The sequence below is a fragment of the Pedobacter sp. HMWF019 genome, from assembly GCF_003061025.1.
GTDB lineage: Bacteria > Bacteroidota > Bacteroidia > Sphingobacteriales > Sphingobacteriaceae > Pedobacter.
This window is the reverse complement of record NZ_QAIL01000115.1, coordinates 1-43,268: the sequence shown is the minus strand read 5'-3', so window position 1 is coordinate 43,268 and position 43,268 is coordinate 1. Positions and strand designations below refer to the sequence as shown.

General features: G+C 40.1%; 39 protein-coding genes and 2 tRNA genes. 27 read left to right on the top strand and 14 right to left on the bottom strand.

Going from position 1 to position 43,268, the window contains the following annotated elements; all coding sequences use genetic code 11:
• The coding region (locus DBR11_RS07250) for a TolC family protein (RefSeq protein WP_108551060.1) at window positions 1-1,291 on the bottom strand (1,291 nt) is incomplete at its 3' end.
• An 83-nt stretch (window positions 1,292-1,374) separates the two neighbouring features.
• Between DBR11_RS07250 and DBR11_RS07245 the strand changes: the two genes are divergently transcribed.
• Window positions 1,375-2,169: a helix-turn-helix domain-containing protein gene (locus tag DBR11_RS07245; RefSeq protein ID WP_108551058.1), complete on the top strand. Its 795-nt coding sequence runs from the start codon at window positions 1,375-1,377 to the stop codon at window positions 2,167-2,169.
• Between the two features lie 122 nt (window positions 2,170-2,291).
• Here the strand turns inward: DBR11_RS07245 and DBR11_RS07240 are convergent, their stop codons facing one another.
• Both DBR11_RS07240 and DBR11_RS29520 read right to left on the bottom strand, forming a co-directional pair.
• Window positions 2,292-4,229, bottom strand: a complete 1,938-nt coding sequence (locus DBR11_RS07240) for a KUP/HAK/KT family potassium transporter (protein ID WP_108551055.1) — start codon at window positions 4,227-4,229, stop codon at window positions 2,292-2,294.
• Between the two features lie 194 nt (window positions 4,230-4,423).
• Window positions 4,424-4,494 (bottom strand) — tRNA-Cys (locus DBR11_RS29520).
• Window positions 4,495-4,959: 465 nt separating this feature from the next.
• On the opposite strand from DBR11_RS29520, the gene DBR11_RS07235 reads away from it, so the two are divergent.
• Window positions 4,960-8,217, top strand: coding sequence for a S41 family peptidase (locus DBR11_RS07235; RefSeq protein ID WP_108551053.1), 3,258 nt, complete (start codon window positions 4,960-4,962; stop codon window positions 8,215-8,217).
• A gap of 220 nt (window positions 8,218-8,437) precedes the next feature.
• Here the strand turns inward: DBR11_RS07235 and DBR11_RS07230 are convergent, their stop codons facing one another.
• Complete coding sequence (locus DBR11_RS07230) at window positions 8,438-9,922, bottom strand: PLP-dependent aminotransferase family protein (protein WP_108551051.1); 1,485 nt, start codon at window positions 9,920-9,922, stop codon at window positions 8,438-8,440.
• 63 nt (window positions 9,923-9,985) lie between these two features.
• Here DBR11_RS07230 and DBR11_RS07225 point away from each other — a divergent pair, with 63 nt between their 5' ends.
• From DBR11_RS07225 to DBR11_RS07180, 10 genes are all read left to right on the top strand, one after another.
• Window positions 9,986-10,597 carry a hypothetical protein gene (locus tag DBR11_RS07225; RefSeq protein ID WP_108551049.1) on the top strand — a complete coding sequence of 204 codons (612 nt, stop codon included), beginning with the start codon at window positions 9,986-9,988 and terminating at the stop codon, window positions 10,595-10,597.
• Window positions 10,594-11,724 carry an 8-amino-7-oxononanoate synthase gene (locus DBR11_RS07220; protein ID WP_108551047.1) on the top strand — a complete coding sequence of 377 codons (1,131 nt, stop codon included), beginning with the start codon at window positions 10,594-10,596 and terminating at the stop codon, window positions 11,722-11,724. The genes DBR11_RS07225 and DBR11_RS07220 overlap by 4 nt, the downstream gene beginning before the upstream one ends.
• The gene (gene bioD, locus DBR11_RS07215) at window positions 11,721-12,338 is read left to right on the top strand and encodes a dethiobiotin synthase (RefSeq protein ID WP_108551045.1); all 618 of its coding nucleotides are present in this window, start codon (window positions 11,721-11,723) and stop codon (window positions 12,336-12,338) included. The genes DBR11_RS07220 and bioD overlap by 4 nt, the downstream gene beginning before the upstream one ends.
• A gap of 28 nt (window positions 12,339-12,366) precedes the next feature.
• Entirely contained in the window at window positions 12,367-13,350 is a 984-nt protein-coding gene (gene bioB / locus DBR11_RS07210; protein ID WP_199233786.1) for a biotin synthase BioB, read from the top strand.
• Between the two features lies 1 nt (window position 13,351).
• On the top strand, window positions 13,352-14,620 hold the full coding sequence (bioA, locus tag DBR11_RS07205; protein WP_108551043.1) for an adenosylmethionine--8-amino-7-oxononanoate transaminase: 1,269 nt from the start codon (window positions 13,352-13,354) through the stop codon (window positions 14,618-14,620).
• A gap of 55 nt (window positions 14,621-14,675) precedes the next feature.
• Window positions 14,676-15,071 carry a BlaI/MecI/CopY family transcriptional regulator gene (locus DBR11_RS07200; RefSeq protein WP_108551041.1) on the top strand — a complete coding sequence of 132 codons (396 nt, stop codon included), beginning with the start codon at window positions 14,676-14,678 and terminating at the stop codon, window positions 15,069-15,071.
• Window positions 15,072-15,102: 31 nt separating this feature from the next.
• Complete coding sequence (locus DBR11_RS07195; protein ID WP_108551039.1) at window positions 15,103-16,953, top strand: M56 family metallopeptidase; 1,851 nt, start codon at window positions 15,103-15,105, stop codon at window positions 16,951-16,953.
• A gap of 38 nt (window positions 16,954-16,991) precedes the next feature.
• On the top strand, window positions 16,992-19,445 hold the full coding sequence (locus DBR11_RS07190; protein WP_108551037.1) for a TonB-dependent receptor: 2,454 nt from the start codon (window positions 16,992-16,994) through the stop codon (window positions 19,443-19,445).
• Window positions 19,446-19,567: 122 nt separating this feature from the next.
• Window positions 19,568-21,574 carry an HD family phosphohydrolase gene (locus DBR11_RS07185; RefSeq protein ID WP_108551064.1) on the top strand — a complete coding sequence of 669 codons (2,007 nt, stop codon included), beginning with the start codon at window positions 19,568-19,570 and terminating at the stop codon, window positions 21,572-21,574.
• A gap of 68 nt (window positions 21,575-21,642) precedes the next feature.
• A tRNA-Ser gene (locus DBR11_RS07180) sits at window positions 21,643-21,729 on the top strand.
• 62 nt (window positions 21,730-21,791) lie between these two features.
• Here the strand turns inward: DBR11_RS07180 and DBR11_RS07175 are convergent.
• The 3 genes from DBR11_RS07175 to DBR11_RS07165 are packed head-to-tail and all read right to left on the bottom strand — an operon-like array spanning window position 21,792 to window position 24,519.
• Window positions 21,792-22,970: an NAD(P)/FAD-dependent oxidoreductase gene (locus tag DBR11_RS07175; protein ID WP_108551035.1), complete on the bottom strand. Its 1,179-nt coding sequence runs from the start codon at window positions 22,968-22,970 to the stop codon at window positions 21,792-21,794.
• Window positions 22,971-22,998: 28 nt separating this feature from the next.
• Window positions 22,999-23,757, bottom strand: coding sequence for an AraC family transcriptional regulator (locus tag DBR11_RS07170; RefSeq protein ID WP_108551033.1), 759 nt, complete (start codon window positions 23,755-23,757; stop codon window positions 22,999-23,001).
• A gap of 60 nt (window positions 23,758-23,817) precedes the next feature.
• Window positions 23,818-24,519 carry an HAD family hydrolase gene (locus DBR11_RS07165; protein ID WP_233260678.1) on the bottom strand — a complete coding sequence of 234 codons (702 nt, stop codon included), beginning with the start codon at window positions 24,517-24,519 and terminating at the stop codon, window positions 23,818-23,820.
• A gap of 74 nt (window positions 24,520-24,593) precedes the next feature.
• Here DBR11_RS07165 and DBR11_RS07160 point away from each other — a divergent pair, with 74 nt between their 5' ends.
• The gene (locus DBR11_RS07160) at window positions 24,594-25,160 is read left to right on the top strand and encodes a Crp/Fnr family transcriptional regulator (protein ID WP_108551031.1); all 567 of its coding nucleotides are present in this window, start codon (window positions 24,594-24,596) and stop codon (window positions 25,158-25,160) included.
• Between the two features lie 25 nt (window positions 25,161-25,185).
• Here DBR11_RS07160 and DBR11_RS07155 read toward each other — a convergent pair whose 3' ends face one another.
• Both DBR11_RS07155 and DBR11_RS07150 read right to left on the bottom strand, forming a co-directional pair.
• A complete protein-coding gene (locus DBR11_RS07155; protein ID WP_108551029.1) occupies window positions 25,186-26,430 on the bottom strand; it encodes a carboxypeptidase-like regulatory domain-containing protein in 1,245 nt (414 codons plus the stop codon).
• Window positions 26,423-26,995, bottom strand: a complete 573-nt coding sequence (locus tag DBR11_RS07150; RefSeq protein ID WP_108551027.1) for an RNA polymerase sigma factor — start codon at window positions 26,993-26,995, stop codon at window positions 26,423-26,425. The genes DBR11_RS07155 and DBR11_RS07150 overlap by 8 nt, the downstream gene beginning before the upstream one ends.
• Window positions 26,996-27,071: 76 nt before the next feature.
• On the opposite strand from DBR11_RS07150, the gene DBR11_RS07145 reads away from it, so the two are divergent.
• Genes DBR11_RS07145 through DBR11_RS30520 form a run of 3 tightly spaced genes read left to right on the top strand, consistent with a single transcriptional unit; the run spans window position 27,072 to window position 28,038 of the window.
• Complete coding sequence (locus DBR11_RS07145; protein WP_158275235.1) at window positions 27,072-27,422, top strand: carboxypeptidase-like regulatory domain-containing protein; 351 nt, start codon at window positions 27,072-27,074, stop codon at window positions 27,420-27,422.
• Entirely contained in the window at window positions 27,305-27,811 is a 507-nt protein-coding gene (locus DBR11_RS30095; RefSeq protein ID WP_369974422.1) for a VWA domain-containing protein, read from the top strand. The genes DBR11_RS07145 and DBR11_RS30095 overlap by 118 nt, the downstream gene beginning before the upstream one ends.
• 2 nt (window positions 27,812-27,813) lie before the next feature.
• Window positions 27,814-28,038, top strand: a complete 225-nt coding sequence (locus tag DBR11_RS30520) for a VWA domain-containing protein (RefSeq protein WP_199233783.1) — start codon at window positions 27,814-27,816, stop codon at window positions 28,036-28,038.
• Window positions 28,039-28,184: 146 nt separating this feature from the next.
• On the opposite strand, the gene DBR11_RS07135 is transcribed toward DBR11_RS30520, so the two are convergent.
• Window positions 28,185-29,120: a collagen-like protein gene (locus tag DBR11_RS07135; protein WP_108551023.1), complete on the bottom strand. Its 936-nt coding sequence runs from the start codon at window positions 29,118-29,120 to the stop codon at window positions 28,185-28,187.
• Between the two features lie 247 nt (window positions 29,121-29,367).
• On the opposite strand from DBR11_RS07135, the gene DBR11_RS07130 reads away from it, so the two are divergent.
• Both DBR11_RS07130 and DBR11_RS07125 read left to right on the top strand, forming a co-directional pair.
• On the top strand, window positions 29,368-30,177 hold the full coding sequence (locus tag DBR11_RS07130) for a mechanosensitive ion channel family protein (protein ID WP_108551021.1): 810 nt from the start codon (window positions 29,368-29,370) through the stop codon (window positions 30,175-30,177).
• 18 nt (window positions 30,178-30,195) lie between these two features.
• Window positions 30,196-30,558, top strand: coding sequence for a response regulator transcription factor (locus tag DBR11_RS07125; protein ID WP_108551019.1), 363 nt, complete (start codon window positions 30,196-30,198; stop codon window positions 30,556-30,558).
• 50 nt (window positions 30,559-30,608) lie between these two features.
• Here the strand turns inward: DBR11_RS07125 and DBR11_RS07120 are convergent, their stop codons facing one another.
• A complete protein-coding gene (locus DBR11_RS07120; protein ID WP_108551017.1) occupies window positions 30,609-31,169 on the bottom strand; it encodes a ferritin-like domain-containing protein in 561 nt (186 codons plus the stop codon).
• A gap of 134 nt (window positions 31,170-31,303) precedes the next feature.
• On the opposite strand from DBR11_RS07120, the gene DBR11_RS07115 reads away from it, so the two are divergent.
• Entirely contained in the window at window positions 31,304-32,038 is a 735-nt protein-coding gene (locus tag DBR11_RS07115) for a DNA-formamidopyrimidine glycosylase family protein (RefSeq protein ID WP_108551015.1), read from the top strand.
• Window positions 32,039-32,042: 4 nt separating this feature from the next.
• Here the strand turns inward: DBR11_RS07115 and DBR11_RS07110 are convergent, their stop codons facing one another.
• Entirely contained in the window at window positions 32,043-32,771 is a 729-nt protein-coding gene (locus tag DBR11_RS07110; protein ID WP_108551013.1) for a DUF481 domain-containing protein, read from the bottom strand.
• 85 nt (window positions 32,772-32,856) lie between these two features.
• On the opposite strand from DBR11_RS07110, the gene DBR11_RS07105 reads away from it, so the two are divergent.
• The 6 genes from DBR11_RS07105 (at window position 32,857) to nrdF (ending at window position 38,936) form a co-directional block, all read left to right on the top strand.
• Window positions 32,857-33,444: a DUF4142 domain-containing protein gene (locus DBR11_RS07105; RefSeq protein WP_108551011.1), complete on the top strand. Its 588-nt coding sequence runs from the start codon at window positions 32,857-32,859 to the stop codon at window positions 33,442-33,444.
• A gap of 106 nt (window positions 33,445-33,550) precedes the next feature.
• Window positions 33,551-35,041, top strand: a complete 1,491-nt coding sequence (locus tag DBR11_RS07100; protein WP_108551009.1) for an acyl-CoA dehydrogenase family protein — start codon at window positions 33,551-33,553, stop codon at window positions 35,039-35,041.
• A 181-nt stretch (window positions 35,042-35,222) separates the two neighbouring features.
• A complete protein-coding gene (locus DBR11_RS07095) occupies window positions 35,223-35,459 on the top strand; it encodes a glutaredoxin domain-containing protein (protein ID WP_108551007.1) in 237 nt (78 codons plus the stop codon).
• Between the two features lie 13 nt (window positions 35,460-35,472).
• Entirely contained in the window at window positions 35,473-35,844 is a 372-nt protein-coding gene (nrdI, locus tag DBR11_RS07090; protein WP_108551005.1) for a class Ib ribonucleoside-diphosphate reductase assembly flavoprotein NrdI, read from the top strand.
• Entirely contained in the window at window positions 35,841-37,931 is a 2,091-nt protein-coding gene (gene nrdE, locus DBR11_RS07085; protein ID WP_108551003.1) for a class 1b ribonucleoside-diphosphate reductase subunit alpha, read from the top strand. The genes nrdI and nrdE overlap by 4 nt, the downstream gene beginning before the upstream one ends.
• Window positions 37,932-37,943: 12 nt before the next feature.
• Window positions 37,944-38,936: a class 1b ribonucleoside-diphosphate reductase subunit beta gene (gene nrdF, locus DBR11_RS07080; protein WP_108551001.1), complete on the top strand. Its 993-nt coding sequence runs from the start codon at window positions 37,944-37,946 to the stop codon at window positions 38,934-38,936.
• Between the two features lie 70 nt (window positions 38,937-39,006).
• Here nrdF and DBR11_RS07075 read toward each other — a convergent pair whose 3' ends face one another.
• Complete coding sequence (locus tag DBR11_RS07075; RefSeq protein ID WP_108550999.1) at window positions 39,007-39,789, bottom strand: hypothetical protein; 783 nt, start codon at window positions 39,787-39,789, stop codon at window positions 39,007-39,009.
• 12 nt (window positions 39,790-39,801) lie between these two features.
• A complete protein-coding gene (locus tag DBR11_RS07070; RefSeq protein ID WP_108550997.1) occupies window positions 39,802-41,271 on the bottom strand; it encodes an SDR family oxidoreductase in 1,470 nt (489 codons plus the stop codon).
• A 245-nt stretch (window positions 41,272-41,516) separates the two neighbouring features.
• On the opposite strand from DBR11_RS07070, the gene DBR11_RS07065 reads away from it, so the two are divergent.
• Together DBR11_RS07065 and DBR11_RS07060 are read left to right on the top strand one after the other, a co-directional pair.
• A complete protein-coding gene (locus DBR11_RS07065; RefSeq protein WP_108550995.1) occupies window positions 41,517-43,016 on the top strand; it encodes an NAD(P)/FAD-dependent oxidoreductase in 1,500 nt (499 codons plus the stop codon).
• Window positions 43,017-43,018: 2 nt separating this feature from the next.
• Window positions 43,019-43,268, top strand: a 250-nt coding sequence (locus tag DBR11_RS07060) for a squalene/phytoene synthase family protein (protein ID WP_158275234.1), incomplete at its 3' end; no start/stop codon positions are given.

Sequence of the window (43,268 nt, the reverse complement as noted above, 5' to 3'; positions counted from 1 at the left end):
ATTGTAACTGGGCTGCAATTTGTGCCGCAGCAAGGTCGAAACGGGTTTGCAGCAATTGGGTATCTGCATCTAAAAGGTCCGTAAGCAACGAAAGCTGATTGAAATAAGTATTATTTACAATCCTTAAGTTTTCCGTGGCCTGTTTAATGTTTTGTTTGGCAACATTAATCCTGGTCAGTGCTTCTTTGTATCTCAGATAAGCTTCATTAACCTCTTGTCTTACTTTGTCAGAAGTCGCTTCATGCTCCACTTCCTGCCTTTGCAGCGCAATTTCCGCAGCTTTGGTCTTATGTTTATTGTGGTAAAAAGCTGAAATAGGGAAGCTGGCTTTAATACCACTCAAGCCCAAACCGTACATGGCAATAGAATAAGGATAAAACTGGATTTGGGGATAGGAATAGGCGTAATTTGCAAACAGGCCCAATTTAAATGAAACATTTGCTTTTACACTTTTCAACTCCAGCTTGCTCAATTCAGTTTCTTTTTCAGAGATCTTAAATTCATAAGAATGATCAATCGCATCTTCCAGGTATTCCGGATACGTTTTGACTTTGAGGTCTACCGTGGCAGTTGAATCTGGTACAATCGTAAAATTATCTGTTTCGCCAATAAGAATAGCCAGCTTTTGATTAGCAATCGCAATGTCATTGTCAATCTGGATAAGGGACATTTTTTGGCGCGACAATTTCAATTCAGCCCTTAAAACATCACTCTTCAGTACCACCCCGTTTTTCATCAGCTGGCGAATCTCTTCCAGTTGTTTTTCCTGATCACTGATATCTTTCAACATCAGCGCCTTGAAAATCTGGCTTCTCTGTAAATCCAGGTAATAAGCAGCGGTACGCAATCTGACTTCAGAGGTTGTCAGATTGAGTTGTTCTATAGCAAGTCCCTTTTTCTCTTTCTCTTCGGCAATCTTGAGATTGGTCTTGTTGCCGTTATAGAGATTTAGATAGGCATTTCCTCCAAAACTATAAGAAGTATGAACCACTTCAAACTGAGAGTGCGCATGAAACAAGCCGTTATCATATACCGGCATATTGCTCACCCGGGCATATTCTCCCTCAGCTTCAATGTCTGGCAAACGTTCTGCCTTAGCATCTTTGATGGCTTCTTCTGACCCAGCCACCTTTAGGTCCTGCATTTTTATGGTTTTGTTGTTGATTTCTGCTCTGCTCCAAACTTCACTTAAAGAAAGATGGACTGCTGCTGTTTTTTGCTGTGCAAATGCAATGTTGCTTGCAAAAATAAAAAGCCAGATAAGAGCATTTTGTTTTTTATAGGGGTACATATTATTATTAGAATATGCAAAGGTACCTATGCAACATTTCTGTTATTTTATCTATATTGCCAATTATTTGTCCATTCCAGCCAATGAACATTTCACAGACTGCAGAATATCTTTCTGCCATTGAAAAAAGCCCCGATGGGGTATTTGTTCTACATGAAAAGGTAGAACGAAAACTCCCGACCCATTCCCATACCAAAGGACAGCTCACCTATGTACAGGGAGGTATTGCATATATTCATATCAAAAATGTAAGTTATATTATTCCCGCCAGGCATTATGTATGGGTACCAGCAGGACTGGAACATTTTCTTGAAGTGAGGCACCTGGCTACCGTAACCAGGAATATCTATTACTATAGCAAAGAGGACCACAAAGATCCATTTTATACCAAAATGGGTATTTATCCTGTCAATAACCTCTTATTGGAAATGATTGTTTATACGGAAAGGTGGATTGGAGACATCCAGCCCGAAAACAAAGTCCCTTTTCAATTTCTGTCTTCCATTAAGAACCTTCTTCCACAACTTAGTCATAAGGTGTTTCCAATCGCTTTACCAACCACCTCTAATGAGCGCCTGAAACCCATTCTATTATATCTTTCACAAAACTTTCACAAACAGCAGACCTTGGAAGAAATCAGCAAGAGATTTGGTATGGCTGAGCGGAGTATATCCCGCCTTTTTCAATCTGCCATGAGCATTTCGTTTTTGCAATACCTCAAACTGCTCCGGATGGTGAGGGCCATTGAAATGATGCTTCAAACCAATAAATCGACCAGTGAGATTGCCTATGCTACGGGATATAACAGTCTGGCCGCTTTCAGTAAAGCTTTTTACCAGCTCACCAATATCCGACCCTCTGACTTCGGAAAGGGTTAGACCGGAAAGGGCTATGCACCCAAAAAAAGAATACATTCTGAGAGAAGACCTCAGCGTTTTTTGCCCTTCTTCAGGGCAAATCATGCAGTCTTCGACAGAATGTATCCTTTTAAAAAATAAACCTATTGTATTCTTTTCAGCTCAAAATCTGTAGGAATATCCACTACAAGAGGTACCTTTTCAACGGTTACAAAGCTCAGGTCCAAACCAAAGCCTTTTTCCTCAGGTACACTGAAATTTTTAAGGATCTGATAATATACCATAGTACATCTTTCTATAAATTTCAGACTGTAAGAAGTAGACATCACTTTCTCCACGACCACAAACCTGAAATCTCCGGCAATTTTATGTTCCCTTAAAGACTCGTACTTACTGGTAATATCAATTTCAGAATTCTTCACCATATCTTCTACCACTTTCCTGAACAATACGTTAATGCGCTGTTCTACCCTGAATCCAAGTTTAAAATCCACGCGGATTAATTTTTTATCAATCAATGGATCTACTTTATATTCCATGGTATAAGGCTCATCAGTTACATCCACGTGCAGCAACCAATATACATCTGCACGTTTAGGCAGCTTCTGAATAATGGAGTACATAATAGAAGACTCAATCTCAGAATTGAAATTCGCGCTGGTCAAATACACCAGTTGTGATGCATATTTTGGAATTGAAGTGTCTTCACTAATCTTCTCGATGATTGGATAATACTTTTCAATATCCACAAATTTCATGTAACGGTTACGTATCCTTCGGCCATTTGCCCAGGCGTACATAATGGAGAATAAGGACATTCCCAGTAGCACCGTAAACCAACCTCCATGAAGGATTTTAGCAGCGTTACCGACAAGGAAAGTTAACTCGATAATACCATATATAGTTAAAAAAATGAAGATCAAATATTTAGGCACTCGTTTGCGCATCAGGAAGATGGAGACCAATATTGTTGTCATCAACATAGCTACCGTAATAGAAAGACCATAGGCCGCCTCCATGTTGGTTGATTTCTGGAAGATCAGTACTACGATGATACAGCCTACGCAAAGCACCCAGTTCATTGAAGGTACATATAATTGTCCTTTCTGGTTACTTGGATAATTGATCTTTACTTTTGGCCATAAGTTTAAACGAACGGCCTCGGAGATCAGGGTAAATGAGCCGGAGATCAATGCCTGACTGGCAATTGCTGCAGCTACTGTGGCAATAGAAATACCGTAAATCAGGAACCAGTCTGGCATCAGGTGATAGAATGGATTAACATCACCAAGGTGTGTGCCTTGTAATTTCCACAACCATACGCCCTGCCCCATATAATTCAATACCAGACAGATCTTCACATAGATCCAGCTGATCCGAATATTGGAACGCCCGCAATGTCCAAGATCGGAATACAGAGCTTCCGCTCCTGTGGTACATAAGAAAACAGCACCAATGATCAGGAAGGCTTCCGGATTGGTGGTTAAAATATGATACGCATAATAAGGGTTAACTGCTTTGAGTATCTGCGGAAAATGGCCTACCCATACAATGCCCAATACAGCAATCATAGTAAACCAAAGCCACATTACCGGGCCAAAGGCTTTCCCTACCAGGGAAGTTCCAAATTGCTGTAGAATAAAAAGTAAGAGAATGATCGCTAATACGATGGGCACGGTTGGCAGGTCATGGTAGATAATCCCAAGGCCCTCGATGGCTGAAGAAACGGTTACAGCCGGAGTCATAATCCCGTCGGCCAGTAATGCAGCCCCGCCAATCATTGCCGGAATGATCAGCCATTTGGCTTTTCGCTTTACCAGTGAATAAAGTGAAAAGATCCCTCCCTCTCCTTTGTTGTCCGCTTGCAGCGTAATCACTACATATTTAATGGTGGTTTGCAGGGTTAAAGTCCAGAATATGCACGATAGGCCCCCAAGAATAAGGTCTGCTGTGATGAGTCGCTCTCCGATAATTGCTTTAAATACGTATAAGGGAGAAGTTCCAATATCGCCGTAGATGATACCCAGGCTAATTAATAAACCAGCAGCCGATAGTTTATTGACATCTTTATGATTTGACATGAGTCTTTTTTTTAAAGTGGCCAAAGGTATAAAATAGAAAAGTTATTCCTAGGACTTTTTTTTTGAATAATTTCATAATATTTTAAATAGAAATAATGCCGTTATTTCTATAAACCTGCAAGCATAAATATCTATAAATCTGATAATTCTGTTGCTGAAGTGATAAATCATTTTCTGGCTTCGGAGAGAAAAAGACGTCATGGGTGGATTCGAACCACCGTGGAAGGTTTTGCAGACCCCTACCTATCCTCTCGGCCACATGACTGTATAAAATATGCCTTTTTATGGGCTACGGGTCAAATATAAGAACAATAAGTAAATACTACTAATTTAGTAGTATTTAATTTGAATGTCGACGCTTTTGTTACAGTGATTTTCATAAAAATTGATGGTTGGAAGCATAGGTTTGGAAAAAGAGGTACTTTCCTTCAAGGCTAGCGATATCAGGCGAGCTGAAAAAGCTCGCAGATTTCTGAGGCCTCCCAGAAAAGCACCTCTTTTTCCTTAGCATAGTGCAGAGGCAGGGGTGGTGAGAAGTTTGTTTTACCTAAGAAATTGGCACCGGAAGCTTTTGTTTGCAACAATATTGCAACAAATATTGGTTTTTATACAAAAGCTAGTAACAATTTACGACATTTATCTGTCTACTAGTAGTAGACCTGTATTCAGATAAAACCTATATCCTATATAACAATACCTAAATTTAACACAGCTTAACTTATATTTCATTATGAAAAAACTCTTCGTATCTGCTATTTTCTGCCTTTCAGCATGGGTCGGGAAGGCGCAAACCAATCCGCTTTGGCTCCGATACCCAGCCATTTCCCCGGATGGGAAAAACATTGCTTTTGGGTATAAAGGTGATATTTACCTGGTGAGCAGCTCAGGTGGGCAGGCCGTTCCACTAACCTTGAATGAAGCACAAGATATGATGCCTATATGGAGCAGGGACAGTAAAACCATTGCTTTTGCCAGTAACCGTTATGGAAATTTCGATGTATTTACCATTCCGGTAAGTGGCGGAACCCCTACCCGGCTCACTTATAACAGTGCAAATGATTATCCTTATGATTTCTCTCCAGATGGAAAATCTGTAATTTTTGGAAGTGCGCGAAATGCACCTGCTAAGAATGTACGTTTTGCCACACGAATTTTCCAGAATGTATACAGTGTAAAAACAACAGGTGGAAAACCCATTTTAGTGAGTGCGGCCGGAATGGAAAGAGCACATTACAATAGTGATGGAGGCTCAATTGTATTTGAAGACCGCAAGGGTTATGAAGACGCCTGGCGTAAACACCATACTTCTTCTGTAACCAGAGACATCTGGACAATGGACCTTAAAAAGAACACCTATACTAAACTGACCTCTTTTGAAGGAGAAGATCGGGAGCCGGTTTATAGCAACGACAACAAATGGGTTTATTACTTAAGTGAAAAAGCGGGAAATCAAAATCTTTTTAGAATGCCTTCCAATGCTCCGGGTGAATCTAAACAATTGACTACATTCAAAGAAAATCCAGTACGTCATTTAAGCCGTTCTGTCGACAACACACTTTGCTTTACCCAGGATGGTGAAATTTATACGCTAAAAGAAAACGGAACGCCCCAGAAATTAAAGGTGAGTATATTAAATGACGGTCGCGACAACATTGCTAAAACAGAACCTGTAAGCGGAAATGTTTCTGAGTTTAGCTTAAGTCCAAACGGCAAAGAAATCGCCTTTGTAAACCGCGGCGAGATTTTCGTTACTGCAGTAGAAAGTGGACAGACCAAACAAATTACCAAAACACCTGCTCAGGAAAGATCTGTACAATGGTCACCTGATGGAAAAAGTTTAATCTATGCTACAGAACGCAACAACAGCTGGGACATCTACAGAAGCACTATACAGCAAAAAGATGAACCTTATTTCTATGCCGCAACGGTGATCAAAGACGAACCTTTAATCAATACTGCAGCAGAAGAATTTCAGCCTCTTTATTCTCCTGATGGAAAAGAGATCGCTTATATTGAAAACAGAAACCTACTGAAGGTATACAATATCGCTTCAAAGAAAACCAGAACCCTCCTTCCAGAAGGGCGAAACCATTCTTACAGTGATGGCGATTGGAGTTTTGAATGGAGCCCTGATGGAAAATGGATTTTGGCTGACGATCAGAACGGACGTATGTTTATGAGCCACGCCGCACTAATCAAGGCAGACGGTACTGGCGAAATCATCCACCCGGTTAACAGTGGCTTTGGTGAAGGCAACAACAAATGGGCGCTGAAAGGCAAAATGATGACCTGGCTGAGCAGCAGGAATGGACTTAAATCACTGGCTATTTCAGGAAATGCTGAAGTGGATGTTTACGGAGTTTTCTTTGACCAGGATGCTTATGACCGGGCCAATATGAGCAAGGATGATTTTGCTTTGCTTAAAGAACGTGAGGATAAAGAAAAACTAACACCTAAAGACACTGTATCTACTAAAAAGGATAAGGCAAAAGATAAAAAGATAGCTAAAGCAGATTCTGCTAAAGTAAAATTTGAGCCAGACTTCAACAATCTGGATAACCGCAGAGTAAAACTGACCATCAACAGTAGCTCCATCAGCGATTATGCTTTGAACGAGGACGCCAGCAAACTGTATTATCTGGCTTCATTTGAAAGTGGTTATGATCTTTGGGTAACGGATACCCGTACCCACGAAACTAAAATACTGGCAAAAATGGGCGGCAGTCCAAGTGGCATTGAAATGAGCAAGGACGGCAAAAACCTCTTCGTGAGCAACCGTGGCCGTTTGGTGAAAGTAGATGCAGAAAGTGGAAAAGTAACGCCGGTTTCTATCAGTGGGGACATTACTATTGATGCTGCTGCAGAAAGAGCTTATGTTTTTGAACATGCATGGAGACAGGTAAAAGAGAAATTCTATGATCCAAAAATGGAAGGTGTAGACTGGAAACGCTATAAAGAAGTGTATGCTAAATTCCTGCCTTACATCAATAATAATTTTGATTTCCAGGAACTTCTAAGCGAAATGTTAGGTGAACTGAACGCCTCTCATACCGGAGGAAGGTATTCACCTTATATAGCTAATGCAGACAATACCGCTGCTCTTGGTTTATTATACGATGAAAGTTCTCCTTCTGACGGACTGAAAATTACCGAAGTAATCGCGGGTGGCCCACTTGATATTAAAACCAGCAAAGTAAAAGCAGGAGACATTCTGGAGAAAATAGACAATGAAACGCTTACTGCTGACATCGATTGGGCTAAGTACCTAAACAATAAAACTGGTAAAAACATCCTTCTTAGCTTTTACAACGAAAACACAAAAACGCGTTGGTCAGAAAGAGTAAAACCGATTAGTGTTGGCGAAGAAAGTGGATTGATGTACAAAAGATGGACGAAACAAATGGCCCAAATGGTAGATCGTTTAAGTAATGGAAAAGTGGGCTATGTGCACGTTCAAGGCATGAACGACGATAGTTTCCGTGAAGTATACGATGTGGTTATGGGTAAAAATGCAGATAAAAAAGCTTTAATTGTAGATACCCGTTTTAATGGAGGTGGTTGGTTACACGATGATCTGAATACATTTTTAACCGGCAGCAAGTACCTGGAATTTGCCCCTCAAGGTAACCGCACAGTAGATGCTGAACCTTCCAATCGCTGGCAAAAACCAAGCTGCGTAGTGATGAGTGAAGGCAATTACAGTGATGCTTTTATCTTCCCATACATCTATAAGCAAAACCGTGTAGGTAAACTGATTGGTATGCCTGTTGCAGGTACCGGTACCGCAGTTTGGTGGGAACGACAAATTGACCCAACCCTGGTATTCGGAATTCCGATGGTTGCCACCATTGGCAAAGAAAACCGACCTACAGAGAATTTGCAAGTAGAACCAGACATCAAAGTGAACGTTCCTTATGAAGCTTTCTTAAACGGTACAGATACACAAATAGAAACTGCAGTAAAGGAAATGCTAAAAGAAGCCAAATAGCTTTCCAACCCAGCATCTCACTTAACTTTAAAAAGAGGGTACTAAAAAAATTTTAGTACCCTCTTTTTTTAACCATCCACAAATCACCCCCCTCCTCTGCAATTTGCTACGGAAAATTCTCGTACGCTGCGGAAAGACCTCAGAGATCTGCGGCTTCTTCAGCCGCCTGATATCGTTAGTCTTGAAGCAGCTGTACAGAATTTTCCAAAAATTCACCTCCCTAAAAACCTTTAACCACAGTCTCCAATATCTCAACAGATCTGGAAAGCTCTTCCACTGTCTGATTCCCAAATCCTAACCTCATGGCCGTTAAACTTTCCGTCTGATACAACAGCGTCTGCGGCAAATACAATCCTTTTAACCCACATTGTTTACTGATCCGCATTAAATTCAAAGATGCATGCCATTTAGTCCATATGGCCAATCCTCCAGGAGGAGCGGAAAAAGTAACAAATTCACCCAAATTCGATTTCAGCAATTCACAAAACACATCCCTCCTTTCGTGATACACTTTCAACGCCTTCTTCAAATGTCGTTGAATCTCCCCTTCCTCCAACAGTTCAGCCAGGGCCTGTTCCATTAAAATATCACCCTGCCGGTCAACAATCCCTCTCAACTTTCCAAGCTCTGCAATTAAGTTCTCCGGTGCTACCAGGTAACCCGAACGAAAACCAGGCGCAAGAGACTTGCAAAAAGAGCCAATATAAACCACCATGCCGTGCCCATCTGCGCTGGCCAGCGGCAGTACAGGGCTACTGTTGTAATGAAAATCATAGTCATAATCGTCTTCCAGGATAACAAAACCATATTTCACCGAAAGACCAAGCAATTCGATCCTGCGTTGTGCACTTAAAGTAACCGTAGTGGGATAATGATGGTGTGGCGTTAAATACAACATCCGGATCCGATGTTTTTCACATAAGGACTTAACAGCATCTGCGCTGATCCCCTCCTCATCTACAGGAACAGAAATGATTCTTGCTCCAGCTTTTTGAAAAATCATATTGGCGACATAATAACTCAAGTCGCCAACCAGCACCAGGTCATCTGCTTCCAGCAATAAATCCGCAGCAAGATAAATCCCCATATCAACTCCTCTGGTGATCATCACATTCTGTTTAGAAATATGTAATCCCCTGGTATTGTTCAGATAATTCACCAGCATTTCCTTAAAATATTCACTACCCTCGTTGTGGGCAAAGCCCAAATAACGACGGTTGCTCTTGCGTTTAAGATTTGTACTGTAGACACGCGACAACTGATCCAGAGGGGCTAATCTTACATCAGGCAGTCCATCTGTAAATTCCAGTTCATTCTCACTACCCATAGCAGGAAGGTCCAGCAACATGCTCTTTTTAAAAGTATAACCAGTACTGACAGGATAACTGGCCAAAAACTCCTTATTGTACTTCAATGGATCAGTTTCCTTTGCCGCCGCTATGGAACCCATAAAAGTCCCTTTATTGGGTCTGATCTCTGTCCAACCCTGCGCATCCAGCTCATCATAAGCAGCAATTACCGTTTTTCGGTGTACCTCTAACAACTCAGCCAGCTGCCTGGAACCAGGTAACTGGATCCCCGGAACAATGACCCCCCTTTGCATCGCATTGATCAGCTGGTAAGCAATTTGCAGATACACTGCAGTATCAGATTTTCGGTCGATATGGATCAAACTCTTAAAAGGTATTTTAACCGGACTACTCATAAACTAAAAACTGGATCATTTTGACTACCCGGCAAGGTAGTAATTTTGAACAAAAAAAGAAATATGCCCCTTCAACAGCTACTTTCCCGGATTATTAATAATGACCAACAGCATGCCCGGTTTTTGAATACACTTTCCTTTATGGAGAACGCGGGTGCACGTAAGATCTCGGCCAGTGAACATCCTCAGACGGTAACCACCATGATCCTGAAACATGCAGCAGAAGAGCACCGGCATGCATATTATTTAAAGAAGCAGCTGGACAAAATTACCGCAGGAATTTGTCCCACTTATACCCAAAGTGAACTTATTGCACCTTCAGAAAGTTGGTTTTACCTGAACAAACTGGACCTTTTTACCTGTCGGTACTTAAAACAAACACTGAATTTAAGCGGAACTGCCCTTCAATATGCAGCCTATTTATTTGTAACCTATGCTATAGAGCTTCGGGCAGATGAATTGTATCCGGTCTACCAGAATGCCCTGACGCAGGCCGGACATAAGGTAACAGTAAAATCCATCATCCTGGAAGAAGCCGGGCACCTGGAGGAAATGATAGCACAGCTGGAACATTTTTCTCCTGCATGGGAACTACATGCTGCCAAAATTGTAGCCATAGAAAATGATCTTTTCATCAAGTGGATCTCTTCCATGACCAGGGTAATAAATTCATGAGCAGGAAATTGTTTGCAGAAGCTTTCCTAAATGAACGCCTGGAAAAACGCAAGCAAAATGGCTTATTGAGAAAACTAAGCCAAACAAAGGATCTGATTGACTTTTCTTCCAATGATTATCTAGGCCTGGCACGAAGCAAAGAATTAGGTCAGGGGCTACAAAAAGCAGTGCTTTTATACCCTGATGCAATTTTAGGTTCAACAGGCTCCAGGCTATTATCCGGAAATTCAGAATTCGCTGAAAAACTGGAACAAGATATTGCCGCATACCATGGTATGGAAGCCGCACTGTTGTTCAACTCAGGCTATACCGCTAATCTGGCACTTTTTTCCAGTCTTGCACAACGTGGCGATACCATCATTATGGACGAACTGATCCATGCTTCTGTTATTGATGGCAGCAGAATGGGTTTAGGTAAGCGGCTGAAATTTAAGCACAATAACCTGGAGAGCCTGGAAGAAAAGTTAAAAGTTGCTACGGGTATTTGTTACGTAGCAGTAGAAAGTTTATATTCCATGGATGGAGACCAGGCTCCTTTAAAGGCTATTCAGCATCTCTGTTCAACATATAATGCCCTGCTGATCGTAGATGAAGCACATGCTTTTGGTGTCTTTGAGAAAGGCCTTGTTGCTCAAAACGGGCTGAGCAATCAGATTTTTGCAACACTTTTTACCTTTGGAAAGGCACTTGGTGCTCATGGCGCGGCAGTAACAGGCAGTCAGTTGCTCCGTAATTACCTGATCAATTTTGCCCGTCCCTTTATATACAGTACAGCTATGCCCTTTGCGCAATTGCTCCATATCCGGCTGGCCTATAAATACCTACAGGACCACGAAGAATTACCTTTATTGCTAAAAAAGAAGATTCGTCTGTTTCAAAAGCAACTTTTGCCAATAACCCATATCCAAACCATGGAGGGTCCTATCCAATCCATTTTAATTCCAGGGCAGGTAGCAGTTCGCAAAGCCAGCCTGGAACTTGAAGCCATGAATATAAAAGTCTATCCAATTGTGAGCCCTACTGTTGCTCCAGGTACAGAAAGACTAAGAATCTGCCTTCATACTTATAATACAGATCAGGAAATTGAGCAACTCTGCCACTTTCTGCAACACACAATACACATATGAATACACCTTTATTTGTAACCGGTATTGGAACCGGTATAGGAAAAACCATCGTATCAGCATTAATTACAGAACAGTTACAAGCCGATTACTGGAAACCAGTACAGGCAGGCGACCTGGAACAAAGTGACAGCATGAAAGTAGGCAGTTTAATTTCTAACGCACACAGTACCATCCATCCAGAAGCTTTTCGTCTAAAAATGGCGGCTTCGCCTCATAAAGCAGCTGCAGCAGAACAACTGGAAATCTTACCTGAGGATTTCAAGCTACCTGAAATCAACAAGCAACTTGTTATTGAAGGTGCTGGCGGTTTAATGGTTCCACTTTCGGAAACTTTCCTGATGATTGATTTAATCCAACAGCTGGAAGCAGAGGTCGTGCTGGTTATTCGTAACTATCTGGGCTGTATTAATCATACCTTGCTTTCTCTGGAACTACTGAAATACCGGACCATTCCAATCCGGCAGATCGTTTTCAATGGAGAAATGGATCTGGCTACTGAACAAGTACTGCTAAAGCACTTCCCTTTAGATGTCACCTATGTAAAAGTTCCCCAGTTCAGGGAGCTCAGTCAGCAAAATATACGAAACACAGCAAAAGTATTCTCTGCTCTTTAACATAAAAATTAAATCAAAACCAAGATATATGACAATTGAAAAAACGGTTCGGAACGACTGGACTTTAGAAGAAGTAAATAAAATATACCATCAACCCCTTTTAGATCTTGTCTATCAGGCAGCTACTGTTCACCGCAACTGGCATCCGGCATCTGAAGTTCAGGTATGCACCCTGCTGTCGGTCAAAACAGGCGGATGCCCGGAAGACTGCTCTTATTGCGGGCAAGCCGCACGGTACCATACCGACATTAAAGTAAAAGCCCTGATGACAAAGGAAGAAGTAGTTTCTATTGCTCAAAGGGCAAAAGATGCCGGCTCATCCCGTTTCTGTATGGCAGCAGCCTGGAGAGAAGTCAGGGACAACCGAGACTTTGACCGTATTCTGGAAATGGTAGAAGGGGTTAATGATTTAGGACTGGAGGTTTGCTGCACCCTGGGGATGCTAACCGAAGATCAGGCCAGACGCTTACAGGAAGCAGGTCTGTATGCTTATAACCACAACCTGGATTCTTCAGAAAATTATTACGAAGAAATCATCACGACCAGGACCTATAATGACCGGTTGAATACGATTGGTAATGTAAGAAAGGCAGGTATCACAGTTTGCTCCGGAGGGATTATTGGATTAGGTGAAACTCATAAAGACCGCATTGGTATGCTGCTGACCCTGGCCACTATGCCCAAACATCCGGAGTCGGTACCGGTTAACGCCCTGGCAAGAGTAAAAGGGACTCCTCTCGCCGACTTACCCAAAATCGATACTTGGGAGATGGTGAGAATGATTGCCACAGCCAGGATATTAATGCCTGCATCCGTAGTACGGCTCAGTGCAGGTCGTGCAGAAATGAATGAAGAAGAACAAGCCTGGTGCTTTATGGCAGGTGCAAATTCTATTTTTACCAGCGAGAGTGAAACCCTGTTGGTTACTCCAAATCCAGGATTACAGCAAGATAAAAAAATGTTTGAGGCACTGGGATTAAAACCCATGATTAGAAAAAAACAAGAAGCATAAGATGAAAAACCTTACAGAAAGGGACCAGCAGGTCATATGGCACCCCTATACTCAGATGTTAACCGCATCTCCCGCTATCCCGATTGTAAAGGGCAAAGGTGCTTATTTGTTCGATGAGCAGGGAAAACGTTATCTGGATGCGGTCTCTTCCTGGTGGGTAACCCTTCATGGGCATGCTCATCCCTATATTGCAGAGAAAGTTGCCTCACAGCTCCTCCAGCTTGAACAGGTCATCTTTGCCGGTTTTACCCACCGGCCGGCCATTGAACTGGCGGAAGCCCTGCTGGATTTACTTCCTGAAAATCAACAAAAGGTATTCTATACAGATAATGGTTCTACAGCTATTGAAGTGGCTTTAAAAATGTGCCTTCAATATTGGAGCAATAAAGGCCAGGAAAAGCAAAAGATACTTGCTTTTACCAATGCTTACCATGGCGACACTTTTGGAGCAATGTCTGTAAGCGGAAGAAATCCCTGGACTAAACCATTTGATACTTTTCTTTTTGATGTAATTGTAATAGACCCGCCCTCTGAAGACAATCTCCAGGAACTAAAGACTTTTATTTCTTCAGTTGCACCTGAGATTGCCTGCTTTATTTATGAACCACTGGTTCAAGGTTCCGCGGGTATGCTGATGCATAGTGCAGCAGCGCTGGACTCGCTGCTGGCTTATTGCAGGGAAGAAAAAATTTTGCTGATTCAGGATGAAGTATTCACCGGCTTTGGCCGGACGGGTAAGAATTTTGCCTGCGACCATTTGACCATTGCTGCTGATGTGATGTGTTTTTCCAAAGGACTAACCGGAGGAACAATGCCATTAGGGGCAACCACTTGCACCAACCTCATCTATGAAGCCTTTCTTTCTGATGACCGCCACAGGGCATTGTTTCATGGCCATTCCTTTACTGCGAACCCATTGGCTTGTACGGCCGCACTGGCAAGTATAGAACTTTTACTTCAACAGCAGACCCAGGAAGATATTGAACGTATTTGCAAAAGACATCAGGATTTTCTGCTCCGTTACCAGCACCACCCTAAAATAAGAGCCATCCGACAAACGGGAACTATTCTGGCCATTGAATGGCAAACTGGAACAACCAGTTCCTATTTCAGTGATCTTCGGGACAAACTTTATCATTATTTCCTTGATGAAGGCATTTTACTCCGTCCACTGGGTAATATCATCTATCTTCTGCCTCCCTATTGCATCTCTGACAAAGATCTTAACGACATCTACAAGGCTATTTTAAAAGCATTGGAGCAATTCTAAAAAAATATCTCAACTTAGATGTTGTTTCGTACGAAAAGTTTCCTACCTTTATCGTATGAAAGATCTTAAAACAGAAGAAACCAGAAATATTGAGCCGACCAAAGCAGAACTGGAAATCCTCCAGGTGCTTTGGTCGTTTGGCGCTTCAACGGTAAGGTTTGTTAATGATAAACTGAATGAAAACCGGGAAGTAAATTATACCTCTACGCTGAAACTCATGCAGATCATGGCTGATAAAGGCATTCTTAAAAGAGATGAAAGCCAAATGAAACATATCTATCACGTCGCAGAAAAAGAACAGAAAACCAAAGATTTTCTTCTGGAAAAATTTATAGACACGATGTATAATGGATCTGCAGCAAAACTAATGATGCAATTAATGGGCAATAAAAAAACTTCAAAGGAAGATTTGGATACCATTAAACAATTACTAAAAAAACTAGATAAATAACGAGAATTCAAAATAATTAAGAACCACAATTATGGAATTTCAACTCACAAACTTATTACCCTCCAACTGGATGCACGCTTTATGTGCTACCCTTTTTCACTCGCTCTGGATGGGTGTTTTTCTGGCTGTTATAACCAGCTTGATCATACTTTCTACTAAAAAGAGTTCGGCTACCCTGCGCTATAACTTACTAACAGGAGCGCTTTGTTTATTTGTAGCAGGAATGATCGTAGTATTTTATCAGTCACTTGAATTCAGTTCAGGATCCAGCCCTTCTGCTGTTGCTGCTGAACATGCAATCCAGATAACAGGGCCATCTCCTTACCAGAATTTCGCACAAACAGGTATTTCATATCAGTTTAATGCATTCTTAGACCTATGGACTTCTTATTCTTCGCAGATTGTACTGGTATGGTTTTTAATCATCTGTGCAAAAAGCATCCAAATGATGATTGGCCTGCATACAGTTTTTTACCTCAAAAGAACGAATGTTTTTAATGCTGGTACCGTTTGGGAAAACAAGGTAGCCAGCCTTTCTGCAACACTTGGTATTCGCAAACATGTACAGCTCTTACAGTCCGGACTGGCTAAGGTACCTATGGCTGCAGGTCATTTAAAACCTGTTATCTTGTTGCCTTTGGGCATGCTGAACGGCTTGTCTACAGCTGAAGTAGAAGCTATTCTGAGCCACGAGCTTGCCCATATCAAGCGCCGGGATTATTTGATCAACCTCCTGCAAAGCTTGATCGAAATTGTTTTCTTCTTTAATCCTGCAGTATTATGGGTATCTAAATTGATCCGTGAAGAAAGAGAAAATTGCTGCGATGATCTGGCATTGACCTGCACCAGTAGTAAACATGATTATATTAAAGCTTTAATTTCTTGTGAAGAATTTCAAAATAATGCTCCTGCCTACGCCATGGCTTTTACCGGACGTAAAAACCAGTTACTGGAAAGGGTAAGCCGCATGGTTTTCAATAAGACCACCTCACTCAATAAAATTGAAAAAGCCATACTCACTTTAGTTTTGATCTCTTCACTTATTTTAACAGCAGCTTTCAGAAAAAAAGAAGAATCTAAACTCCCCCTAGCACCGGCCACTAAAACAGTGGTGAAGGAACATCAAAAAGCTGTTGTTCAGGATACCACCAAAAGAATTGTTGTTAAAAAAACAACAACCAATACACAAGACCATCAAACTACAACGGCAAACGATAAGAATTATATTGAAGCCGAACGAAAAGCCAGACTTGCTGAAGCAAAACGTGCAGAGCATGAATTAAAAGCTGTTCAGGATAGAGCCCGGGCCATTAAAGATCAATCTCAAAACATTGTAGACAATTCCCGTTTCAATAAGGAAATGGAACGTTACAATAAAGAAATGGCGCGGTACAGCCAGCAGATTTCAAAAAACTCTGCCAGATATGCTGCAGAAGCCAAAAAATATGCAGCAGCAGCGACCAGATATGCTAATGACCAGGCAAGATACAGCAGAGGTGAGATTTCAGTTCCCCCTACACCACCTGTACCCCCAACTCCTCCTACTCCACCAACACCGGCAACACCGCCTACTCCTCCAACACCACCAAGTCCTGCCAGATATGTTCCTAATGGAACAACTGTCCATGACAATACATCAGTTGGAGTAAGTGTATCTTCTGACAATGGAAGCAAGAGCTCGTCAACCTCTCAGCAAATCACGGAATCACTATTGAAAGATGGCCTCATCAATCAAGCCAAAAATTTCTCCTATAAACTCAGTAAAGATGAGCTGGAAGTTAATGGTGTAACACAACCAGAAGCTGTTCATAGAAAATATGTAAGCAGGTTTTTAAAAGATAACCTTAACAGAAAAATTGAAACTACGGTCAGTAGCAATTAGGCAGACCGGATCAAATTAACAACGCTAAATCTCTTCAAATGATCAGAAAATTAATGGCTTTATTTGCCATATGGCTCATTATTGCCCAAACTCCAGCATACACACAACAAACCAACCTCTCTGTTTCTGGCCTGATTAAAGATGCGGAAGGGAAGGCTTATGACTTGGCTACAGTGGCTTTATTTACCTCAACAGATTCTGTACTTGTTAAAACAACCTTTACCGAACGGGACGGGAAGTTTAATTTTGACCACCTCAAACCCGGGCAATACCAGATTAGAGTATCTGCTATGGGTTGCGTAAATTACCGCAGCGAGAACTTTAGCCTAAATTCAGGTTCTCCAACATTACAAATAAAGGAAGTTCTATTGCTTCCTGCCTCTAAAAACCTGAAAGAGATCAGCATCACGACACAAAAAGCTTTTGTAGAACGTAAAATAGACCGCACTGTGGTTAACGTAGATGCTTTGATCTCTAATGCAGGCTCGACGGCCCTGGATGTACTGAACAATTCACCAGGAATTAGCGTCGATCAGAATGGAGTGATCAGCCTTAAAGGAAAGCAGGGCGTAGCTATATTTATTGACGATAAACCCACCTATCTATCCGGGGCCGACCTGGAAAGCTATCTGCGTTCACTTCCCTCCTCTACCTTAAACCAGATAGAGATCATGACCAACCCTCCCGCAAAATATGATGCTGCAGGCACTTCAGGGGTGATCAATATCAAAACAAAAAAGAGCAAACAAGCGGGCTTTAATGGCGGGGTGAACTTAAGCCTGAATCAGGGTGAAATGAGCAGATCGAACAATAGTGCAAATTTTAACTATTTTAAAAACAAGATCAATTTTTTTAGCACGTTTAGCTATAACCTGAACAATAGTTTTACAGACCTTGACCTAAACAGGACTTATAAAAATGAAGATGAAAGCATCAAGTCTTATTTTAACCAGAACTCCTATTTCAAAAGGCATGGAAATGCCTTTAACCTCAAAACCGGATTCGATTATTATGCTTCTGAAAAGACCACCTGGGGTGTCGTATTGACTGGAATGGACAGGGTATCCAGCAGCATAAACGACAATGTCAGCAACCTTCTGAACCCAGACAGGCAACCTTATTCCATTATTAAGGCAAAAAATCTCGACGACATTCATTATAAAAACGGAGCAGTAAACCTGAATTACAGGCATAAGTTTGATCAGACAGGCAAAGAACTGACTGTAGATCTAGACTACCTGATCTACAGAAACCAAACTGATCAGGTTTATTATAACGATACTTATGCGCCTGATCAAAGCCTTACTGCCCAAGACAGACTGAATGGGAATCTACCGTCTCATCTTGATATTTATACCGCAAAATCTGACTATTCGCACCCTCTAAACAAAAACTGGAAACTTGATGCAGGCGTAAAAACCAGTTACATTAAAACAGACAATACCGCTGACTACTTATATACGATTAACCAAACTACCACCCCTGATTACGAAAAAAGTAATCATTTCATTTACAAAGAGAATATCAATGCAGCCTACCTCAATCTGTCAAAGGAAGGTAAAAGGCTTTCTTTACAGGCAGGTTTAAGGCTGGAAAACACGGTTTCGAATGGACACCAACTTGGGAATATCATCAAACCCGACTCCAGTTTTAAACGTAGCTACACCAGTCTTTTCCCAACCCTGTATCTCTCTTACAAACTAGATACCGCAGGAACAAACCTTATCGATCTAAACTACGGCAGACGCATTGACCGACCATATTATCAGGACTTAAACCCTTTCTTTTCCCCTTTGGATAAATTCACCTATTATGTGGGCAATCCTTTTTTGAAACCTGCCTTTACACAAAGTCTGGAACTCTCTTATACCTTTAAAAATATGTTTACGATAACGCTAGGTTACAGTAAAACCAAAGACGATGTAAATGAGACTATTGAGATTGTAGATGGCATTTATTACAGCAGACCAGGAAATCTTGGTAAAAAAACAGCCAAAAGCATTTCTGTTGATGGAGGACGTGACCTAACCAAATGGCTAAACATTCATCTGCATGCTGACTATCAAAACACGCAGTTTGCCACAAATTTTTATACTGGCTTTCTGCAAACAACAGGAAATTATTTTGGTACACAGGCTACAGCTCAATTTAAACTGGGCAAGGATTGGAATGCAGAATTAAATTATATGTACCATAACAGATTCTCCGATGCACAATTTATTATAGGGAAATTACAGGCAACCGGAGCCGCCGTACAAAAGAAATTATCTCCCAGCACGACGCTGAAACTTGCAGTAAATGATATTTTCCGCACTAAAATCTTCACTGGTGTAATTGACCATCTAAACCTTACAGATGCCAGCTGGAGAAACCGCAACGATTCCAGAACAGCGGTATTGAGTTTTAGCTATCGCTTCGGAAAAGCCATGAATAATTTAAGAAAACACAATACTACCGGCGCTGAGGCTGAACAGAATAGGGTCAAGAATTGATTTTATTGGTTTAATTATGTTAATTTTGAAATAAATCAATCTTCATAATTTTGGCCAAGATCAAAAAAAATTCCCATAAGGTACTTTACAGGAAGTATTCATCTAATATTAAATATATTATGATGGTACTGACAGTATTGATCATTACCTACTTTCTACCCAAACAGCCGCGGTTCAGATACGAATTTGAGAAAGGTAAAGTATGGTTGAACAAAGACCTGGTCTCTCCATTTAGTTTTGCTATCCTGAAGACCTTGCCCCAGGTGATTATTGATAAAAAAGATGCATTGGAAAATGTTTTGCCTATTTACAGATATAATAATGATTTATTTAACGGTGTACAGGAAGCATATTTAAACGAGTTTGATGTAAAATGGCAAGCCAATTCTTTTCCAGAAAAAGAAAAACAAACGTACAAAACGTCTTCCTACAACTTGCTAAAAGCTATTTATACGAAGGGGATCATTTCCCTTAACCCGAAACATCAGGGCAATGGAAAAAATTACGACATCTCCCTTCTAAATAATAATGTAACCAGGCCAGTAAGCACTCAGGATCTTTTCACAGTACAATCTGCACTAGACTACTTTAAAAGCAATTTTAAAGCACCCAATATAAAAATTAAGGAGGCAATAGAAAACCTGGTGGAAGACCACCTGCAACCCAATTTAGTCTTTGACGAAAAACTCACGACCATTGTGCAAAACAGCACAGTGAACAGCCTGTCTACTACTCACGGAATGGTACAGAAAGGAGAACTGATCATTGCCAGAAACAACGTGATTGATGAAGATACTTATCAAAAGCTACAATCGTTTAAAGCAACTTACGAGGCACAAACTAAAACCATAGGTGACAGCAGGCTGGTTTACCTGGGGCAGATTCTATTGGTAGGCTTCGCATTGACTTTACAAATGGTATTTCTGTTCATGTTCAGGAAGGATATTTTTGCAGATAACAGGCAATTGTCTTTATTGCTACTGGTGATCACCACGATGCTCCTGGCGCTGACCTGGGCAATTAAACTGAACCTGCCAAGCCTTTATTATATCCCATTCTGTATTGTTCCTATTATTATTCGGATCCTATTTGATACCAGACTGGCGCTTTATCTTCATCTGCTGGTGATCTTAATAGCCGGTTTCTTTGTACCCAACAGCTTTGAATTTGTTTTTTATCAAACCACTGCAGGAATGGTAGCCATATACAGTATCAGAAACCTGATTAAGAGAGAACAGCTGCTTTTATCCGCTTTATTCATCTTAACCGCTTATTTTATTTGTTTTGTAGGCATTGGTCTATTAAGAGAGGGTTCATTCCAGGAAATTGAATGGATGAATTTTGTACCCTTTATTGTAAGTGTGTTGCTATCTCTTCTTGCTTATCCTTTGATCTATGCTTTTGAAAGGGTATTTGGAATTACCTCTGATGTGGCTCTGATTGAGCTAACCAACACCAATAATAAACTACTGAGGGAACTGGCTTTCAAAGCACCTGGAACTTTTCAACATTCACTTCAAGTAGCCAATCTTGCCGAAGCGGCAATTTTTAAGATTGGAGGAAATTCTTTACTGGTCCGGGCTGGAGCTTTATACCATGACATTGGAAAAATAGAGAACCCACAATATTTTATAGAGAACCAGAATACCGGGATCAGCCCTCATGATAAACTCCCTTATGAACAAAGTGCCCAGATCATTATTAAGCACGTTCATAAAGGAATAGAAATTACGCGTAAGCACCAGTTGCCAGAGAGTGTAATTGATTTTATCAGGACTCACCATGGAAACACCAGGGTAGATTATTTTTATCAGTCCTTTTTAAAGAATTCACCTGAAAAATTTGTGGATGAAAACATTTTCAGATACCCCGGTCCTATTCCTTTTTCTAAAGAAACAGGAGTATTAATGCTCGCAGATTCTGTCGAAGCAGCCTCAAGAAGTCTGAAAAATCCGGATGCGCAAAGCATAAATGACCTCGTTGAACGTATCATTGACTACAAATTGGAACAAAATCAATTAGATAATTGCGATTTAACTTTAAAAGACCTTGAAACTATAAAGTTGATTTTCAAGACGATGCTAATGAGCATCTATCATGTGCGAATAGATTATCTACAAAATGTGTAAATTTCTTTTGCAAGTATCAATGAATTGCTATATTTGCACTCCCTCAGCACGGATACGCTGAGTAAATCGGAGGGATGCCTGAGTGGCCGAAAGGAACAGTTTGCTAAACTGTCGTACTGGCAACGGTACCGAGGGTTCGAATCCCTCTTCCTCCGCAAAACAACAAAAAAAGGATGCTGAACAGCATCCTTTTTTTGTTTTAACAGACCAGAACTCCTTATTCTCTGTCCGCTTCTTCGCCACTAAACATTTTCAACAAATTATTTATTGAATCATCAGCATGCAGCATAGCCGTCGACGCTAAAGTCATTTGCGTCACTACTGACGCTCTTGCAAGCATTTGCTGTTCATAATGCGCTATAGCAGATTGCAGGTCCGGAAAAATTTCGCTCGTCAAACATTCACTGAGTTCCAATGCATCCTTCATCGCCATGTTAACACCTTCTCCGGCATAAGGAGGCATCACATGGGCAGCATCCCCGATTATTGTCATATTTGGACACGTTATCCAATTTTGATCAAGCGGCATATAATATTGAGGCCGTGGTATAAAATTAGTATGGCTATTGCTAAAAAGTTCTTCCCAAATGATATCCCAGCCAGCATATTCCTCTCTAAACCAACTTAGTAATTGATGATGATCATTAAAATCAATACCACTGTCCTTAACCCAGGATTCTTCTTTCTTACAACCCGTATAGAACGACAAACTACCTTCTCCTTTGGCACTGGTGATTAACGTTCTGTGATTACCAAGAGCAAAAACTTTACCTCCCCTGGTCAGTTTCCAAAGCAGCGGTGCATTTTTAGCCGCTTCATAGACAGTACCTTCAATCATGGTCACACCAGAATAAATGGGTGTGCTGTTGGCAACAAACTTTCTAACCTTTGAATTTGCGCCATCTGCACCAATAACTATATCTGCACTGGCAACTGTCCCGTCTTTGAATTGCAGCAACCAAACTCCTTCTTTCTCTGACAAGGAGATCAAATATTTATTCCAAACAACGGTATCATTTTCCAGCGAACCGAGTAAAATATCTCTTAGTGGGCCACGGTCAATTTCAGGGCGAAAATGAGCCTTCCCAAAGGCTTCCTCATATACTTCTTCATGCTGATCGTAAACGACATTGGCATATTGATCTGCGATACGCAACAGATCCGCTCCGGGCCGATAATTTCTCTTAAATGCATCCATTAATCCAGCCCTTTCCAGTGCTTTTAAACCGGAATCCTCATGAAGGTCAAGCGTTGATCCCTGAACACGTACGTCAGGCCCCAGATCCCTTTCATATACTTTTACCTCAGCACCATTCAGCTGAAGCAACCTCGCGAGTGTTAACCCGCCCGGGCCTCCACCCACAATAGCGATTTGTTTATCTTGTAGTAAGCTCATAAAAATAAATCTTGTTTACACCACAAAATTATTTCTTTGGCAAGGTCGAAAATTGAATAAATCGGTCGTTTTTGTTTTTATTGAGTTCTTTGGGTATTACCCCCGAATATTTTTTTACTTCCCGTATAAAATGAGCCTGATCGGAAAAGTCCTGCTGAGGATAAAAAATTCCATCTTTGATTTGCTGAAATGAAGCCCTGAAACGCAAAATATTGCAATAGGTTTTAAGAGAAAGTCCAAACCTGTCGTTAAAATATCTGTTGATTTGCCGGCTGCTCCAGTTCACTTTTTCGGAAAGTTCTTTTACAGTCATAGAGCCATTAGAGGCATAGATCAACTCGAACAGCTTTCGTTTCTTCTCCTTTACAGGCTTTTTAAGCCTTTGTAACAGTTGTTCAGAAACCCTGCTGTAGAAACCCGTAAAACTCTTCAGATCACTTGCCGAAACACCTAAAAAATTTTCAGGAAGGACAAGTACATGACCAAGAAGTTCCGAAAGATGGAGATCCAGAACATATTCAACAGCCAGCAATCTAAAACTTAGTGCATAAATTTTTTCACCGGGTAAAAGGATACCCTTGCTAGCTGCAGTATCCAATCCCATCAGCATAACATGATAAGGTTCTGTTTCAGACACAGAGAAGAGAACATCTACTCTACCATCTGGCAGAACAGCCACTTCTTCCCTTTCTTCGGAGAGATTAGTTAGCATCCAAAAGCTTTCTACAAAATCCTCAAGTCCCTGATTGGGGATAAAGGACTTATATTCAATATTCTTGTTTTGCATTATAGGTTTTTCATATTAAAAGCAAATTATAGCTACTCCAGGATGAATTTAGCAAAAAAACTACACTTCCCGAAGTAAGGTGCATAATTGGTTCAGATACTCAAGTTGGATAAAATTGGGATGGTCCAGGTTCGATTCTACTTGTTCATGAGCCCAGGTAGTGTGATAGGGTATATGAGCGGCGAAACCCCTAAGCTCTAGTACAGGCAAAATATCCGACTTTATAGAGTTACCAATCATCAGGAAGTTTTCAGGCTTACAGTCCAGATGTTTCAATAGCTTCTGATAGTCCTGTGGTTGTTTATCACTCATAATTTCAATATGGTGAAAATAATCCTGCAGTCCAGATTTTTTTAGTTTTCTCTCCTGGTCCAGCAAATCGCCCTTAGTGGCCACAACCAATCTAAAATTCCCTTTAAGGCTTTCCAAAACTTCAGTTACGCCATCTAAAAGCTCTACCGGTTTCTGCAAAAGCTCCTGTCCCAATTCTATGGCTCTGTTTACCAAAGAAAAGCTAGCTGTCCCTTCTGAAATCCGGCTAATTGTCTCTACCATGCATAGCATAAATCCTTTGACCCCATATCCATACAAGGGCAAATTTTTCATTTCAGTTTTAAACAATTCCTGCGAGACTGCATGTTGGGGAAGGTAATCTTCCAGTAATTGGCAGAAATAATGTTCTGCTTCCTGAAAATAGAGTTCGTTTACCCAAAGAGTGTCGTCTGCATCGAAGGCGACCACATTGATTTGATTTTTGATCATTACTTTTGTGTTAAGATGCACAAAAGTAATTTACAATTTGTAGCTAAAAAGGACAATTGTCCCAACTGGAAATTATGCTAAGAACCAATATCCGTTTACTAAACTCTATTGAACAGCTCTACGCGGCTCAACCAAGAAAAGAAGACATTATCCTGAGAACTTTCTCTGCGGGAGAACGGTTACTGGAGCAGGATTGTAAAGCAGAAAAAGTATTTATCATCCAGGAAGGACTGGTTAAGTGCTATCTAACAGAAAAAAACGACAAGAGATACCTTTTTGAATTTCTTGGGAAAGGTGAAATTGTTGGAGAAATAGAAGCTATTAAAAAGCAAAACTGTCTGTGTACCATTGAAGCCATTAGCCCGGTTACGGCTTACTCCATCTCTATTCCCTTTTTTCTTTCATTGATTGATCGGGACCCGGAAATCCCAAAACTTTTGCTGTTTGAATTGACAGACCGCATTTCCAACACCAGCAGCAGGGCCTCTTTTCAGCAACTATATACAGTAGAATATGGCTTGTCGAAACTACTCCAACTCCAGGAGGTAGAAAAAATCCGATTATCTAAAGAAGATATGGCAGCTTATCTGGGAATCTCTGTAAGAAGTTTAAACCGCACGCTAAAACAGCTTGAAAGCTAACTTCAGCACTTACGCTAAGCCAATCTTACTTTTGAAATTTAATTTTGAGGCGAATAACCTGTGTTGAATCCTGAGGATCAGTCGTCCATTTTGAACCTTCCATCAGTATCTCCACCGCTTTTTGATTATTTTTTTCAGACAAACCTTTTTTGATCCTCACATGAACAGGATTACCCTGAGCATCTACATTAAACTCTAATTTCACTGTCCCTCGCTGACCATCCGGAAGAATCGCTTCATGCTTAAGATACTTTTGGTAGGCTGTCCATCCGATGACTGGCTCAGGATAACGGACTTTCCTTTTCGTCCCATAACCTACCACAACTTCATTTAAACTGCTTGTGCTTGGACTTAAGGCAACATCCAAACTGTCCTTGCCTTTGAACTTTATTTGTTCCTGATCATAGCCTAACGCCGACACCACCAGATCCTTGTTTTTTAATTTTGAAGGAACGGACAATGTAAACTCACCTTTGACATCTGTCGCAGTTGTTATAGATGATGCACCTCGTATCCTGACTACTGCGCCAGGCAGAGGAGAATTGTCTTGTTTATCTTTAACAACCCCCTTCATTAATACAGGCGTATCTGAATGGCCAGATTTTACACTTACACCGGCAACTTTCCCCTCCAAAGCATGAGTTAACTCCGTGCCCGGAATTATGATCTGGGAAGAGGCAGTAACGGATTTTTTCCTCTCAGTTGTAAAACCTACAACCGCCACTTCAGCCAGGCTTGTCTTCGCTGTATACAGCGAATCTTCTTTCTTATTTTCAACATCAGCGACCTTAGGAGATAAAGTATTTGATTGGATTCGTTTTGTAACAGAACTATTTCTGCGAAGCGACTGCTGATATTTCTGAGGTGTTATTTGTGTAAGAACTTGCTGCTGATTTCTTACAGAATCTGGTGGCGAAACAGGCTGTGCTTTTGCAGAAACAGAAGGCTGCCGGAAAAGTTTCACTTCCTGAGTTCCGGTCATCCAGAAAACCGCTATCCCCATCACTATAAATAACGAGGCCGCTGCAGCAAGTATTTTCCATAAAATCATTTTACTGGTTTTAGCTCCCACTGTACGCCGGGAAATCAATTGATCAATTTCCGTTAAATTATCCTGGTGTAGTCGTCCTTCAGCCAGCTCCATCCCCATCATCAAATCCATAAACTCAGGATCATGCTGTGCGCGTCTTTCTAACGCATACATTGCACGTTCATCCAGCTCTCCTCTCAGATACTGCCTTATCAACGCTATGTTGTCCTGGCTACTCACGATTTTTCTCCATGCAAATTTTTAAATTCCTTTTCCCGTTCTGTATATAGCTTTTAACATCATTTAAGCTAAACCCTGTAAAATCTACAATTTCCTTATAACACCTTTCTTTAAGAAAAAACAAACTGATGCTCTGCTTCTGTTTTTCCGGCAGCCTTTCCAGACACTTCTCCATGGCTGTCAGCTGACGTTCTTTCTCTTCCAAATCTTCCTGATGCGGTTTCAAAGGAAATTCCACAAAATCATCAATAGCCACATGCTGCCTGTTTTTTGAAGACCGCAACTGCATTAAACAATAGTTTTTACTCAGTACATACAACCAGCTCCCAAACTGACGGATCTCCTGTTTTTTCACTTTAACAATCAACTCTTCAAAAATCTGCATCACCGCATCTTTACTTTGTTCACTATCTTGCAAATAACGATAGCAAACATAATAGACCATAGAAGAATGGGCACGAAACAATTCACCAAGCGGGGCAAGATCACCCGTTTCCAGATAAAGCTTCAGCAAGGCTGCATCATTGGGCGGATCTGTATCTTTAGAGCGTTTGAGCCAATTCATTCCTGTAAAAATACTTTTTTTCTATTCGTTTACGGAAATTTTAAAAGGGATGCATCCCCCTGCAAAAATCCATAATATGAAAAGATTTATTTATTTGATCATGCTGCTCTTAGGTCCAACGACCTTCAACAGCACCGCCCGTACCATTCACGGAAGTGTATATGGTGCAGATGACAAAAAACCAATACCTGCTGTCGCTGTTTACGTAAAAGGTACAAATATTCGCACATCAACGGATCGCAATGGAAAATATTCTTTGACCACTAAAGAGGAAAAAGTGGTACTGCTCTTTTCCATGATTGGTTACGAATTCCAGCAGATAGAAGTAAAAAAGTCCAATACAATCGATATCTGGCTGCAGCCCTCCAAAACTTCTCTTCAGGAAGTCAGGGTAATGGGTTATCAGTCAGCAACATGCGCAGGTTAATCAACCAGGACCAATTGTCACCAAAGGATGCGGTTCGTACTGAAGAGTTGTTAAATTATTTTCATTATGATCTTCAAGGTCCTGTTAACCAGGATCCTGTTGCTATACATACTGAACTATCTTCTGCCCCATGGAATACACAACACCGCTTACTGCGCATAGCATTAAAAGTAAAAGCACTTAAAACAGAACAGCTGCCTCCTTCTAATCTGGTTTTTCTACTGGATGTATCCGGCTCTATGGAAGGCCCTAACAGGCTTCCGCTGTTCAAAGCCTCCATGAAAATGCTGGCAGATCAGCTGAGGCCAGAAGATCACGTTGCTATTGTAACCTACGCTGGTACAGCCGGCTTAAAACTGGGTAGTACATCTGGTCATCAGATGGCATAAAAATGGCCTATCAAATTGCCAGGGAACATTTCATCAAACAGGGAAACAACCGGATTATATTAGCCACCGACGGAGATTTTAATGTGGGCGCTTCGAGCGATGAGGATATGGAAAAATTGGTGGCCAATGAAAAAAACAGTGGGATCAGTTTATCAGTCCTCGGTTTTGGAATGGGTAATCTTAAAGATAGTAAAATGGAAACCTTTGCAGGTAAAGGGAAGAGATGAAGAAGGCTATCGTACCGAATTCATCAACCTGGCAGAAAGCGCAAAACTGCTTTCTAAAAGCAATGACTTGGCTCGGAATGAAAAATAGAAAAAGGGGTAACTACTCTGCAGAGTAGTTACCCCTTTTTCTATTTTTCTAAACCAAACTAGTCAGGTATCCTGAAGAACTTCCTCACCTCCTCATAATTATTGATATCGATGTGTTTCGAGGCCATCAACTTCGTTCCCCCTGGTATAATAACATACCGATATTGCAATAAAGTAGACAATGCTATGCTATTTAAACCACTTGAATTATCGGCAGTAAACCGTGTAATAATAAAATGCTTGAGCCTTGGAAAATAAGACATAGTATTTAACTTTCCACCTGCATAACTGGTATAAGGTAAAGTATAGACCCCGCCACCAAAAGTAAAGTAAACCTGGTAAACCGCATTTCCCAAATAATCAGCACTTAATGCAGGTGCAGATAAGTCTGCGGCATGCATATTTGTATTGTCGGCTATCGTATCCCTAAAATTTGATGCATAGTTCCAACCTGAATACAATACATTCGCTGTCCCGGCTGGCCCTTGTAAAGATACTGCCGGCCCCCATCCTGATACAATTTTAGGCCCATAAAGCATAAAATTAATTTTATCCAGATAATAATCTCCAATAGCGCCTAATGAAGCGGCTGGGATACCAGAACCACTTAATATTTTACTTCCTGGAGTTCCTGCTGCTCCGGTAGCACCGGTAGCTCCAGCGGCACCACTAGCACCTGTTGCGCCCGTACTTCCCTTAAGAGAAAAGGCAGTTCCCCATCCAGACGCAGTTTTAGGTCCATAAAGCAGGCTCGTAGAACTATTCAGATAATAATCACCAACAGCCCCCAGTGCGGCCTCAGGTAACGTCGTTCCGCTATAAATCACGCTCCCAGCTTTTCCGTTAGGACCAATGGGACCTGCTGGACCAACCGCTCCTTGCTGGCCGGTTTGCCCCGTTGGTCCTTCAGGCCCTTGTGCACCATCTTTACTGCAGGACAGTGCAAATAATCCGATCATTGCAAGGCCTATTAATAAGTAATTGATCTTTTTCATAAGATTTAAATTTTAAATAGATTGAAGGTTAATACTCATATCCAAATTTCTCCATTCGCTTAAACAGAGACACGAGTATTTCTACGCGTTCTTGCAGCGTATTTTCACCTGATATTGATATCGGCAATACGCTCCGTTATTATCAAAAACTTTTTTCCACAGATCATGTTATTTCTTCGTGAGTGTATAATTTGTTTTTATTAAAGGAGCCGTTATCATTTAACGGCTCTCTTTTAAATCCAATTTCATGAAAGAAGATCCTTTAAAGAAAACCACCGATTTTTACGATAAGATTTTTGACTGGATTATTTTAAATGGTCCAAATCTTTTATTTGCCATCCTTGTATTGGCTATAGGCTTTTGGCTTATCAAAATACTTTCCAGATGGATGACTAACCGCATGCACCACAAGGATGTAGACTCCTCGCTAAGGCCGTTTCTAACAAGTTTAATGGTCACTATGCTTAGGGTATTGCTTGTGATTTGTGCCATGCAGATTGCAGGAATACAAATGACCATTTTTGCTGCACTCATCGGCGCCTTTGGTGTAGCCGCCGGACTGGCTTTGTCTGGAACGCTGCAGAATTTCGCGAGCGGTGTGCTTATACTTTTACTGAAACCATTCCAGGTTGGAGATAACATTATTGCCCAGGGACAGGAAGGAACAGTAAGCTCTATACAGATCTTTTACACCATTGTAACTACATTTGACAATCGGACTGTAGTTGTACCCAACAGTAAGCTTTCCAACGAGATCATCATCAACATTAGTACTATTGGGAACAGAAGACTCGATATTGAAATAAAATTCGGTTATGGCATTGATTTTGAAACACTAAAACCAGTCATGCAACAGGCTGTTCAAGAATGTAAAGATGTACTTATCAGCCCAAAAAGCAGAATTGGCGTTTCTGCACTGGAAGAGAGCGGCTATAAAGTTATGGTAAATGTATGGCTGAATGCCCACGGATTTAACGACGCTAAATTCATATTTCAGGAACATCTGATGACAAAATTAAAAACTGCAGGAATAAAACTCCCTGGACTACCGGAATAATATAATAAACTTAATCAGATGAATAAAATACTTGTTGTAGATGACAATCATGATATCGTTGAGATTACGACCATAATTCTTGATCTAGAAGGTTATGAGGTAGACGGTATATTTAACGGCACCGATGTACCAGATAAGATCGATAGTTTTCAGCCGGAACTTATTTTACTCGATGTAATGCTTGGAGATCGTGACGGCAGGGAAATCTGCCATGAGATCAAAAGTAATCCACAAACTTCACATACAGGCATTATTATGATCTCCGCTTCTCACGACCTAGGTAAGATGGATGAAAAATATTGCAAGCCCGACGGAATGATTTCAAAACCTTTTGATATCCAATTCCTCATTGAAACTGTTAATAATTATTTCAAAAAATAAAAAAAGAGACATCAAAAGATGTCTCTTTTCAATAAGGATTAGATAAATAATTATTCTGCTACGGCAGCATCGTTAATAGAAGCTTCAGCTGCCTGCGTCAAAGCTTCATCGGTTGCCTTTTCATTATCCAAGGTCTGCTGCAGTAAGTCAACTACTTCCGTATGTCCCATACATTCTGCAAACGTCCTTAAAGTACCATAGGTACCAATTTCATAATGTTCTACTTTTTGAGCGGCAAGAATTAAACCGGCATCCCTTATCATGGTGCCTTCATCTGTATCCTCAATAATACTATTGGCTTCTTCCAACAGTCCAGCCATGGCATCGCATTTTTTAGCCACAGGCTTTTCCTCTAATAATTCAAACACCTTCTCCAGCGTTTCAATATGCGTCTGGGTCTCTGCAGTATGTTTGTCAAATGCGGCTGCCAACTCAGGGCTGGTTGCTGCTTTTTTCATTTTAGGCAAGGCTTTTACCAGATGCTTCTCTGCCCAATAAATGTCTTTTAACTCATCAACAAAAAATTCGTGAAATTCAGAATCTTTCATCTTGCCAGTCATTCCGGATACTTTTGATCCTTTTTTGCTTGTTGCTTTTGTTGTAGTTGCCATAATTTTTGTTTTTTTAGTTCGATGTACCCTACTAACCTTTGCAACTGCCGATTGTTTATAAAATTAAATCTTTTTTTTCTTAAAACTTATTCGTTAAAAACCTGTTCTTCATTACTTTACAAATTCTTTTTTTTATGCCCGAAGGACCATCAATTGTTATATTAAGAGAACTCATTGAGCCTTTACATCTGGAAGGAACAGAAATTTTAGCTGTTAGTGGAAATACAACGATAGACAAGGACAGAATGCTGCATCAGCAAGTCATCGCAGTTAAAAGCTGGGGTAAACATTTTTTGATCTGTTTTAAAAATTTCACCCTTAGGATACACTTTATGATGTTTGGCAGCTACAGAATTAACGAACGTAAAGACACTCCCGAAAGGCTCAGTCTATTGTTCAAAAATGCAGAGCTTAATTTCTACACTTGTTCTTTAAAATACATAGAAGGAAAAACAGACCTCAGCTACGATTGGTCGGCCGATGTAATGGCAGAAGAATGGGACCCGAAGAGAGCCTTAAAAAAAGTAAGGTCACATCCAGATTCTTTGATATGCGATATTTTACTGGATCAGCAGATTTTCTCAGGTGTAGGAAATATTATAAAAAATGAGGTTCTATACAGGGTAAGCATACAGCCCCTGAGTAAAATAAATGCGATACCTTTGCCTAAACTCAAGCTTTTAATCACAGAAGCCCGGAAATACAGTTTTGATTTTCTGGAATGGAAAAAAGCTTTTACACTTAAAAAGCACTGGCTGGTTAACACCAGAAAAATCTGTCCTTTTGGACATTCTTTAAAAAAGGAATATTTGGGAAAAACCAAAAGACGAACATTTTATTGTCTTATCTGCCAAAAACTGTATCTGTGACAGCTTAAAAATACCGTTCAAAAGTCAATCCATAACTTAGTAATGAATTTTGTCGATCTGTTCTGGATACACGGTTGAAATTATAAGCAGTAGTGAAACTGAGCCATTTATTGAGTTTAAGCGATAAGGAATTATTGGTTTTAAAGATATAATCATCACCTTGTTTTAGAGAAACCTGATAGTAAGTTGAACTATTCAAGATAATCACCTTTCGGATTATAAATTTAAAGGTTACCCTCAAAGAATTACGGTAAGTATGGTACACGTCAGGAGCGTCGTCAACAATCAGATCACTGCTGTCAAATAAAATTCCATTACTTAAATTAAGATAAGCATTTTCTCTATCATAAATACTATAAGCTACTCCCGCGCCAGCAAGGAGTTGATTGTTTACCTTTAAAGATTTACTTGTATTGTAATTGGTTAGTCCCCAGTAGAAGAAGTGTGAGGCATTTTTATAAAGGTTAAAATCAAGTGAAGAGGAAAAATCATTATTAGTCAATTCCCTGTCCTGTTGGCCATAAACCCAATTGTTATTAAAGTTTAAACTCATTCCCTTTTTCCGGATATTTAATTTTACGGCGTTGTTTAATAAGTAAGAGCGATTATCATTAGTCGTATTCAAAGAACCCGTAGAAGTGTAATTGACATAATAATTCGTACTGTCGCTAAACTGTGCATTACAGACAAATGTGGTAAAAAGAAATATGAAGCACAAAAACAGTTTATACATAGGCAAACCAAAAAGGTACACGCATTAAACAGATCTAAACCATTTCTGTTTTCATTTGTTAAGAGAGAAACAAAATCTTAAATCTATGAAAAAATTATTTTATCTATTATCCTTCTCTGCAGCTGCATTTGCATTTCAGGGATGCGGGAATGGCAATCACGATGCCAAAGATACCGCCGACAGTTTAAACAAAGTAAAAGATACAACCTCAAACGCGGCAGCTACTGGTGGAATCGCCGTTGATCAATCAGACGCTGAATTTACAACAAAAGCAGCAGCGGGAGGTATGGCAGAAGTAGAACTTGGAAAATTAGCTTTAAGTAAAAGCAGCAATGCTAAAATCAAAGAATTTGCAACAATGATGGTCAAAGATCACGGCCAGGCGAATGAAGAATTAAAAGCAATTGCAAAAATGAAAAACATCACCTTACCTGGTACTTTAGATGCAGACCATCAGAAAAAAATGGACGAACTGAACAAAAAATCAGGTGCTGATTTCGATAAAGATTATGTTCAGACGATGATAGATGGCCACAAGTCCACGCTTAAATTAATGCAGGACGAAGCTAAAGATGGAAAAGATGCAGATCTTAAGGCCTTTGCTACCAAAGTAACGCCTATAGTTCAATCCCACCTGGATATGATTAATAAAATTCATGATAGCATGAAATAAAAATCAATTCAAATAATTTACTGAGGTTATTTAACCTTAGTAAATTATTTAGAAAGATTCTTAATAATATTCGTAAGTTTGGCCTGAACCTAGATTTACGAAATAGATGATTCCGGAATACATACACGATTTTGAATTACGCCTCAAATACATCTTCAGAGAGAAATATAATATTGATCAGATCAGTCTGGAAAGAGGCCTCCCCAAAAACGTATTGGAGGAGATCATGGCGGAAAGACCACTTGCAGCAGCGATACCCGAAATCTATGGCGGTCGCGGATGTCAAGTCCGAGAATGCCTGGGCATCCTTGCCGCAGCCTCCTATGAATCCCTTCCCCTATCCCTTACATTCGGAATCAATATTGCACTGTTTTTAGAACCAGTTGCCAAATATGCAGATCCATCCCTTCGACCTGAAATCTTTAAACGTTTTCTTGAACAACAAAATATGGGTGGATTAATGATCACTGAACCAGATTTTGGAAGTGACGCTCTGAATATGAAAACCACCAACAAAACAAGTACTGACGGATATCATATCAAAGGAACAAAGCATTGGCAAGGACTCACTGGTATGGCAGATTATTGGCTGATCGCATCACGAAACCAAAAAGACAACGGAGATTTATCTAGAGACATTGATTTTTTTCTTTGTGACAGGACCAAAGCCGGGCAACAGATTGTTGTGGAACAATATTACGACAACCCAGGGCTTTATATGATTCCCTACGGACTAAATCAACTAGACATTCATGTACCCTCCAATTACAAACTGCAGCCCGAAACTACTGGTATCAAGATGATGCTGGACATCTTACACCGGAGCAGAATGCAGTTTCCCGGAATGGGTATGGGCTTTATCAAAAGAATGTTGGATGAAGCACTGGCTCACTGCCAGCAAAGAAATATAGGCAACAGCAAACTCATCGCCCTGGACAATATCCAGTTCCAGCTATCCAGAATGCAGGCCGCCTATACCATCTGCTCTGCGATGTGCGTACGCAGCAGTCAGATCAGCGGAATTAACCACAATCTTGCCGCCGAAGGCATGGAAGCAAATGCCATGAAAACAGTGGTCACAGATTTAATGCAGGAATGCGCCCACCTGCTGGTCCAGCTATCAGGAGCAAATGGTTACCGTACTTCCCATATTGGTGGACGTGGAATTATGGACAGCCGACCTTTTCAAATTTTTGAAGGATCTAATGAAATGCTCTATGCCCAGATTGCAGAAACGACAGGAAAAATGATGAAGAAGCATAAACTCCGGAATTTGATTGAATTTCTTGAAGACTTTCCACTTACACAAAGAGCAGGTGAACACTTCCGGAAGACATTATCTTTTGAGATAGAAGAGAACCTGCCACAACGAAAACTCGTTGATTTGGGAAAGATTATTGCACGCATCATCTGCATATCGTATGTACTTGAAATGCAGGACAAAGGTTTTAGAGAAGATCTGATTAAAAACGCTATCACCACTGTGCAACAGGAAGTTTCGGCTCTGGTCACGCTTCAAGGTTTTAACAATTCCAACCAGGTAATAGAAGATTACCAAAGCAATAGTTCCTGGTTGGAGATGACTAAAAGTTTTTAACATCGGTTTATGTTTCTTTTACCCAGTAATCTAATATCTTATATTTTTTTTTGATCGAATTTATCAGAAATTTTGAATGATTGACTGAGTAATGTGGACAACTATTTAGAAAGATTCTTAACAAAAGAAAGAGATTTGAAAGAGTTCCGGAAAGGGCATTTGATAATTTAAACAGTCTACGATGAAAAGAATCTTGAAATTTGAAAAGAATGATTGTGCGCCATGCACAATGGTATCTCAATACCTCAATCAAAAAGGTATTCATTACGAAACGATCAACCCGTTTGATCAACCGGAAACAGCTGTAAAATATAAAGTACACTCGGTACCAACGGTTATCGTACTGGAAAAAGAAGAAGAAATACAAAGGATCATTGGTTTTAAACCAGAGGAATTATCTGCTTTAACCGCAATTTAAATACGGTAATGTGATGGCTCCACTAATTTATTACGACAGTAAAACAGGCAATGTAGAACGTTTTGTAAACAAAATAAAAGTAGTAACTGGATGGGATATTGTACGCATTACAGACGATTTAGAAATTAAAAAGCCCGGACATCTGGTTACCTATACCACTCAAATAGGTGAAGTGCCAGAAAGAACTGTTGATTTCTTAAAACGTCATGCGAAATACATCATGACGGTATCTTCAAGCGGCAACAGAAATTGGGGCGCTAACTTTGCCAAAGCAGCAGAAAAGATTGCAGCGGCCTATCACTTGCCCATCCTGCTGCAATTTGAACTCTCCGGTACGCAACCAGACGTTCAAAAATTAATTCATCTCCTAAACCAAGACATATGATAACAAAGAAATGGATCTTGCTCAATAACGAGATCATGATAAAAAAAGACGACGAATTTAGTCTTGACAAAGATAAAGATGCAGTGAGATCCTATTTTCTGGATTATATCAATAAAAACACTGTATTCTTTTACACGTTAAAGGAAAAGATCGACTATCTGATCGAAAATAATTATTACATCAATTTTTATGAACAATATACTTTTGAAGAACTCGAGCGCGTATATGAATTTGTCTACGCAAAAAAATTCCGCTTTCAGTCTTTCATGAGTGCTTTTAAATTCTTTCAAAGTTACGCGCTGCGCGACGATTCCGGAGAAAAATTTCTGGAAAGATATGAGGATCGTGTAGTGGCTGTTTCTTTATTTCTTGCACAGGGCAAAATAGATCAAGCTTTAAAATATGCTGAAATCCTCATCGACCAGGAATATCAACCTGCCACGCCTACTTTTCTAAATGCCGGCAAAAAACGCTCAGGAGAACTCGTATCCTGCTTTTTAGACGAAATTGGTGACAATATTAATGGTATTGGGTATGCGATAGACTCGGCCATGAAACTCTCCTCTATAGGCGGCGGGGTATCCTTTAATGTATCAAAAATCCGTGGACGGGGAGAATCGATTAAAGGCGTAGACGGACGCTCAAGCGGAATCCTTCCTGTTATGAAAATACTCGAGGACACCTTCTCTTATGCCAATCAACTTGGACAAAGACCAGGTGCCGGCGCTGTATACCTTAATATTTTCCATATTGACATAGAAGAATTTTTGGATTGTAAGAAAATCAATATTGACGAAAAAGTAAGGATTAAATCCCTGTCTATCGGCGTTGTGATCCCAGACAAATTTATGGATCTTGCTGCTCAGGATGGCATATGTTACCTTTTCTATCCGCATACCGTTTTCCAACAATATGGCATCTATCTGGATGAAATGGATATGGATAAAATGTATGACGAGTTGATCAGCAACCCAAAAGTCAGAAAGAAAAAGGTCAATGCACGCCATCTGATGGTTAAAATTGCACAGACACAAAAAGAAAGTGGCTATCCCTACCTGTTCTTTAAAGGAAATGCGAACAAAGAGCATGCCTTGCAAGATCTTGGTAACGTTAAATTCTCCAATCTATGTACCGAAATTATGCAAATATCTGATGTCTCCGATATCAATATTTATGGTAAAGAAGATCAGATCCGTTATGGTATTTCCTGTAATCTGGGTTCTTTGAACATTGCTACGGTAATGGAAAATAAAAGAATCAAAGAAACCGTAGAGACCGCTATGCGTTCGCTTACTGTGGTTTCAGATATGACTAATATTGAAATGGTGCCAAGCGTACAAAAAGCAAATAAAGAACTTCATAGTGTAGGTCTTGGTGCCATGAACCTGCACGGTTATCTGGCCAAAAATTACATCATGTACGAAAGTAAAGAAGCGCTTGATTTCTGCAATGTGTTCTTTATGATGGTTAACTTTTACTCCTTAAAAGCATCGATGGAAATTGCCCGGGAGAAAGGGCAAAGCTTTGAAGGGTTTGACAAATCGGACTATGCGAATGGTCGTTACTTTGAAAAATATACCCATTCAGAGTTCCATCCCATAACAGAAAAGATCAAGCTCCTGTTTCAGGGAATGACCATTCCTGGCAAAACTGAATGGGAGCAATTGAAAACTGATGTTCAACAATACGGCGTATACCATGCCTACCGCATGGCCATCGCACCAAATCAAAGCACCTCTTATATCATGAATGCAACAGCCTCAGTTATGCCTGTTGTAGACACCATAGAAGTAAGAGAGTACGGAGACAGCACCACTTATTATCCTATGCCTTATCTGGATAACGACAATTATTTTTTCTATAAATCGGCTTATGATATGGATCAGAAAAATGTTCTTCGTCTGGTATCCGTTATACAGCGTCATGTAGACCAGGGCATCTCCACCATACTGCATACCAATACAAAAGACAATACCCGTGATCTGGCTAAATATTATATATATGCCCACAAAGCGGGACTTAAATCATTATACTATACCCGAACACGCAAAGCATCTATTGATGAATGCATTTCCTGTTCAGTTTAATCCCAATATACAATGACACAATTTAAAGCCGTAAACTGGAACACACCAGAAAATGATTATACCGCTATGTTCTGGGAACAAAACATCAGGCAGTTCTGGGTAGATACCGAGTACATTCCTTCTAAAGACATTGATAGCTGGAAAGGCCTGAGTCCCGAAATCCAGGAAGCCTACAAAAAAGCTCTGGGTGGCCTAACCTTACTGGACACTTTACAGAGCCATACCGGCATGCCTAAGATTCTTGACCATATTGATTCCCTTCAAAATAAAGCCGTACTTTCTTTTATGTGCATGATGGAAGCGATCCACGCCAAATCCTATTCCACTATTTTTACAACGGTAACCACCACTCAGGAAATCAATGAATTGTTTGACTGGGTCCATTCCAACAAACACTTACAATTTAAGGCTGCTACGATAGATCAATACTACCGCAGTCTTGATAAAAAGCAAGTTAATACAGAAGACCTCTATATGGCACTGGGTGCTTCCGTATTGCTGGAATCGTTTTTATTCTATAGTGGATTTTTTATGCCGCTATGGTTGTGTGGACAGGGTGAAATGGTGGCCAGTGCAGACATCATCAAAAAAATTGTAGCCGACGAATCCATACATGGTGTATTTGTCGGTCTTCTGGCACAAGATATTTATAAGACTCTTCCAAACCCGGAAAAAGTAAAAGACAGACTGATCAATCTGTTGCATGAACTCTACGAAAACGAGCTTAAATATACCGAAGAGGTTTATACGGATATAGGGCTTACCGCAGAGGTAAAAGAATATGTACGATACAATGCCAATAAAGCACTTATGAACCTCGGTTTTGAAGAAATATTCGAAGTTAAGGAGGTGAACCCTATTGTATTGAACGGTTTAAATCTGGAGACTACACAGCATGATTTTTTCTCCAAGAAATCAACCAACTATGAGAAATCCATGGAAGTAACTCATCTGCGTGATGAAGATTTCGTATTGGATCTGGAGGATGACTTTTTATCCATTTAAAAAAGGAAGGTCATCTTCATGAGAATGACCTTTCTTTTCTAGTAAAACCTCTGATAATCATAACCCGTCCTTACATCTTTTCCAACGAACTGTTCCGATTTTTCAGACCACTAATTACTATAAAAATCAATAAAACAGTTGCCACGGTGTAGCAAGTATAGACAACACCTATACTGCCACTTGCATGCTTATTAGACACAGCAATGGCTACAAGTGCCCAAATCCCAACTATTCCATATTCTCGAAGATTGCGCACCCTGATCATGAATATATTAATCAGTCCCGCGACACAGATCATAATCATCGTCCAGGTAACACTGGAAATTCCCCAGCCGCTCCAATGTATTTTGGTAAGGAAAGCTGCAATGTTAGCAATTAAGGCAACAGAAATCCATCCGGAATATAACGCAAATGGCCAAAATACAAAAAGGTACATCTTAAAAGGATGAGCATCCAGTTCCATACGTGTATTCACAATAATTTTTAGCAGACAGATCAATAAAACCCCCATTAAGAGAACCGAAGAACCTGTATAGTCAGACAGCCAAGCAACCACCCAAAGAGAATTTGCACAACAGGAAAGTACAAACCACCACCCAATCTTCAAAAGTACCGAGTTCTCGTCCTTATTTTTAGCAAGACTGCGCACAGAATAAAAGACGAAACTCAATAAACCAAGATAAATAAGTCCCCATATGGAAAAGGCATAACCTGCCGGGGTAAAATAATTGAAATATTTATCAGAAATCTTTTTCATGGTATTGCCATTCAGCATTCCGGCATTTGAAATATAATTGACCAAAATAGTGAGAATTAAAGCGGCGGTGTTAGCAAAGGCGAGTATCTTTTTCATAGAATGTACAGATTAGGGTATATTTAAATTTTCATCGTTCAATGTTTTTTTTAATTGATTATAGCGAGCTATATTCTTCAGCATTCCCTTAAAAATAAAAGCATGAAAGGGCAAAACAGAATACCAGTATAATCTGCCTGCTATGCCTAGCGGACGAAAAGTCGCGGTTTGTATAAATATGTCTTCCTTATCTATTTTAAATTCCAACCAGGCCTCTCCAGGCAACTTCATTTCTGCGTACAACAACAACCTACGATTTTGTCTATCCGCAAGAATCACCCTCCAAAAATCAATTACACTCCCTGCAGACAGGCGGTCAGAATTTGTTCTTCCCCTTTGGAGGCCTACGCCACCAAACAGTTTATCTAAAAACCCCCTGATGTCCCAAAGCCAGTTTGCATAATACCAGCCTGTTGCCCCCCCGATAGACCAGATGTTATGTAGTACTCTTTCAGGATCATCTACTTTCATGGAACGCACATCTTTAAAACATCCTTCCTGAGGAACCTCAATCAGTTTTTTAAATCTATCTGGATAAGCATCATTATTCATAGCATCCCTCCAACTGGATATCACCTGATTTTGCTCAATTTTTCCAAATGCCAGTCTTATTGACTCTTCATAGGTCATGGTTTCAATGCCTAATTTTTCCTGTAGCTGATTGGGCTTAGCTATAACATCAACCTTCATACTCTCCACTAAATTACTTGCTAATGGATAAGATGTGGAAGTCACGAAATAAAGCCAGTAGGAAGATAGTTTTGGAGTCATTACAGGAACAATAAAGATCTTGCGTTTAAGACCTCTAACTTTAGCAAACCGCAGAAGCATATTTTTATAGGTAATGACCTCTGGCCCCCCGATATCAAAAGCCTTATTTAAAGCATAATCTTTCATTAAAACTCCTTCAAGAAAATGCAGCACATCACGAATACCAATTGGCTGGCAACGTGTGTTAAGCCACTTTGGTGCAATCATTACTGGAAGCTTTTCTATAATATCCCTGATAATTTCAAAGCTGGCACTCCCAGAGCCTACAATAATACCTCCTCGTAAAGTCGTTAGCGCATAACCATCCGATTTTAACGTTTCTTCTACATTTAGACGGGAAAGTAAATGTTTAGACAAATTTTCACTGTTAACGATTCCGCTTAAAAAAACAACTTGTTTTGCATTCGTCTGCTCTACAGAATGCTTAAAATTAATTGCGGTTAACAGTTCCGCCTGAGAAAAGTCATTTTTTTCAGACGACATAGAGTGCATAAGGTAGTATGCCACATCTATATCTGCAGGTATATGAGCAAGGCTTTCTTTTTTCAAAAAATCCACCTCAATTACTTCCAAATCAAATTCTGCAAATTTTTCTGTATCAAAGCGATTTCTATTCCGGACACAACAAACTACCTGATGCTTGTGCTCAAGTAAAACCGGAAGCAAACGTTGAGCAATATAACCGGTTGAACCCGTTAGCAGTATTTTCATTGGATTATTAATTATTCGTATTTTCTATGTTATTTTTAATACTCATGCTTGCTTCGCAGATTGTTTTTCATCATTAATAAGACTGTCTTTAAATACATTACAATACCATTAATGCTTTATTTTCCTTCTAATCTCAAATTTAGTTATAGGATACACTGCACAATAGTACAAATCTAAACTATATTAGTATATATTTGTATTAATAAACATTTGATTTAACACAACATAATAAATCAACATCCTGGATGCTAAATAATTTAACTCAAAAAACCTTACAAATTGCTGTTATAGGTTCTGGTTTTGCCGGAATAAGCGCTGCAGCTTACCTGGCAAAACAAGGTTACCATGTAGATGTTTACGAAAAAAACGCCGAAATCGGAGGCAGGGCCCGCCAACTTATAACAGATAATGGCTACGTTTTCGACATGGGGCCAAGCTGGTATTGGATGTCCGAAGTATTTGAAAAGTTTTTCAATGATTTCGGTTATAAAGCAGAAGATTTCTATGAACTACAATTACTAGATCCAGGTTTCAGTGTTGTTTTCAGTACTACCGATGTATTGAATATTCCTGCCAATTTTGAGGAATTGTGTCAGTTATTTGAATCTATTGAAAGCGGAAGCGCAGAAAATTTGAAGAAATTTTTGGCCGAAGCAGAATATAAATATAAAATAGGCATGGAAAAACTAGTCTATAAACCAGGGCTATCTATATTTGAATTTGCAGACATAGACTTCATCAAAGGCCTGTTTAAATTGCAGGTATTTACTTCTTTCAGTTCACATGTAAAAAAACACTTCAAAGATCCCAGACTTATCGCATTGATGGAATTCCCGGTGTTGTTTCTTGGTGCTATGCCTGAAGATACACCTGCTTTATACAGTTTGATGAACTATGCTGGCCTAAAACTAGGCACCTGGTATCCAAAGGGTGGTTTTGGAAAAGTGATTCAGGCTATGAAAACTGTTGCAGAAAAGCAAGGCGTCCAATTTCACACCGGTACAGCTGTAACCGCACTAGAGGTAGAAGGAAAACACATTGTAAAACTGAGTTATGAAAAGGGTGCCAAAGTCTATGATGGTGTTATTGCTGCAGCCGATTACCATCATATAGAAGAAAAATTGCTCAGCCAGCCGCACAGAAATTATTCAGAGCAATATTGGAAAAACAGAATCCTTGCGCCCTCCTGTCTCATCTTCTACCTTGGAGTAAATACAAAAGTAGATCGCTTAAACCATCATACCCTATTCTTTGACGAAGATTTAAAACAACATTCTCACGAAATATATAAAGATGCACAATGGCCTTCAAACCCCCTGTTCTATGTGTGCTGCCCAAGTATCACTGATCCTACAGTTGCACCAAAGGGCCACGAGAACCTGTTCATTTTAATGCCGCTTGCCCCAGATGTAAAAGATCCTGAAACAGTCCGGGAGCGATATTTCCGGTTGATTATGGATAGACTGGAAGCATATACAGGAACTTCCATACGGGAACACCTGGATTATAAAAAGAGTTATTGTGTAAGTGATTTCATTGCTGATTATAATTCTTATAAAGGAAATGCTTATGGATTGGCCAATACCCTGATGCAAACCGCAAATCTAAAACCTTCCTTAAAAAACAAAAAAATAAGCAACCTTTTTTATGCCGGGCAGCTTACCGTACCCGGCCCTGGTGTTCCCCCGTCAATCATTTCCGGAAATGTAGCAGCACAACAACTTATAAAGTACCTAAATCAATAATTATGAAAGAAATATTTGACAAGTTATCAGCACAATGCAGCGAAATGATTACCAAGCGTTACAGTACAAGTTTTTCATTAGGTATCTATTTTTTAAACGAAAGACTTCGCCAACCTATTTATTCTATTTATGGCTTTGTAAGACTTGCAGATGAAATTGTAGACAGTTTCCATAATTATAATAAAGTCATTTTACTTTCTAAATTTAAAAGAGACTGCTTTGAGGCTATAGAAGACGGCATCAGCCTAAATC

What these genes read in the sequence shown, in the direction of transcription:
- DBR11_RS07220 (WP_108551047.1), top strand. Translation starts at nt 10,594, where the DNA reads ATGAGCAGGAAATTGTTTGCAGAAGCTTTCCTAAATGAACGCCTGGAA.
- DBR11_RS07100 (WP_108551009.1), top strand. Translation starts at nt 33,551, where the DNA reads ATGATTCCGGAATACATACACGATTTTGAATTACGCCTCAAATACATC.
- DBR11_RS07065 (WP_108550995.1), top strand. Translation starts at nt 41,517, where the DNA reads ATGCTAAATAATTTAACTCAAAAAACCTTACAAATTGCTGTTATAGGT.
- DBR11_RS07175 (WP_108551035.1), bottom strand. Translation starts at nt 22,970, where the DNA reads ATGAGCTTACTACAAGATAAACAAATCGCTATTGTGGGTGGAGGCCCG.
- DBR11_RS07225 (WP_108551049.1), top strand. Translation starts at nt 9,986, where the DNA reads ATGCCCCTTCAACAGCTACTTTCCCGGATTATTAATAATGACCAACAG.
- DBR11_RS07230 (WP_108551051.1), bottom strand. Translation starts at nt 9,922, where the DNA reads ATGAGTAGTCCGGTTAAAATACCTTTTAAGAGTTTGATCCATATCGAC.
- DBR11_RS07130 (WP_108551021.1), top strand. Translation starts at nt 29,368, where the DNA reads ATGAAAGAAGATCCTTTAAAGAAAACCACCGATTTTTACGATAAGATT.
- DBR11_RS07170 (WP_108551033.1), bottom strand. Translation starts at nt 23,757, where the DNA reads ATGCAAAACAAGAATATTGAATATAAGTCCTTTATCCCCAATCAGGGA.
- DBR11_RS07095 (WP_108551007.1), top strand. Translation starts at nt 35,223, where the DNA reads ATGAAAAGAATCTTGAAATTTGAAAAGAATGATTGTGCGCCATGCACA.
- DBR11_RS07120 (WP_108551017.1), bottom strand. Translation starts at nt 31,169, where the DNA reads ATGGCAACTACAACAAAAGCAACAAGCAAAAAAGGATCAAAAGTATCC.
- bioB (WP_199233786.1), top strand. Translation starts at nt 12,367, where the DNA reads ATGACAATTGAAAAAACGGTTCGGAACGACTGGACTTTAGAAGAAGTA.
- nrdF (WP_108551001.1), top strand. Translation starts at nt 37,944, where the DNA reads ATGACACAATTTAAAGCCGTAAACTGGAACACACCAGAAAATGATTAT.
- nrdE (WP_108551003.1), top strand. Translation starts at nt 35,841, where the DNA reads ATGATAACAAAGAAATGGATCTTGCTCAATAACGAGATCATGATAAAA.
- DBR11_RS07145 (WP_158275235.1), top strand. Translation starts at nt 27,072, where the DNA reads ATGAAAAGATTTATTTATTTGATCATGCTGCTCTTAGGTCCAACGACC.
- DBR11_RS07195 (WP_108551039.1), top strand. Translation starts at nt 15,103, where the DNA reads ATGGAATTTCAACTCACAAACTTATTACCCTCCAACTGGATGCACGCT.
- DBR11_RS07185 (WP_108551064.1), top strand. Translation starts at nt 19,568, where the DNA reads ATGGTACTGACAGTATTGATCATTACCTACTTTCTACCCAAACAGCCG.
- DBR11_RS07200 (WP_108551041.1), top strand. Translation starts at nt 14,676, where the DNA reads ATGAAAGATCTTAAAACAGAAGAAACCAGAAATATTGAGCCGACCAAA.
- DBR11_RS07240 (WP_108551055.1), bottom strand. Translation starts at nt 4,229, where the DNA reads ATGTCAAATCATAAAGATGTCAATAAACTATCGGCTGCTGGTTTATTA.
- DBR11_RS07190 (WP_108551037.1), top strand. Translation starts at nt 16,992, where the DNA reads ATGATCAGAAAATTAATGGCTTTATTTGCCATATGGCTCATTATTGCC.
- DBR11_RS07075 (WP_108550999.1), bottom strand. Translation starts at nt 39,789, where the DNA reads ATGAAAAAGATACTCGCCTTTGCTAACACCGCCGCTTTAATTCTCACT.
- DBR11_RS07070 (WP_108550997.1), bottom strand. Translation starts at nt 41,271, where the DNA reads ATGAAAATACTGCTAACGGGTTCAACCGGTTATATTGCTCAACGTTTG.
- DBR11_RS07150 (WP_108551027.1), bottom strand. Translation starts at nt 26,995, where the DNA reads ATGAATTGGCTCAAACGCTCTAAAGATACAGATCCGCCCAATGATGCA.
- DBR11_RS07165 (WP_233260678.1), bottom strand. Translation starts at nt 24,519, where the DNA reads ATGATCAAAAATCAAATCAATGTGGTCGCCTTCGATGCAGACGACACT.
- DBR11_RS07245 (WP_108551058.1), top strand. Translation starts at nt 1,375, where the DNA reads ATGAACATTTCACAGACTGCAGAATATCTTTCTGCCATTGAAAAAAGC.
- bioD (WP_108551045.1), top strand. Translation starts at nt 11,721, where the DNA reads ATGAATACACCTTTATTTGTAACCGGTATTGGAACCGGTATAGGAAAA.
- DBR11_RS07115 (WP_108551015.1), top strand. Translation starts at nt 31,304, where the DNA reads ATGCCCGAAGGACCATCAATTGTTATATTAAGAGAACTCATTGAGCCT.
- bioA (WP_108551043.1), top strand. Translation starts at nt 13,352, where the DNA reads ATGAAAAACCTTACAGAAAGGGACCAGCAGGTCATATGGCACCCCTAT.
- DBR11_RS07160 (WP_108551031.1), top strand. Translation starts at nt 24,594, where the DNA reads ATGCTAAGAACCAATATCCGTTTACTAAACTCTATTGAACAGCTCTAC.
- DBR11_RS07110 (WP_108551013.1), bottom strand. Translation starts at nt 32,771, where the DNA reads ATGTATAAACTGTTTTTGTGCTTCATATTTCTTTTTACCACATTTGTC.
- nrdI (WP_108551005.1), top strand. Translation starts at nt 35,473, where the DNA reads ATGGCTCCACTAATTTATTACGACAGTAAAACAGGCAATGTAGAACGT.
- DBR11_RS07135 (WP_108551023.1), bottom strand. Translation starts at nt 29,120, where the DNA reads ATGAAAAAGATCAATTACTTATTAATAGGCCTTGCAATGATCGGATTA.
- DBR11_RS07235 (WP_108551053.1), top strand. Translation starts at nt 4,960, where the DNA reads ATGAAAAAACTCTTCGTATCTGCTATTTTCTGCCTTTCAGCATGGGTC.
- DBR11_RS30520 (WP_199233783.1), top strand. Translation starts at nt 27,814, where the DNA reads ATGGCCTATCAAATTGCCAGGGAACATTTCATCAAACAGGGAAACAAC.
- DBR11_RS07105 (WP_108551011.1), top strand. Translation starts at nt 32,857, where the DNA reads ATGAAAAAATTATTTTATCTATTATCCTTCTCTGCAGCTGCATTTGCA.
- DBR11_RS07125 (WP_108551019.1), top strand. Translation starts at nt 30,196, where the DNA reads ATGAATAAAATACTTGTTGTAGATGACAATCATGATATCGTTGAGATT.